Here is a 57,671-nt window from a genome sequence, read left to right as displayed (position 1 = left end):
AAAATGTAGCAGGTGAAGGCTCAAATGGCGCAACATATAAGCCAATTACTGGTGCAACGCAAGCGACATTAAAAGTGCCAGTAGATGCAGCAGGACGCTCTATTTTTGTAGAGGCAACTACGACAGAGGGCATTAAATATAAAAGTGAGTCAGTAGAAATCAAGGCATTGCAATTAGCGATTACAGTGCCGAAGCTAAATGATTTTGCAGTACCAGGAGAGACGGTGAAAGTACAAGGTGCTATTGCTACAGATAATGCGGGTGCCAAACTACAAAATGGGCAGGTTACATATAGCTATCAATGGTTTTATAAAGTAGGGGAATCCTTTACGATTATTGATGGTGCAACAAGCAGCACATATACAATTGCTAAAGACGCATTAGCTAAAGATGTAAAGCAAATTATTGTGAGGGTAACAGCGAAAGCAGGAAAAGCATCGGTAGAATCAGATGTTTCTAATGTGCTGACGATTTCAAATGAAGTAGTTACTTCAATGATTGATGAGATTAAAGAAATTTTCGTGAATGATTATCAATACAAATTTACATCTATTCCATCTTTTAAAGCGCAATTAACAGATTTAGATAGCAAGTATCAAAATTTATCAGCAGCGGCGAAAGAAGGTGTAACAAATTATACGTCGCTAAAGCGTGCATTAGCTGATGTTGAAGCAATTGAAAAGCTACAAGAAAAAGTAAGTAAAGTAGATGAAGTGGCGGAAAAGGATAAGGCGAAATATTTAAAGGAAATTGAGGAAGCGTACAATAAGCTAGACTTATTGCAACGTAGCCTTGACCCACAAGAAGCTTTATACAAAGATATTCGTAATTTACTTGACCCGCATGCAGATGAGGAGTTCAAGGATGTCAGAAAAATTAATGAAGCAATTCAAGCATTATTAGTTTATGAAGCGTCTTTTACAAAATATAATGCAGCAGACGCAGCTAGCTTACAAGCAAAGGTTGAGGAAATCGATAAAAATATCGCTACATTGTCACAGGATGCAAAGGCTGCTATTCAAAATCAATCCGTTTTACAGGATGCCAAGCAGGACATTAAAAAAGTGCAGCAATTCATTAAAGCATTTGATAAATTATCATTGAATGATACGCCAAATAAGCAGGTGACAACAGCAAAATCAATTCGCAATGCTTATGACAAACTGACATATAAACAATCACAATTAGTGACGAGTGAATGGATTACGCTATTACTACAGGCAGAAAGCGCAGAGAAGCAACAAATTGAACGCTTGAACAATGAAATTGCAGGCTATGTTGGCAATCTCGGCACTCATTACCCGATAAATCCTTCTAGCACTTCGTGGAACAGCTATGTTAATGATGTCAATCGCCTTGTAAGTGAATATAAAGGTTTAACAAAAGCATCAGCAACACAAACTGTTGGCTATGATAAGCTTCTTACACTACAGAAGGATTTCAAGACAGCATTAAAAGTAATCCAAAGTATTGATGCGTATCAAAAGCTGTCTACAACGAAGGGTGTAGCAAGCAATAAATTGCAATCAACTTATACAAGTACATTAAAAGCGTATAATAAATTAACGAGCCTTCAGCAATCACTAGTTTATAATGCCGAGACATTTTTGAAAAATGCACCCAAAACATCTGTCGACCCAGGCAAGCAGGAGCCTTCAGATAAAGCGGTGGCAGAAAAGCTAATAACAGATATTGAAAAGTTAGCAAAATTTGAGAATTACACATTTGCCACGTTTGAAAATGCGGTGAATTCGGCAACAACGGTCTATAAAAGCCTATCTTCTGGCGCGCGTAAATATGTAACCAACTATCATGTGTTAACAGCTGCAAGCAAGGATCTTTCGGCAGTCAATTCGTTTCATAAAAAAGTACAGGCTGCACGCGAAGAAACAGATGTAAAAAAGCAAACGAAAAAAATCGAATCAGTTCAAAAAGCATATGACAAGCTGCCTGCAAAGCAACAATATTTAGCCAAGCAGCAATATGAAAACCTACTAGCGAACCGTTTAGTGGACAACAATGCACCGAATTTAACACGCTTAAATAATGAAATTGCAGCGATACAAGTTAACGGCATATATACAGTATCTGTCGAAAAAATTAATGAGCTATCAGCACTATATAATAAACTGAACGCTACAGATAAAAAAGCTGTAACGAATGGCGACATATTAAAGACAGCTGTATCAGATGCAAAAAAAGTATCGACTTTCATGGCACAATACGACAAGTCCTTTACAAAGGATCCGAGCACGGTCATTAAAGCATTTGCTAAGCTGACAACAAAGCAAGCAAGCCTAGTAAGCTCAACAGTTCGCCAAGCAATCAGTAACAAGGAAAAGGAACTTCAATCAGCTAATGGTGTATTAACATTAATTGAATCCATTAATGGGCTCGTTGTGAAAGGTGAATACATCGCCAACTTGGACAACAAAGTGAAGGAGCTTCGAGCTGCTTATGATAGCTTAAGCACAAGTGATAAAAACGCTGTGAGAAACTATAAAAAGCTAACAGAAGCGGAAGCGGATTTGAAGAAAATAGCGGATATACACGCACAATATGTCCCAGCAGATGGTGACGACAAGAAGCGAAAAGCATGGAAATCAGCCTACAGTAAGCTATCGAAAAAACTAGAGGTTCTATACAAACACATGTATCCAAGCGACATATAAAAGCAAAGGCACCCGAAATCAAAATTTTGATTTTAGGTGCCTTTATTGTGTAGTCGAAGTTTAGCCCAATTTCTCCAGAATTTGATAATCTTTTGTCTTTGTATAAGGCACACCATAATCCTTACAAAACATAATCAAATCTTCAAAAACCGTTTCAGGCTTAAACAACGCCACTCGGATTGGCAAGCTCTTCGACGTTTTAATAACAGCTAAGCGCGTTGCCCAATTAAACCGTTTAAACGTCACTCTTACAATATCCGCTGTTTGAACTTCCTTTGTATACACTGTTTGACCGAAAAGTGTCGTTGTGTAAGTGATTGTATTATTTTTGATTGTAAAGGTATATTTCAAAAATATAAACATTAGCAATAAAAGTAATGTTACACTACTTATCAACTGAAGCCAAAACTCTGTCACAAGCAAAGTAGGCACCGTTAAAAGCCCCAGCATAAGAAAAAGCAATCTTGAGGTTTTTGCTTGGTAGGTTATGGGGAGCGCTCCTTTCAACGGAATGATATGTAGCTGACATTCTTATTGTTCTACTAAATAATGATAAATATCGTATTGAACAGGCTGTTCTAGTAAGAAATTCATTGTTACAACCGAGTTGCCATCAGGCATCATTCCATTTTGAGCACTTTCCTCGATAACTTTGAGTTGACCCAAATAATAAAAATCGCTTCCTTCACCATCATCCTTTTTTACAAATAAATAAACTGGTGAATTTGTTTTATTAGATGATAAAATAGTTTGCACTTCACGTGAATTTAAATTTAATCGGCTTCTACTATACCATTTAAAAATCCCAGGCGATAAAAATTCATCACCATATGCCTGGCTAGAGATAATATCATCCTTTTTATGGTAAGTGACGAAAATTGGTGTTGTATTATGCTTTGTACGATAACCATAAATAGTAGATGATGAATCAGTAGTCCAATTTAGAAGGCGGCACACATCACGACGTGAGTATTTAGCATACAGTGTAAACGGTTTATTGTTATTATATTTTTTATTGTTATGCATAGCGCATTTCAAAATATCTTCAATCAATGTTTTGAAGAAATTATTTTGCAGGAAGCCTTTAATATCTTTATTGAAGCTATATGTTTCATTATGAATATTGATTAAAGGTTTAGTACCAAATTTTTTCTTATCATTTTTTGTATGAAACTGTAATGTTAATATATTTTCAACTGATTTTATTGCTTCTTCATCTATATGGGTGTCATATTGTTGTATAGCGCCGATATATTCTAGTTTTGTTACTGTATCCTTTTGCAACAATAGATTTATTAATAGTATTTCATGAATTCTTTTTCCATTAATAAATTCAAAAGAAATCATAGTTAAAACAGATTTAGCGTATTCTTGTAATAGAGGTATGTCCTCTTTTAATTTTAATAAGAAATTATAGTGGTTATTTGCATAGCGAATGATTACTTCGGGATCGAGTGAATTTTGTTCGATAAAATCGTATAGCAAAGGTAATCGATTTAAGCGTCTTTTTAATTCATTATATGCATCACGAAGAGCTTTTAAAGTTGATAAGTTTGTATTATTGATAGCTTCATATATACGCTTTTTAGCAATCTCTTCAAAATTGATTGTAGATACCCCTTGAATATAATTGGTATTAACAGTTTTACGACGGATATTGTCTTTATTCATTGAATTGTCACCAGATAAAGCTATGGGAATTAGATAGTTATTTTTATAATTACCAATAAAATCGATAACAGTTAAGTATTCTTTATCTTTATGTTTTCGTAACCCTCTCCCCAGTTGCTGAATAAAAATAATACTCGATTGTGTTTGTCTTAGCATCACAATTTGATTTATGAAGGGAATATCGATTCCTTCGTTAAAAATGTCAACTGTTAATATATATTCAAGTTTACCTTGTTCTAAAAGCTTAATAGCAGTTTCTCTTTCTGATTGTGAATTATCTCCTGTAAGAGATGCTGTCTTTAAGCCTTGCAAATTTAAAATACTAGAAAGCTCTCTTGCTTCTTCTTTAGAGCTGCAAAAAATAAGACCACGCAATTTTTCTCCAGAGTATCCATAATAATTTATTTTCTCAATAATATGCTGCACTCTTTCCGGGGCGATAAGTCGATTTAATGATGTTGTTTCATTAATAATTTGTCCATTATATTCATAGTCTGTTACCCCAAAATAATGGAAAGGGCAAAGCATGTCTTCTTCGAGCGCGGTTTGGAGTCGGATTTCGTATGCGATATTGTAGTCAAATAAAGAGTAAATATTAAAATTATCCGTTCTCTCAGGAGTAGCTGTCATACCAAGCATAAATTTGGGGTTAAAGTATTCAATTATTTTTTGATATGACTTTGCACCAGCCCTATGTACTTCATCAATTAAAATATAATCAAAATGTTCTGGGGACAATTCGTTTAAATATATTTCTTTAGAGAGTGTAGAAACTGTTGCAAACAAGTATCGGGCATTTATATCTTTTGAGTTTCCAGATAAAATACCATAATCTTCTTCATTGCCTCCAAGAATCTTTTTATAATCTTGAATTGCTTTATTTAAGATCTGTTCACGATGGACAATAAATAAGAATCTATCAGGCGCAAAGTTTCTCACATCAAAGGCTGATAAATATGTTTTTCCTGTTCCAGTAGCAGAAATAATTAGGCCTTTTTGTGCACCAGTTTGTCGTAAAATTTTTAATTGTTCAAGGGCACCAGATTGCATTTCATTAGGTTGAATAGATAAGGCCTGTTGTAATGAATTAGTTAAATAAGTAGACTCCAATTCTACTACATTGGCTAGTTGTATATTTGGGTTTTCAAATTGCTTTTTATAAGTTTTTTCGTATTGAGTAATCCATTCTTTTGATAGGGGAGTAGCAGTTCTCCACATTTCCTCAAATTGATTTTTAAAATGATGAATGACTTCACCGTTTTCAAGAGAAGTTAAAAAAATATTCCATTCTAAGTTTGTTTTTAGAGCGCTATCAGTTAAGTTAGAGCTTCCAACTATTAAGGAATAGTAATCCGTATGCTCAAATATATAACCCTTTGAATGGAATCCTTTAATATCAGATAACCGAACATCAACATTTTCAAGCTTGAGTAGTTCTTTAAACATTTTAGGTTGATTAAAGCTTAAAAAAGTAGACGTTAAAATGCGTCCTTTGATTCCATTCTTTCGAATATCTTGCAATACAGCTTTTAGAGTAGCTAAACCACCTTCTGTAATAAACGCAACTGAGAAAATAAAAGTATTACAAGTTTTTAATTCTTGTGAAATAGTAGAAAGAACGTTTTCATGTCGCTTATTTACTAATAATTTGGGCTTGAATTGATTAGTTACAATAATGCTTTTATCAATAAATCCATGGTACAAAGAGCTTTGCATCATTTTTGTAAGCTGCTCCATCATGATCACTATCCTTTAATAGTTATTTTGGGTAATTAACTTTTCTACTGCTGGAATATCTGCTGGAGCAAATTCTAGTGAATATAAATCTTCTCGTTTAACCCATTTAGCATCAGCATGTTCGGTAACTTGAGGATCACCTTTAACAATTTGTGCCATATATGTTTCCAAGCGAACGATAAATGCACCATAATCATAAGTAGTATCCTCTACTTTCTCTTTTATCATAATTTCACAATTAAATTCTTCTAATATTTCTCTATAGAGCGCTACTTCAGGTGTTTCATTATTTTCTATTTTTCCACCTGGAAACTCCCAAAGGTTAGGAAGAGACATTTGGCTACTACGTAAAGCGCAAAAAATCTCTTTTTGTTCATTTTCAATAATAGCACCTACTACATGAATTGTTTTTTTCATTCTATAACACCTTAACTTTCAATATTATGTATGAATTGACGATAGTTTGTACTAATTTTATCATGATTTAGTAGAAAACGCTCATCTCTATAGGGAGCGAGCTGAATGCTTCAATTGCTTTTCATTTAGATTCCCACTGAGAAAGAAGAATTTAGTCTAAGAACACTATGACTGAATGACCAATATCCTGTTGTCCTAAAGTCTCTGGCGTAATTGATTAAATTTGCCTGCAATAAGCAAACCTCCTGTTAACGTTGTCCCCTTTACCCCCTCTTAACACTTTTTACACAACCTTCTCAAACCATCCACACTTACTTAATGTTTGTTTCGTACTATAAATCTTGTAAGCAAATAAAAATAAAGCAAAACAAACGGAGGGTCCAATTTGATGATGATTCAAAAATGGTGGAAAAAAGGCTTGATTGGGGTAGCGGCAATTTCGATGCTGGCGGCGTGTTCTGATAGTTCGTCTTCTAATGGGAAAGAGATAGATAGCAATGTATCGCTGGAGGAGCTTGTTGCAAAGGCGAAGGAGGAGGGTGTAGTTAATTCTGTTGGGATGCCGGATACTTGGGCGAACTGGGTAGAAACCTGGGAGGAGCTTGGAACAGAGTATAGTCTGAAGCATGCGGATACAGATATGTCGAGTGCTGAGGAGCTGGCAAAGTTTGAGGCAGAGAAAGATGATGCGACAGCAGATATCGGAGATGTAGGGATTGCCTTTGGACCAATCGCAAAAGAGAAGGGTTTAACATTACCGTATAAAACATCTTACTGGGATGACATTCCTGAGTGGGCAAAAGATGATGAAGGGCATTGGATTGTAGGTTATACAGGAACAATTTCATTTATTACAGATACAAACAATGTGAAAAATCCACCAAAATCATGGGAAGATTTAAAAAATGGTGATTATCAGGTGAGTATTGGGGATGCATTAACAGCGAACCAAGCGCAGTTTGCTATTTTAGCGGCAGCGATGGCTTTTGGGGGAGATGAGTCGAATATTCAGCCGGGTATTGATTTCTTTGCAGAGCTAGCGAAGCAAGGGCGCTTGCAAGGTGATCCAAGTGTAGCGAATTTAGAAAAAGGCGAAATTGATGTAGCCATTCTTTGGGATTTCAATTCACTTGGTTATCGTAGCCAAATTGATGAAAGCCGCTTTGATGTAGTGATTCCAGCAGAAGGCTCAGTGACGTCTGGATATGCAACAGTTATTAATAAGTATGCAAAAAATCCGTATGCAGCAATGCTAGCACGTGAATATATTTTATCTGATGCTGGACAAGAAAATTTAGCAAAAGGCTACGCTCGTCCAATTCGTGAAAATGTAGAATTATCAGCAGAGGTGAAGGCATTATTATTACCAAGCGATATGTATACAAATGCACAGCCTGTGAAGGATCAAAAGAAATGGGAAGAAACAACAAAGCAAATACCGCAGCTATATCAAGAGCAGGTGTTAATCCATGCAAAATAAAAAAGTGGTGTTAATTGTTGTTGACGCGCTACGTTTTGATACAGCTTGTACACATATGGGCTTTATGCAGCATTTAGTGGAGCAAAATATGGCAGCACGCTATAAAGTTTGTTCGGAGGTTCCCGCTTTATCAAGACCGCTATATGAAACGATATTAACAGGGACACCGCCACTTGTGCATGGGGTCGTGAGCAATATGCTTGTGCGTTTATCGACGCAGACGAGTCTTTTCCATGTTGCACAGCAAAATGGTTTGTCAACAGCCGCAGCAGCTTACTATTGGGTAAGCGAGCTGTACAATCGCGCGCCGTTCGTGCATATGGAGGACCGAATTCAGCTAGACAAAGAGCTGCCGATTAATAACGGCTTGTTCTATTTTGAAGATCATTATCCAGATAGTCATTTATTTGCAGAGGCAGCATGGCTAATTGATAATAAACAGCCAGATTTTCTTTATGTGCATCCGATGAATGTCGATGACGATGGGCATAAGTTTACAGCTGATTCAGCAGGCTATCGCAATCGCGTTTTGGCAACGGATAATTTATTATCGTTATTTATTCCGAAATGCTTAGCACATGGCTATGAGGTGATTGTGACGGCGGATCATGGGATGACGAGCGATGGCAATCATGGTGGGACGACAGCGGAGGACCGTCACGTACCGATGTTTGTGATTTCCAGTGCAGTGAAGCCAGGGATTCGTGATGGTATCGTATCACAATTACAAGTGGCACCACTTTGCTGTCGCTTGCTCGGTATTGAGCCCGCAGAAAGCATGGTTCCGTTGTTATTGGATGGTGTGAAGGCAAACGTGGAATAAAATTCGAAAAACGTGGAATAAACCCGCAGAAACGTGGAATAAATCTCAAAAAACGTGGAATAAACCTGCACCGAAGCGGAATTTCACAAATTTGCGCCTAGCTGAATAGCGGGCGCACTCTACTTTACATATAAAAAAGAAAGAAGGAATTGCTGTGATTTCCAAACGCCAAGCATTTATATGGTTATCTCCTTTTATAGTGCTCGTGCTGCTATTTTTCCTTGTGCCGCTACTTTATATGCTCATTACGAGCTTTCAAAGTAATGGTGCATTTACGTTGCAGCAGTATCAAACGGTTTTAACGAATAGCTATATTTTACAAGGCTTTAAAAATAGTATTACGCTGTCGGTTGTATCTGCTATCATCGCATTAATCGTGACATTATTTGCTGTGTATGCCATCATGAATTTTTCGGAGCCTATGCGTGAGCGAATTTTGATTTTAACAAACTTAACATCGAATTTTTCTGGTATTCCACTAGCCTTTGCTTTTATTGTTTTACTTGGCAATAGCGGCTTATTTTCATTGCTATTTGATAAATGGGAAATCGGTGTACTGTCATCATTTTCGCTCTATAGCTGGGCAGGATTATTGCTTATTTATGTGTATTTCCAAATGCCGTTAGCGCTAATGCTTTTATATCCGATTTATGATGGGATACAGCAGCAATGGAAGGAGGCATCGGCTCTTTTAGGTGCTTCGACATGGCAGTTTTGGATGAAGATAGGTATTCCAATTATCCTACCAGGTGTTGTTGGAACATTTAGCGTATTGTTTGCTAATGCGATGGGGGCATACGCTTCTGCCTATGCGTTAACGAGTAGTAATTACAATTTAGTAGCGATTCGTATTGGCTCGTTAATTAAAGGCGATATTTTCGCACAGCCTGAGCTGGCAAGTGCAATAGCAGTATTGCTTGCGGTAACAATGGTACTAGCGATGCTGTTAAGTGAGTGGAGTATTGCAAAAACGAGGAGGAAATTATAATGAAAAAACGAAGCTTTACCGATTTATTTTTCCTTCTATTTGTCGTTTATATTGTGCTACCAGTTGCTGCGACGATGCTTTATGCCTTTGCAGATAAATGGAATAAAACAATATTGCCAGAAGGGTTAACTTTGAAATGGGTGATGACCTTATTTCAAGATCCCGCCTTTATTCAAGCATTCGGGCGCTCTGTGTTGTTAGCTGGTGGGGCGGTCATCGTTGCATTACTTGTCATTGTCCCAGCAATTTTTGTTATTGTGTTATATTTTCCGAAGTATGAAAAGTGGATTCAAGCGACTGTTGTGATGGTTTATTCCTTCCCAGGTATTATTTTAGCAGTAGGGCTAATTCGCGTTTATAGCCAATTTGGTATATCAATGATTTTAGTTGTGCTTGGCGCTTATGTTATTGGTATATTACCTTATATTTATCAAGGTACACGCAATAGTTTACGCAATGTCGATGCGCGTCAGCTTTTAGATGCAGCGCAATTGCTTGGTGCTTCTAAAATGCAGGCATTTACGAAGATTTTGCTGCCGACTGTTTATCCTGGGCTATTTGCAGGGGCTTTGCTTTCTTTTTCTGTGCTGTTCGGTGAATTTGTGTTAATCAATCTTGTTGTTGGCTCACGCTTTGAAACAGTGCAAATTTATTTAATGAAAAAGCTAAGCACAAGCGGGCACATTGCGAGTGCAGTTGTCTTTGTATATATTGTGTTAATGGGCATTTTAACATTTATTGCAGCAAAAGTGACGAAAAAGACGAAAGGTGCTACAAACGTATGAGTTATATAACGATTGAAGGACTTCATAAAAAATTTGGAGATACGACGGTACTAACAGAAATTGATATGCAAATTAATAAAGGCGAATTTATTACACTATTAGGCCCAAGTGGCTGTGGAAAAAGTACAATTTTACGCATATTGGCGGGGCTAACAGAATCCTCAGCAGGCGTTATTCAAATTGATGGTAAAAATATGATGGGGGTACAGCCGAAGGAGAGACAGGTAGGCATGGTGTTCCAATCCTATGCGTTATTTCCGAATATGACGGTGTATGAAAATGTAGCATTCGGCTTGCGTATGCAAAAGGTGGCCAAAGCAGAAATTGATAAGCGTGTACAGGAAATACTTACAATTGTTCGCTTGACGGAAAAGGCCCATTTTTATCCTAAAGAATTATCAGGTGGGCAGCAGCAACGTGTTGCTTTAGCACGTGCAATTATTGTTCGACCTAAAGTGCTTCTGCTAGATGAGCCGTTAAGTGCACTAGATGCACAGATTCGCAAAAAGCTACAGGTGGACTTGCGTAATATTCAACAGCAGCTTGAGATGACAATGATTTTAGTGACACATGACCAGGAGGAGGCGATGGCAATTTCAGACCGCATTTTCGTAATGAATAACGGAATGATTGCGCAAAGTGGGACACCAACTGAAATTTATACAAGCCCTAAAAGCGAATTTGTAGCGAATTTTATTGGACATTACAATGTATTTACACGTCAAATGCTAGAAAAAATGGTTGGTGCACCTTTATCTATTAAAGGAGAAAAATTTGCAATCCGCCCAGAGGTCATTCATCTTGACCAGAAACAAGGTGATATTGCTATAGCGGGTATAGCGCAGCATTCTTTAATGAGTGGGAATGTTATTCGTACGACATTTGAAGGTGAAAGTATGTTTGTAATGGAGCAGCTACATCAACGTGAACAAAAGGTGATGCTTGGTCAAAAATATACTTGCTATGTTGCGCAGGAAGATGTGGTCGCATTATTATGACGTACGCAAAAATCGAGCGCTTTGAATACATTGTAAAGCAGCTAGAGCTTGAAGGGAAAATTATCGTTGCTAATATTGCCGAAGCGTTGCAAGTAGCTCCTGAGACAATTCGTCGAGATTTTGATGAATTGGAGCAGCAAAAGCTATTAACAAGGGTCCATGGTGGGGCTGTAAAATACATGAATGTAAGAAATGAGCCAGCCTTTTTACGTAAGCTTCAAATGCAGATGGAGGCAAAGCGTCAAATTGCACGTGCAGCAGCTCACCGTATTCAGAACGGAGATACAATTGCTGTGGATACAGGCACAACGACTGTGCACATTGCAGATTTTCTGCTTGCAGTGGATGATGTAACGGTTGTAACAAATTCAATTGCAGCAGCTGTTCAATTTAATTTAGCAATTGAAGAACGCCGTATGACAGGAAAAGTAATTGTACTTGGGGGTATGACAAACCCAGCACAATCCTCATTGGTAGGCGCCATGACAATTGAAATGCTTAGTAAAATGAATTTTGATAAAGCATTTTTATCATGTGGTGGAATTAGTGAAGGCATCGTTTATGATTATGATTTAGATGAATCTTTAGTTTCAAAAAAAATGCTGGAGCAAAGCAAAAAAAGCTATTTATTAGCTGATGCTACGAAATTAAATAGTAAATCCTTTTATCAAATTTGCCAGTTGGATGCATGTGTAGAAGTATTGTGTGATCAGGCTTGTCCGATAACATGGCAAGCATATGAGGAAATTTGGACGCTATGTCATGGAGGGAAATTTGGATGATTGATTATCATGTACATTTAGAAGAGGGACCATATTCATTTCGTTGGCTAGAGCGTACTGCGCAAGCATTACAAGCTTATGAAGAAGATGCTACAGATAAGGGCTATCGTCAAAATGTAGAGCGACAAGTGCAATTATTATCCGAGCGATTACAAAAAGGCTGCTATAGTGAGGAATGGCTTGATTTATATTTACAGCAAGCAAAACGGTTAGGCTTACGGGAAGTAGGCATTGTCGATCATTTATATCGCTTTAAAGAAACACGCGCATACTTTGAACGTTATATGGAGCTGGACGAGCAGCATGAATATGGCAGTTTACAGCGCTATTGGCTAGAGCGTGTAATGACCGAGAATATAGATGAATTTATAGAAACGATTCAGCAAGCAAAGGAAAAATGGCATGAGCAAGGTGTGACGCTGAAGCTTGGTGTCGAAGCTGATTACTTTATCGGTGGGGAAGAAGAGTTAGCAGCATTGCTAGATGGGCATCCTTGGGATTTCGTAATTGGCTCTGTTCATTTTGTGGATGGCTGGGGCTTCGATAATCCGCAAACAGAGTATATTTTTAAGCGCATGGATGAAGCGGTATTAAAGAAGCATTATCAACGTTTTTTTGAAACAGTTGAAGGCATGATTGCATCTAATTTATTCGATTTTGTAGCGCATTTAGATAATTTTAAAGTGTTTAATTATAAAGTGCAGGATAAAGTTTTTTTGGACACAGCGTATAAGCGTATTGCAAAGGCGTTGATTGCCACAAATACTGCTACAGAAATTAATGCAGGCTTATATTATCGTTATCCAGTTAAGGAAATGTGTCCAAGCCCACGCTTTTTGCAAACATTATTAGCGTATGGCGTCGAGTTTACAGTTTCATCTGATGCACATTTCCCAGATGATTTAGGGAAATTTACATTTGAAAACGCACAGCAGTTAAAAAATGCGGGAGTTTCTTCACTAGTAACATTTAATCAGCGAGAAAAACAATATATAGAGATTGAGTAGAGCTGTTGGAAAAGCAAATGAGTACGTGCTTTTCCAGCAGTTTTTTTATTCATAGTAATATGATACTAACAGTTATAATATTGCACAGAATTTGTTTAGGTCCACATAGTAATATAGTAATTATATATCTTTTTTAGAAACATTACATATTGCAAACTAGGAATAAAGGAAGAGGAGGGAGTGTTATGCAATATAAAAAGAATTATTTAATGCTCAGATTAGCGGCTTTAACGGTTGGGATTAATATAATTGTTTTTGTACTGGAGAAGTATTTTCATTTATTAAGCAAGCATAATTCACATGGGGCAGTTACAGAAGTTTCAACAGGTACTATAGTAGGGAGATATATATTTTTCATTATTCCTTTCTTATTTTTAGCATGGGGAATTGTGCTTTATATTAAAAACTCAGAGCACCATTTACTGCCATGGATTAATACATTAACGCAAACATTCGGTAGTATGGCTATTATTAGTAGTGCTGGTGGAGGAGTGGAGTTTCACTTTTCGATTTTTATGGTGTTAGCGATCATTGCTTATTATGAGCAAGTACGATTAATGATTTTAATGACGGTACTGTTTGCAGTACAGCATGTTGCAGGTTACTTCTTTATTCCACAAATTGTTTTTGGAACAGACCAATATACCTTCCTTATGTTAGTTATCCATGCAATCTTTTTATTATTAACTAGCTATGCAACAATTAAGCAAATTTTGTCGAAAAATGCGATAACGAAGCAACTTGAGGAAGAGAAGCGTAGCAAGGAAGAAAGCTTAATCCATTTAGTACAGCAGGTTGAAAAGCTATCTGAGCGCATCCAATCAGCTTCAATGAACGTTTCGAGTAAATCTGAGGAAAATTTGAAATCGAATGAGGCAATGGGGCATTCATTTGATGAGGTAACGCAAGGACTATCAATGCAAATTGATTCAATTCAATATGTTAATGACAATCTTGGGCGCATTCATCATTCAATTCAAAAAACATTCGATTCCTTTGAGGAAATTCAAGGAGAAGCAACAACAACAGAAAAAGCAGTAACTGAAAGCTATGGCAGACTTGAGATAATACAGGAGCAAAATAAAAATGTATTACACACAACTTCCGTTATCGTTTCATCGATGAAATCGTTACAGCAATCAGCGCTTGCGGCACAAAGTATGACAAGCATGATTCAAGCAATTGCAGATCAAACAAATTTATTAGCATTAAATGCATCAATTGAAGCAGCAAGGGCTGGAGAGCACGGTAAAGGATTTGCGGTCGTAGCAGATGAGATTCGTAAATTATCTGATCAAAGTCGAAGTGCGGCGGAGGAAATACAAGCAATTATTACAACGATTGGTGAGGAAAGTGAAGCGAATGTTGGGCATGTTAATGTCGGTCAACAGGCTATCCAACAATCAACAACAAATGTAGAGTCATTCGCTGCTGATTTTGGAAAAATACATCAAATGATTCAGCAAATGCTGCAATGTATTATTGAAATGAACAATATGATGACAGCGATTCATCGTGATACGACAGATGTAACAGAAAATATGCAGCAAGTTTTAGCTGTTACGGAAAGAGGCTTTGATTCTGTAGAGAGGTTAAGAGCAATCGGCGACCAGCAAATAGAATCAGCGAAGCAAGTAGATGAGGAAATTGAAGAGCTTGGCTCATTAAGCCAGTCGTTGCAGCAGCAATTTTCATAAAAATAAGGCTGTGTGGCAAGAGCGCCGCACAGCCATTGTTTTTATTCTGCTTTTGCCGTAACGATAGCGTAGCGCTCCCATTTTCGGCTTTTCCATCGTAGTAATACAAGAATTGCGCGTAGCCACTCATCTGCTGCAATAGCTAACCATACACCAACCAATCCCATATCAAGGACGAAGACGAATAAATAACCTAGTGGTAAGCTCATACAAATCATTGAAATGAAGCCGATTTTCACGGGGAAGCGTGCGTCACCGGATGCACGCAATGCGTTAATAATCGTAATATTAATTGTCCGTCCTGTTTCAAGTAAAATACTTAATAGCAGGACAGCTGAGGCAATGGCTATAATTTCAGGGTCCTTTGTAAATAGCTGAACGAATTGCTCACGGAAAAGCATGACGACTGCTACCATAACGAGTGTGAAAATTAAAGCAGTTTTCACACTAAACCAGCCGCGTTTATAGGCGATTTCCTGTTCACCTGCTCCAACATGGCGCCCGATTAAAATTGCCGTTCCCATCCCGATTGCCATTGCGAATAAATAAGTAAACATGGAAATATTGACGACATATTGACGTGCTGCAAGAGAGGCTGCGCCTATATACGTAACATAATATAAGAAAACAATTTGTGCAGTTTGATAAAGCACCTGCTCTAAAGCAGAAGGGATTCCGATTTGTAAAATTTTCTTAATATAGTCTTTGGAAAAAGTATAATAGTATTGTAATTTTACACGTACCTCCAGCGCCTGATAGAGCAGCCAGAAAAACACGACAGCAGCGAGCGCACGGCTAATAACAGAAGAAATAGCTGCACCTTCAACACCCATTGCAGGTGCGCCGAATTTTCCGAAAATCAAAATATAATTTAAAATTAAATGGATGACGTTCATGCCAAGTGACACATACATTGTTTGCTTTGTCCAACCGTTTACACGAATAACGGCAGATAATGAATTAATTAATGCTTGCAGGAAAATAAAGCCACCGACAATGCCAAGATAGCTTTGTGCAAATAGCAGGACATTTCCTTGTAAATTCATCATCGTCATAATGTTATTTGAGAATAAGATAAACAGCGCACTCATTATAATACCGACACAAAGGTTGAGCGACACTGACAACGCTGAAATTTTGGAAGCCTCTTTAAAGCGCTTCGAGCCTAAATATTGAGAAACAACGATGGCAGCACCTGAGCCGATAACACCTAATATTAAAATAGCAATTTGGATATATTGATTTGCTGCACCAACTCCAGCTACCGCTTCATCTGAAACGGCACTGAGCATCAGCGTATCTGCTAGCCCCATTAACATAAATAAAAATAATTCTAAAAAGAGTGGCCAAGTCAATTGAAATAGGCCAAGTTCTTTCGTTTTCTTCGCCATAAAAAACCTCTTTTCTATCCGATATCAAATCAAAGCAACAAGTATCGTATCATATTCTTTATCGAAAGTCGCTAACTTTATTTCGGAAGGCGAAAAGAGATGGTCATATGCGGCCTTCCTTGCTTGGTATTTCTTTATAATCTGATTTGAATACTGCTTCATAAATAAAGATAACATTCTACCCTGTACTTAGTATAAAAAAATAAGATGTTGCTGACCAGGTAAGCAACATTTTAGTTATAATCTTTATTTGTGCTTTTTCAGTGTAAGTTATTGTTGACAATATAAAATACACAATGTTATACAGAAGTTATACAAAAAGAATGGAGAGATTTGTGTGATAAGTTGGTGGAGAAGAGAAGTACCAAATGACAGTAAGGGCAAAGTTGCACAATCCTTGAATTTCAAGCCGATTGTAGCGCTTGGAAGTATGCCTGAACTTCAGGAGCAGATGGATCTAATTAATCTTCAGGAGGAAGATTTGTATAGATTGAAATCATATCAAATTTATATATCACAAGGTATACAAGAAGTGACAGATGTGTTTTATAAGAACGTGTTAAAAGTACAGAAATTGCGACATATTATTGAGCAACGTACGCAGGTGGAGCCTTTGAAGAGAAAATTAGGGGCTTATATTATTGCGATGTTTGATGGAGTTATTGACGAGGAATCGCTTGAGCGTAAGAGAAAGTTAGCGCGTATGCATTTTAAAATAGGTTTAGATCCTAAATGGTATATGGGTACTTTTCTACAATTGCAAGAAATGATGATTTCGCTAATTGTGAAGGATGTTGTCAATCCGATAGAGCGTGAAGAAATTATCTTTACTGTTTCAAAACTGATTAATCTTGAAATGCAAATTGTTCTTGAAGAATATGATAATGAAAATATCAATTTAAGAAATCAACAATACAATGTCGTTAAAAATCAATTGAAAAGTAAAATATCGGAAATTAGTAAAAATCTAGCCGATTTGACGGATGAAACGAACACTTCAATTGAAAAAGTGAATTTTTTCACGAACCGCATTAATAATACCGTGAAAGCTAATGTCGATACTGTACAACTAATTAATACAGATGCGGTGAGTGGAATTGAAGAGATGATAAAACTTGACGATGAAATCATGAAGATTGCGTCGAGCGCAAAGCATATGGGGCAAGTGACAGAAGAATTGAAAGTATCCTCAGATCAAATTATTTCGATTGTTACGTTAGTTAAAAATATAGCGGAGCAAACGAATTTACTTGCTTTAAATGCCGCAATTGAAGCGGCGCGGGCTGGAGAGCATGGAAAAGGTTTTGCTGTTGTTGCGCAGGAAGTCCGCAAACTCGCTGAGCAGTCGAAAAATTCAGTAGAAAATATTACGAATCTTATACAAACATCGAGCAATTTAACGGTGAAAGCTGTAGAAATGATTTATGATGTGCAAGCAAGGGTAGAGTCTGGGGGCCGAGTATCTGCGAGCGTGCAAAATAAGTTGCACCAAATTTTACATGAACTTATTGAAAATGAGGAACAAATTAAAAGAGTAGCTGTTGAAGTTGCTAACTTGAAAGAAGTAATTAGTTCCATTGGACAAGAAACAAAAACCGTTGCGAATACAGCGAGCCAATTGTATGCAACTACGATGCACTTATAATAAAGTATTATAATTTTGTAGTTAGAGGTTTTTCCTTGTAGGCGTGTTAAAATAGTATTGTGAAGGATTGTTGGCTTAAACAGACAGTACATGATAGTTTCGGAGTAAAAGTTTTAGATGGTTATCAAATTTTTTAGAGGTTGATTATGAATGAAGTTAAACAATGGAAATTGGTACAACATTACACAAGTATCTGATATTACGGGGTTGTCTAAGCAAGTTATAAGAAAGTGGGAACAGCGCTATCAACTTATTCAACCACGTCGTTTAGAAAATGGGCATCGTGTTTATATGGTAGCAGACATTGATATTTTGAAAAAAGCACAGCGCTTGATTGAAGAAGGCTATTCGATTAAGCAGGCTGCGGCAATTATTGTAGAGCAACAAAGACCAAACAACGACTTTGTGTTTAGCGAAGTGGAGATAGTATTTGAAGCTAACAGTGGCGACCATATTATTGAGATGTTGTTACAAGAAGGTGAAAAATGCAATGAAGTTGAGCTTAGTCGTTTGTTATCGAACGCACATCAAATGCTAGGGCTTCAACAGTTTTTGCAAGAAGTGGTCGTACCACTTTTAATGAAAGTTGGCATGGCGTGGCAAGAAGGACGTTGGAGTGAGTACCAAGAAGCGTTTTGTTCAATGGTTGTGCGGGATTATTTAGTGCAAATTAGACGTAACTATGAAGTATCACAAAAAGCGCCAATACTGCTAGGGGCTTGCTTACCTGGTGAGCAGCATGAAATACAGTTGCATATTTTACTGTTACATGCGGCAATTGCAGGTTGGCGCACAGTTTTGATAGGTAGTTCACCTGCTCTTGGAGCTATAGAATCTTTAATTGTTAAATTGCAACCGCAAGTTGTCTTACTGTCAGCTATGACGACACAACCTTTCGAACTTTACCCTAGGGCAATCAAGGAGTTAGACGATTTTGCTATAAGTCAAAAGGATATTCAGTTTTACATCGGGGGGGCTGGGACATTTCGCTTTTTGAACCAAGCCGATTTACGAGCTATATATATGACGAACGACTTGGGAGAAATATTGAAGAAATCGTAATGTTTGAAAGAAAAGGAGAGGGACATGTGTATGGGGTGTAGAAATTGTATAATGTATGAATTGAATTTTGATATAAAAATAGCTGGACAACAAAATGAGTCGATGGAACAAATACTAGTAAATTATTTCAAGAGACTCGGCATAGCTGCACAAAAAGTGAAAAATTACTATATCGTTAGTGAGAGCGTAGTACGTGAATTGCTTGATTTTGCACAAGATTTTATGGCAATAGACGAGCTATATTTTCGCCACCAACAAGCCGAATGGCGTCCATTAAAAGAAGTAACAACTATACTAGAGGCGCAATGGATTGATGATATCATCCGTCGCAAAGCGGTTGTTTGCTATTCGCAACCGATTATAGATGAACATGAGGAGATTTTCGGCTATGAAGTATTAGCGCGCTTTCCGAATGAAGACGGAACGTTGAAGTTTCCAAATGAAGTATTTGTAGCAGCGAGGCAGAGGGGGCGGCTTTATGCACTCGATCGCCTTTGTCGTATGAAGGCAGTCGAATATTCAACACAATTAAAGAAAAAAACATTTATTAATTTTATTCCGACATCCATTTATTCACCTGAATTTTGTTTGCGTTCCACAATGCAACTAGCTAAAAAGACAGGTGTGGACTTTCAACAGTTTGTTTTTGAAGTAGTAGAGACCGATAAAGTAGAAGATATCAATCATTTGAAGAAGATTTTGCGATACTACAATGAAAAAGGTTTTCAGTATGCTCTCGATGATGTAGGTGAAGGGCATAGTACGCTGGAGGTGCTTGCCGAATTGAAACCGCACTATATGAAATTAGATATGAAGTATAGTCAAGATGTAAGCATCGATGAGATGAAACAAAAAATGGCCCTAAATTTTTTGCGAAAAGCGCAAGAAGTAGGGGCGATTCCTTTAGCAGAAGGTATTGAAAATAGGCGAGATTTCATATGGCTACAACAACAAGGTTATAAACTTTTTCAAGGTTACTTTTTTGGCAAGCCAGCCACAACACCGCAACAATCCATCGTTATATAGAAAAAAGGTTAAAACAATTTTTACTTTGTTTTAACCTTTTTTTAGTGAGATATGAAGAAATTTTTACAAAAACTATTTTTTTGTCCAACACTTAAAAAATGTTGTACAATACAATCATTAAGTTGTATAATTTTTGTACAACTGATGTATAACGTTAAGCAACCTTTTTTAAAAATAAAAATAAGGGAAATGGCTAATGGCGACAGAAGTCTGGAGGGAAATTGAAATGGCAAAAAATATTGCAATTGTTGGAGCAGGACCAGGTGGTTTAGCAGCGGCTATGCTGCTAGCTACAAAAGGGTATCGCGTTAATATTTATGAGAAACAACCTTATGTTGGCGGTAGAACGAGCGAAATAATACTAGGTGATTACCGTTTTGATATGGGACCTACTTTTTTGAATATGCTTTATATTGTAGAGGAAATATTTGAGTTGACAGGAAGAAATATTCACGATTATGTCAATTTAATTGATTTAAACCCAATGTACCAACTGATTTACCACGATCAAAAGATAAATATGACACGAAACCGCGAAGAGATGGTGAGACAAATCGAGGAGTTGTTCCCAGGAGATGGTGAAGGATATAGACGTTATATGGAAGAGACAGAACGGAAATTGGAAAAGCTAGCTCCTGTCTTACAAACATCAATGAATCGTATAATAGACTTAATGCAGCCGAAAGTGTTAAAAGCGCTAGGGGAGCTGGAAATTGGCAAGTCGTTGATGGACAAATTAGGTCGCTATTATATACATGAAGAGCTACAACTTGCCTTTACATTCCAATCGAAATATTTAGGGATGTCACCGTGGGAAAGCCCTGGCGCATTTTCGATTTTGTCTTATATTGAGCATGCGTACGGTGTGTATCATATTCAAGGCGGTATTAATCAATTAACAGTTGCTATGGCACAAGTCGTAAGAGAACTAGGAGGGGAAATTCATACAAACTGTCCTGTTTCGCAATTGTGGCTAGAAGGTCGTAAAGTTAAAGGCTTATTACTAGAAAGTGGTGAACGAATTGCTGCAGATGAAATAGTAATTAATGCAGACTTTGCACATGCGATGACAACCTTAGTAAAACAAGGCACACTGAAAAAGTATTCAGAGAAAAAATTAAACAAGAAAAAATATTCTTGTTCAACATTTATGCTATATTTAGGTGTTAATAAAAAAATTGACTTACCACACCATACGATTTGGTTTGCAAAAGACTATCGCAAAAACGTAGAAGAAATTACAAAAGAGAAAATTTTATCTGAAGACCCATCCATCTATATACAAAATGCAGCTGTTACAGATCCGACAGTTGCACCAGAGGGAAAGTCAACACTTTATGTACTTGCTCCGGTGCCGAATAACTTCAGCAAAATTAATTGGCAAAATTGTGAAAAAGACTACAGGGATATGTTAATTAAAATGTTAGGAGAAAAATTAGGAATAGACAATTTTGAACAATATATTGAAGTAGAAAAAATGATTTCACCAAGAATATGGGAAGAAGAAATAGGCGTTTATAAAGGGGCTACATTTAACTTAGGTCATCAGCTTTCACAGATGTTAACATTCCGCCCGCGCAATAAGTTTGAAGAGCTCGATAATTGTTGGTTAGTTGGAGGTGGTACACATCCAGGAAGCGGTTTGCCGATTATACTGGAATCTGCACGCATTACGTCAAACGGAATTTTAGCGCAAGATAATCAATTACTACACGCTATTAAGCCGTTGCCACAACCTTCAAGCAAACATAGTAAACAAGATCAACAACATTTGAAAGATATCGATATTTTGCAAGTGTAATAACCGTTAGTGTTTGAGTTTCAGAGTTTGTTGAGGGTGTTTTACTACGGTTAGTAATAGTGTTACAGCTCAATACAACTAGCAAAGTAGCTATTTAACACGATAGTTCACAGATTGCAGGGGGGCTTTATTTGTACTGCATAAGAAAAATTTAAATTAGTAGCATTGACAAGATTTTTTGAATGTCTGTATAAATTTTTGGTAAAATTTATTAATCTATTTGCGACGCAGTGTATGAATAGGCAAGGCACAATTGCTCAAATAACAGCGTCCATTACTTTAAGGAGGTAGATGTCCTTCCTCTTGCTGGGAAAGGCAAATATTAGATAAAGTATAAAGAAATTATTTTCAATTTTGAGCATTTATTGGGGGTGGGAAAAATGCGAGAAGCACCTCTTTTCCGCATTATAAGTGCAAGTTTAATAGCAGGTATCGTCCTGACATTATTTTTGAAAGTCGTAGAATGGTTGACAGCAGAAAGTGTCTATACATTGTTGTTAAATGTAGATTATATTCCTGTCTTGAAAAGATATACATTTTCGGAGTGGATTGAAGTAACGTTCCATTTAATCGTTTCTGTTATTGTCGGCTTTTGCTTTTATGTATTTTTTCAGAAGATGCAAATACATGCTGCTAAAAAGCAAATCACCTACACAATTTGTTGCAGTGTGCTTATTGGGTTATGCCTTTTCCCAACGACAGAGTTTTCACTGCGCACGCCGAAAGTGACGAATGTTGATGCACTGCTTTATTGGTTAATAGGACATGCCCTTTTTGGCTATGTATTCGGCTCTTTATTTGTAAATACAAAACCCCGGCACAGTTCTTAAAAACAAAGGGAGACACTGGATTAGGAGTATCATTACTAGTTTATGGTTCATCCTTTAGCGGAGCCTCTAAACAAATGTAAGAAAAATCATTAATTACAAAATAACGATAGATGTACGTGTTGAAAAATATTTTTTAGACACTCAAAAGTGGCGCGAGCCATTGATACATCAACATTTATAGAGGGAGGAATTTTTTACATGTTTTTAGCATGGAATGAAATTAAAAAAAATAAATTGAGGTTTCTTCTAATAACAGGTGTATTAATGCTTGTCGCATACCTAGTATTTTTCTTATCAGGCTTAGCGACAGGTTTGCAAAGCTTAAATAGGGAGGCTGTTGACAAGTGGGGAGGTACAGCCATTTTATTGTCGCAAGATGCCGATAAAAGTCTTTATCAGTCTGCTATTGATCGCACAGAGTTTTCGAATCTCGATATGGAGCGCACCGCATTTTTAAGTCAGTTTAGTACAATTGCCCAAAACGATGAGACGAAGAAAAATGTCTCCATTTTTGGGATAGAAGAAGATAGTTTTCTTATCCCAGAGGTGACAGAAGGTGTTCTATATAAAGGTGAAAATGAAGTGGTCGCAAGTGATGCATTAGAAGAGCTCGGTTTCAAACTTGGCGATGAGCTGTCTATTTCTTCATCAGACGAGAAGTTAACGATTACAGGGTTCACCAAAAATGCGCGCTTTAATGCAGCACCTGTTTTGTATACGACAATCGAGACGTTACAACATGTTAAATACGGTGACAGAGCAGAGGAAAATAAAAATGTACGCAATGCACTTATTACGAAAGATGAAGATGCACTATCATCTGATGCACCAAAAGCATATGAATGGGTAAGAATGGAAATTTTCGTTAAAAACTTACCGGGTTATACAGAGCAAAATATGACACTAACTTTTATGATTTATTTCTTATTCGTCATTTCTTCTGTTATTGTTGCAATCTTCCTATATGTATTAACTGTACAAAAGATTAGTATGTTTGGTGTTATGAAAGCACAAGGCATTTCTAATAGCTATTTAGCTCGCTCTGTGATGGCACAAACAGCTATTTTAGCATTCATAGGTACAGTAGTAGGCTTGCTGCTAACATTGTTAACAGGGGTATTTTTGCCAGCTGTGGTACCTGTCACATTTGACGCTATGCAAATGATTATATATGGTGCTGTCTTAATAGTCGTTGCGATTGCAGGGGCGTTATTCTCTGTATGGACGATTGTCCGCATCGACCCATTGAAAGCGATTGGAGGGTAAGAAAGTGACAGTTTTACAATTGAAAAATATAAAAAAAACGTTCGGCAGTGGTCATAAAAAGGTAGAAGCGCTAAAAGATATTACGTTTGAAGCAAATAGCGATGAGCTCATCGCCATTATCGGCCCATCTGGTTCTGGGAAAAGTACATTTTTAACGATTGTTGGAGGGCTGTTAACACCGACAGAAGGTGATATTATTATTAACGGCCAAAATATTTCTAAATTGAGTGAAAAAGAACGCTCCAAATTGCGCTTAAAGGAAATCGGTTTTATTTTGCAAGCATCGAATTTAGTGCCGTTTTTAACAGTTGATAACCAGATGAAATTACTCGATAAAGTGAAGAAAGAAAATATGTCTATACAGGATGTCGATCGATTATGTAAAGATTTAGGGATTGATGATTTACGCGGAAAATATCCTTCAGACTTATCAGGAGGTGAACGCCAACGTGTCGCTATCGCAAAAGCGCTCTACAGCAAGCCTTCCATTATTTTAGCAGATGAGCCGACAGCATCTCTTGACTCTGATCGTGCATTTGAAGTAATGGAGCTATTAAAAAATGAAACGAAAAATAATAAAACGACGACAATAGTTGTAACACATGATACGCGTCTTATTAGTTATTTCGACAAAGTGTTCCAAATGACAGATGGCGTATTAGAAAACATTACAGAACAAGTATTAAATGGTGAAAATGAATGGAAAAAATAATTGTGTTATTTCAGAAAGATTTGCGCTTACATGATAATTTAGCATTGATTGCTGCGGCAAAAAGAGGGGTTGTTATCCCTCTTTTTATTTTCTCAGAAGACGACAGAATTGTGCGCGGTAGTGCTGCAGCTTGTTATTTGCATGACGCACTGTGTGCTTTAAAGGAGGAACTAAGCACAAAACAGTTGACATTGACCATACGGAGCGGCAACAAAAGTGAAGTGCTTCACCAATTTGTCAAAGAGACAGGCGCACAAGCGATTTATACGAACTACCGCACAGGAAATGAGAAAATCGAGAATCCTTCCATCTATGTTCATTATTTTTCAGATATGTTGCTCCGCTCTAGCGAGGATTTTTACAATGTAACGGGGGATACTTATAAAATATATAGCGCATTTTATAAGCGTTTTTTGCACTATACAGTTGAACAGCCGAAACAAACTCCAACACAAATCGCACACTCAACCGAACTGTATCCATCTTTAACAATCGAACAACTAGCACTACTGCCTACTCTAGCGTGGAGCACTACTGTTCGTGCACATTGGCAAGCAGGTGAGCATAGTGCACTAAAAAAGTGGCGTAATTTTTTACAAAATGAGATTTACGATTACAAAGAAGGGCGAGACATCCCGTCACAACAAGCGACGTCCATGCTGTCTACATATTTAGCATTCGGTGAAATAAGTGTGCGCACAATGTGGTATATGCTAAAAGAGGCGCAACAAATGATATTAAATAATGCACACCTCGAGTCGGTGGTGACTTATGAAAAGCAACTTATATGGCGTGAATTTGCCTATTATAAGCTAACTCATTACCCAACAATGCCCACAATGTCACTGCGGTCACAGTTCCAAGCATTCCCGTGGCAAGAAGATTGTACAGTCGTTGACAATTGGCAAAAAGGACACACAGGTTATCCAATAGTTGATGCAGGTATGCGTCAACTATGGCAAACAGGTTGGATGCATAATAGGGTGCGGATGATTGTTGCATCTTTTTTAGTAAAACATTTGCTTATCCGATGGCAAGTTGGAGAAAGGTGGTTTGCTGACACGCTCGTCGATTTCGACGTAGCAATCAATGCGCTCAGTTGGCAATGGTCAGCGGGATGTGGTATTGATGCAGCCCCATACTTCCGCATTTTTAATCCTATTTTACAAGGGCAAAAATTCGATGCGACTGGCGAATATATTAAAAAATGGGTGCCAGAGCTCGCACATATCCCAGCTGAATATATACATGAGCCGTGGAAAGCACCTGCACCTATTTTGAAAAATGTTCGTGTGAATTTAGGTGAAACATATCCATATCCAATCGTTGATCATGTATTTGCAAGAGAAAGAGCGCTCGCTGCCTATGCGCAAATCAAGAGGAAAGGTTAACGAAACGCAATCCTCTTGAAAATTTCTTCTCCACTAGTGCTATGGTATAGTTAGAGTATGTGAGGCAGAAAGGAAGTCGTCAAAATGGCAAAAAGCGTAGTATTAGCAGAAAAACCTTCAGTAGCACGTGATATTGCGAATGTGCTGAAGTGTCATAAAAAGGGTAACGGGTTTTTAGAAGGTGACAAATACATTGTGACATGGGCTTTAGGGCATTTAGTAACACTTGCTGACCCTGAAAGCTATGATGTCAAATATAAAACATGGAATTTAGAGGATTTACCGATGCTGCCAGAGCGTTTAAAGCTGACAGTGATTAAGCAATCAGGCAAACAATTTAATGCGGTAAAGTCACAGCTAAGCCGTAGTGATGTCAATGAAGTGATTATTGCGACAGATGCAGGACGTGAAGGGGAGCTTGTGGCGCGTTGGATTTTAGCGAAGGCGAAAATTAATAAGCCTGTCAAGCGTCTATGGATTTCTTCTGTTACAGATAAAGCGATTAAAGAAGGCTTTGCTAATTTAAAGCCTGGTAAACAGTATGAAAACCTATACCATGCAGCGATTGCACGCTCTGAGGCAGATTGGTATATCGGCTTAAATGCAACGCGCGCATTAACAGCGAAGCATAATGCACAGTTGAATTGTGGGCGTGTGCAAACACCGACATTGGCCATGATTGCAGCACGCGAAGATGAAATTAAAAACTTTAAGGCACAGACATATTACGGCATTGAAGCCCAAACAGACTCAATTAAACTAACATGGCAAGATGCCAATGGTAATAGCCGTAGCTTTAATAAGGAAAAAATCGACAGCATTATTAAAACGCTAGGTCGCCAAGATGCGAAGGTTATCAATGTGGAACGAAAGCCAAAGAAATCCTTTGCACCAGCGTTATATGATTTAACAGAGCTTCAGCGTGATGCTAACAAGCTGTTCGGTTATTCAGCTAAAGAAACATTAAATATTATGCAAAAGCTTTATGAATCGCATAAAGTGCTGACATATCCACGTACAGATTCACGTTATATTTCATCGGATATTGTGGGTACATTGCCAGAGCGTTTAAAGGCATGCGCAGTAGGCGATTATCGCACAATTGCAAATAAGATAGCGACGAAGCCAATTAAAGCAACGAAAGCATTTGTCGATGATAGCAAGGTCAGCGATCACCATGCCATTATTCCAACAGAGGCATATGTCAATTTATCGGCATTTTCCGATAAGGAACGCAAAATTTATGATTTAGTTGTCAAGCGTTTCCTTGCAGTATTATTACCAGCACATGAGTACGAGCAATTAACAGTGCAGGCTGAAATTGCAGCGGAGAAATTTATTGCGAAAGGTAAAACGGTGCTGAGCGCAGGCTGGAAAGAGGTTTACCAAAATCGCTTTGATGATGAAGAAACAAACGAAGATGTGAAGGAGCAGCTGTTACCTCGACTTAATAAAGGTGATGTGCTGAAAACGCGCTTAATCGCAGGAACATCCGGTCAAACAAAGCCACCAGCGCGCTTCACAGAGGCGACATTATTATCGGCGATGGAAAATCCGACAAAATATTTAGAGACGGATGACAAACGTTTAGCAGACACATTGAAATCAACAGGTGGGCTTGGCACTGTTGCGACACGTGCGGATATTATTGATAAACTGTTCAATTCCTTTATGATTGAAAAGCGTGGCGGTAAAGATATTTTCATTACATCGAAAGGGCGCCAATTGCTTGATTTAGCACCTGAAGAATTGCGCTCGCCAGCGACGACAGCCGAGTGGGAGCAAAAGCTAGAATTGATTGCAAAAGGCAAGCTACAAAAGGACACGTTCATTAATGAAATGAAAGAGCATACGAAAGCAATCGTAACAGATATTAAAAATAACGATAAAAAATACAAGCATGATAATATCTCAACAAAAACTTGCCCAGATTGTGGCAAGCCGATGCTTGAAGTCAATGGTAAAAAGGGCAAAATGCTTGTTTGCCAGGATCGTGAATGTGGTCATCGTAAAAATATTTCACGCACGACGAATGCACGCTGTCCACAATGTAAGAAAAAGCTTGAACTACGTGGCGAAGGTGAAGGGCAAATTTTCGTATGTAAATGTGGTTACCGTGAAAAACTGTCTGCCTTTGAAGCACGTCGTAAGAAAGAAGGCTCAGGTAAGGTCGATAAACGCTCTGTGCAAAAATATATGAAGCAGCAGGATAAGGAAGCAGAGCCAATCAATAATGCATTTGCTGAATTATTAAAGGGTCTTAAATTAGATGAATAGCTTGTAGATATGAAATGCACCCAATTGTTTAGGATTCCTAAACAATTGGGTTATTTATTTTTAATCAATACCAAAATGGATACGGCTTTTTATATTTTATTTCGTGTGACAGAAGGTTTTCTATCCTTGCCCCACAGTGCTCAATATTTTCTTAAGAATAACTTAAGATATTCAGAAGAAATATACGGTACTATTTATCAGAAGGTATAATAATGGACAAGGGGAACGGTGTAGGGAATATAGTAAGGAGAGATGAAGCCTTGAATTTGAATATTTTAGTATTAGATGATGAAAAGGAAATTGCCGATTTAATCGAAGTTTATTTAATAAATGAAAAATACAATGTGTTTAAATATTACGATGCGAAAGAGGCTTTAGCATTTATAGAAAGCACAACGATTGATTTAGCCATTTTAGATGTAATGATGCCCGAAATAGATGGCTTTACGCTGTTAAGAAAAATTAGAGAAGCTCACACTTTTCCTGTTATTATGCTGACTGCAAAAGAAGAGGAGATAGACAAAATAAACGGCTTTTCGCTAGGAGCAGATGATTATATTACGAAGCCTTTTCGCCCGTTGGAGCTCGTCGCTCGTGTCAAGGCTCAAATAAGAAGGTTTACAATGTATAATCAGGACGCTAAGCATAGTGAAGATACGATAGACTTCTCTGGCTTAGTTTTAAATAAAAGTACACGTCAAGTTTTTCTGAACGAAAAGCAATTAGCTCTTACACCAACTGAATTCTCTATTTTATGGTACTTATCTTTAAATAGAGGAAAGGTGATTAGCTCAGAGCAGCTATTTCAGGAGGTTTGGGGAGAAAAGTATTTTAACAGCAATAATACTATTATGGTCCATATTAGAAATTTGCGAGATAAAATGAAGGATTCTGCGGAAAATCCAAAGTTTATTAAAACGGTTTGGGGAGTGGGATATACAATTGAAAAGTGAGTTTGGCCGACTGAAGAGGAAAATGATTGGACAAATTATTTTTATTTTAGTAATAGCCATCATTAGTGGCTATCTCATTAGCTTCGTTTTGCTTGATGGAATATTACAAGCGCCGTTTGCGGATTTATTTATAGCCTTCTGTGAAAATGTGCTGCAATTAGATTGGTATGTAGCAAGAGACGCTTACTCCATATTGTTTCAACAAAATAAATCCTTTTGGTTGGCTATAGGATTTATTATATTATTACTTATTATTTTTTACATTGCGCTATCTCGTTTTACTCGTTATTTTAATCAAATTAGCGATGGTATTATGATGCTTTCAGAGGATTCAGAGAAGGAAATTCACCTTCCTGTTGAGCTAGATTTTTTAGAAAAGCAATTAAACAATGTAAAAGCTAAATTAGAGAAGCGTGCCAAAGATGCGCAAGAAGCTGAACAGAGAAAGAATGATTTAGTTGTTTATTTAGCGCACGATATTAAAACACCGCTAACATCAATTATTGGCTATTTAAGCCTTTTAGATGAGGCGAAGGATATGCCGGTGGAGCAAAGGGAAAAGTATGTCACGATTACATTAGAAAAATCGTATAGATTGGAGCAATTAATTAATGAGTTTTTTGAAATAACGAGATTTAATTTGCAATCTATTATTTTAGAAAAAAATCTAATTCCTTTAAATTATATGCTATTGCAAGTAGCTGATGAATTTTATCCATTGCTAGCACCGAAAGGTCAAAAAGCAGTTGTCCAAATAGATGATGAAATCAATATTTATGCAGATGGCGATAAATTGGCAAGGGTATTTAATAATATTTTAAAAAATGCAGTTGCCTATAGTAATCCAAATAGCACCATTGAAATTAGCGCTAGAAACGAAAATAATCAGACGTTTATTTCATTTACGAATGTAGGGAAAACAATCCCTGCTGAAAAGCTGGAGATGATATTTCAAAAGTTTTATCGTTTAGATAGCGCAAGGTCGACGCAAACAGGTGGTGCGGGGCTTGGTTTAGCAATTTCTAATGAAATTATACAAGCGCATGGTGGGACGATTACAGCCACTTCAAGTGATAATAAAACCGTGTTTACTGTGATGATTCCAACGAATTCTTAAGAAACCTTAAGAATTTGCTAATAGTTAATTAAAAAAACGCTCCTTTTTTTATGTTTGAATAGAAGCATACAGAAAAGGAGTTGTTATTTATGTTCACGAAAAAAGGGATTTTTAGTATCTTGTTGATATTAACGGCGCTATTCCTTTATTTTATGCTAACAAGGGAGCCTTCAATGTCTTTACGTCAGGACATTGCCTCTTCAAAATTATTCGTACCTGTGCAGAGCGAGGGAACGCTTGATATTAGTTTACACAGTTCCAATGCAATTTTAGTGAATTTGGATAAAAATGAAGTGCTATTGGATAAAAATAGTGAGGAAATTATTTACCCAGCATCTTTAACAAAAATGATGACAATTTTAGTTGCGATTGAACATATTGATAATTTGCAAGAACGCATTGTATTACCAAGGGAAATATTTGATGATTTATATCAAGAAAATGCCTCTATGGCAGGTTTTCTTCCAAATGAGGAGCTTACTTTAGAGGATTTGCTGTATGGCTCTATGCTGCCGTCAGGTGCGGAGGCGACAATCGGCTTAACTGAATATATTGCTGGCTCAGAGCAAGCATTTGTAAAGCTTATGAACGATAAGGCTCAGCAGCTAGAAATGGAAAATACGAATTTTACAAATACAACAGGATTACACAATGCTAATCATTATACGACGGTTAAAGATATTTCCTTATTTTTGCAATATGCGTTAATGAATCAGGAGTTTCGAAATGTTTATACAGCACAGCGTTATTCTATACAATCAACAAATCTTCATCCAGAAGGCATCACATTGACAAGTCGAATGTTTCAAAATATGAGCTCCAGCATGCTACCTCAGGGAGAAATAGTAGGTGGCAAAACGGGCTATACAGATGAGGCAGGCTTATGTTTAGCAAGCTTAGCAGTGGTAAATGGACAAGAGTACATCCTTGTAACGGCAGGAGCTGAAGGAGGACCACGAACTGAGCAATTTAATATAGTGGATGCATTTTCAGTATATAGTGCGCTGTGAGCTTTCAAAATAATAAAGGTGAAAGGTTGTTTTTGGTAACCTTTCATTTTTTTATTTGATTGAGAAAGGCTTCGTATAATGAAAATCTAGTTTTTGAAAAGCCAAATAAAAATATGAGCATAAATTTTTATTAAGGCTATATGACTTAAGGTCTATTTAACGTTTTGTGCATGAAAAAATAGGGTATGGTCTGATATAATTGTCTTAATTAAAATGCACAGAAAGAGGTGAAGTTTATGAAAATTGCTAGCTTGATGCAAAGCGGCATGTTGGATTTTGAGGGACGCAAAAAGGTATTACAACGCAAAGAGATGGGTGAGGCATATAAAAGAACGGCACAATTTGCTAAGGCAAGCCAAAACCCAGTTCTTGTGGCGTTAGAAAATTTGCTGTCAGGTAAAACAGAGAAGGATTTACTAGCAGCAGACGCAAAAGCGAATGATACACAGCAAAGGCTAGAGACACCTGAAGCGCAAGCGCAATTACGCCACCTACAAATGACAGAGAGCGAAGTAAAGGCGCATGAGCAGGCGCATAAAGCGGCGGGAGCAAGCGTCACAGGGCCAATTTCATACACATATACGCAAGGTCCAGATGATCAGCTTTATGTAAGTGGTGGAGAAGTGTCTATTCAAACACCTACGACAAGCTCTGACGAGGAAACAATAAAAATATTAGAGCAGGTACGTCAAGCGGCATTGGCACCTGCACAGCCATCTCCACAGGATTTGCGAGTAGCTGCGAGCGCAGCAGCACAGATTCAACAAGTGCAGACAGGGCTTGTTGCAGAGCTGGAGCCACATGAAGAGCCCCCATTTGTAAACGAAGACTTAACTTTCGATGTGCCTGAGCAATTTACAAATGATGTAGAGCGTAATGCGACAGCACCAACGATTTTCGGTAAGGAATTAGAAAATATTATTACACAAAGAACGTTTAATAAAGCAAAGATGCAGTACCAAAGCCATATTGAGATGGTGAAAAACGGCTATCTTGCGATTGAAGAGCCAACATTTTCAAAAATTGCGTAAACATAAAAGTTGTTCTAGTATGTATGCTAGAACAGCTTTTTTTATCATAATTTAAATACCCATTGAATCATGATAAAGCCTCAGAGTAATTGATATATGCTAAAAGGGAGGGTGTAAAATGGCAAAGAAAACAGCTAAGACGAATGCCGTTCGCATCATTGAACAACAAAAGATTCCGTATGAGGTGTTGGAATATACGGTGGAGGAAGGCGGTGCAATCGATGGTGTGACAGTTGCGCAAAAAACAAATCAACGAGTAGAAACGGTGTTTAAGACGCTTATTGCCACAAATGGCAAAGGGCAATTTTATGTTTTTGTCATTCCTGTAGCAAAGGAATTAAACTTAAAGGCAGCAGCAAAAATAGCAGGTGAGAAAAAAGTCGAGCTCATTGCAGTAAAGGAGTTACTAGGCTTAACAGGCTATATTCGTGGAGGCTGTTCACCAGTTGGCATGAAAAAGCTTTTCCCAACATTTATTGATGCATCAGCACAGCAGCTACAATTTATGATTGTCAGTGCAGGGAAAATTGGTATGCAGATGAAGCTACTACCACAGCATTTATTGGAAGTTGTCAAAGCACAATACGGTGAATTGACGATGTAAAGTATAAGAAAGAAGGCAAATGATATGCGGAAAAAATTTGCATGGCAGTGGACATTCTTTTTTGTCGGTTTAACTGTCATGTCATTAGGGATTTCTTTAACGATTAAAGGGAAAGCGTTAGGAACAAGCCCGTGGGATGTATTACATATTGGTTTATTTAAGCAATTTGGCTTAACGATTGGTACATGGTCTATTTTGACAGGGCTTATCATCGTTGTAAGCACCTCATTATTTTTAAGAAGATGGCCGAAAATAGCAACATGGTTAAATATGCTATTAATTGGTTCTTTTATTGATTTATTTAACTGGCTGCTACCATCAACATCTATTTTTATGTGGGAGCTGTGCTATTTTATCGCAGGATTTTTTGTCATGAGCATTGGCTGTGCCTTATATATTTCGGCGAATGTCGGAGCAGGTCCACGCGACACGATTATGATGATTATTGTTGAACAGTTTGGCGGTTCTGTGCGTTTAGCAAGGACGATTATGGAAGTATTTGCAGCGGCTGTTGGTTGGCTGCTCGGTGGTCCAGTTGGTGTAGGGACAGTTATACTTGCACTAGGCTCTGGACAAATTATTCAATGGGCATTGCCTTTCTTTAGAAAACAACTAGCGCAATTGATTGGCGAGCCAAATATGTTAAAATAGATTTACATTACACGAAGGGATGAAGTGCTTTGTCAAAAATATTAGATACATTTTTACAAGAAAATTTACAAGCGTTGCATGAGCAAGGATTATATAACGAAATCGACCCTGTAGAAGGCGCAAATGGTCCGATTATTAAAGTGCGTGGCAAAAATTTAGTTAACTTATCATCAAATAACTATTTAGGTTTAGCAACAAATGATGAATTAAAGAAAGTTGCAAAGGAAACAATTGATGTATATGGCGTAGGTGCAGGTGCTGTACGTACGATTAATGGTACGCTTGATTTGCACGTGAAGTTAGAGGAAAAGCTAGCAGAGTTCAAAGGAACAGAGGCAGCAATTTCTTATCAATCAGGCTTTAACTGTAATATGGCAGCAATTTCAGCTGTGATGGATAAAAATGATGCGATTTTATCAGATCAATTAAACCATGCTTCTATTATTGATGGCTGCCGTTTATCAAAGGCAAAAATTATCGCATACAACCATTCAGATATGGATGACTTACGTGCAAAGGCGAAGGCAGCGAAAGAGTCAGGTCTTTACAATAAAATTATGGTTATTACAGACGGTGTCTTTTCAATGGATGGCGATATCGCTAAGCTACCAGAAATCGTTGAAATTGCAAAAGAGTTTGATTTGATTACTTATGTGGATGATGCGCATGGCTCTGGTGTAACAGGTAAAGGAAAAGGCACAGTGAAGCATTTCGGCTTGGAAAATGAAATCGACTTCCAAATCGGTACATTATCAAAGGCAATCGGTGTTGTTGGTGGCTATGTAGCTGGGAAGAAGCAATTAATCGACTGGTTAAAAGTGCGTTCTCGTCCATTTTTATTCTCAACAGCATTGCCACCAGCGGATGTTGCAGCAATTACAAGTGCAGTACAAATGATTATCGATTCAACAGAGCTACATGATAAGCTGTGGGACAATGGTGATTACTTGAAAAAAGGTTTATCGGAGTTAGGCTTTAATATCGGTGCATCCGAAACACCGATTACACCATGTATTATCGGTGATGAAAAATTAACACAAGAATTTTCAAAGCGCCTATTTGAAGAAGGCGTTTACGCAAAATCAATTGTTTTCCCAACAGTACCAAAAGGAACTGGTCGTGTGCGTAACATGCCAACAGCAGCACATACAAAGGAAATGCTAGATGAGGCATTAGCGATTTATGCGAAAGTAGGTCGCGAATTAGGTGTAATTCAATAAGCGCAACAAAAGGCTGCCGGAAAAATAGGTAATAAACTACCTACTTTTTTGGTAGCCTTTTGTATATAGCTTAAAGCATATTTATGTGTAAGGAGGTGCGGCTAAATGAAGCGGATAATGAAAGGGTTTTTGATTTTTTCAATTTTAGTATTGATTGGCTGTGAACAGGAGAAAATAGTTGAACAGATGCCTCCACTATCACCTACAGAACAGTTTGTGCTGGAGCAATTGATTAATAAAAATGGGCTATTGCAAACAGATATGCAACAGCAAAAGAAGGTGTTTTTATCTGAATCCGTCGGACTGTGGCTAACCTATTTGCTAGAAAATGAATGGAGTTATACGAAAGAGCATCATCCTTTCGTATAACTCCATTTTTATTTCAATAGTAAATATTACTTTTGAATAATATTATAGTGGTTGGGTATTATGGATTACATGTGTTTTATCCTATTTCATAATGATTGAAACTATAGGATTATTTTAGGGGATTTTTGAGAAAAATTGTGATTTTTTAACCTAATTTTAACCTTTGCAAGCTATGCTAAGTTTCAATTCGGTAACAGTGCATCTTTTTATATTGGAATTTACAGGTAAATCATACTTTGAAATATAATTGCATATATCAATTAAGTCTTCATTATATATTTATAAAAGGAAAAATATTACTTATTTTGATTTCAATAATAAAGAGAGATGTTTAGTTGAAAAGAGATGAAGGGAGATTTTTATGAATAATAAAATGGGCAGTAAATACTCTATATTTGCTGACAAAATACAATCGAAGCAGGCGGTAGTTGGTGTGATTGGTCTCGGTTATGTCGGATTACCTTTAGCAATTGAAGCTGTCAACAATGGGTTTTTTACCATTGGTTTTGATAATAACATCGATAAAATTAATAGTTTGAATCAAAGAAAAAGCTATATTTCAGATATGCTCTCTAACGATATAGCAACAGCATTAGAGAGTGAGCGATTTATAGCAACAAATCAATTTGAGCGATTACAGCAAGCTGATATTATTGTTATTTGTGTACCAACGCCTTTAAATGTCGACGGAAGTCCGAATATTTCGTATATAGAAGACGCTGTTATCCAAATACAACGCTATATGACGAAAGATACATTACTTATTTTAGAGAGCACAACATATCCAGGAACGACAAGGGAAGTTATTTACCCAATGATTGAGCAACATAGTTATACAGTGGGGGAAGATTGCTTTATCGCTTATTCTCCTGAGCGTATTGATCCGGGGAATCAACATTTTAATGTAAAAAATACACCAAAAGTCGTTGGAGGATTAACTACAAGCTGTACATGGCTAGCAAGGCTATTTTATGAAAATGCATTGCAAACGCAAGTACACTGCGTTTCGACACCGGAAGTAGCCGAAATGGAGAAGCTACTTGAAAACACATTCCGCCAAGTGAATATTGCTTTGATTAATGAGCTAAGCAAAGTATGTCATGCGATGAATATTGATATATGGGAAGTTGTGGATGCGGCTGCTACAAAGCCCTATGGTTTTATGCGTTTCACTCCAGGACCAGGGGTTGGCGGGCATTGCATACCAATCGATCCTAAATACTTACTATGGATAGGGAAACAATATGGTGTGCACACATCACTAATTGATACCGCTGATAAAGTGAATGCATCAATGCCACAATTTATCGTATATCGATTAGCAAACTATTTGAATATGCTACACAAGCAGTTAGCAGGTGCAACGCTAGTCGTTATTGGTGTGGCATATAAGCCGAATGTTGATGATGTACGCGAATCACCTGCACTTGCTATTATTCAATTGCTTAAAAATATGAATTGCAACATTCAAATCGTTGATCCATTTATGACAGATATACCTACCGTTTTATTAACACCTGAGCTTGTTCAGCAGGCAGATGGAGTTTTGATTTTAACAAACCATTCCAATATTGATTATGAAATGATCGATATTCATGCGAATTTTATTTTCGATACTCGTCAAACAAACTACTTATTCCAAAATGGAAATTACTATAAATTGTAAGGGGTGTTATTTATGAAGAAATGGCTACTTTATAGTATAGTGCCTATTTTATTTTTAATAGGTTGTCAGTCAAAAAATGGAGAGGGAGCTGTTCAGGCAGTAGAACCTTCAATTGAAGTGGAGGCATCTGATGGAACACTAAGCGATGTAATTCGAGTATCTAACACCCTAGAACCAAAAATAGGACTTACATTTAACGGCTTAGCAGACGAAGACACAATGATGAAAATATTAGATGAACTAGACAAACATAAAATAAAAGCAACTTTCTTTTTAGAGGGAATGCGTGTGGCAGAAGAGCCGGAGCTTGCACAGGAAATTATAGCAAGAGGGCATGAAGTGCAAAATGGTACCTTAACATTTCAGGATATGTCAACGCTAGATTATGAGCAAACATATAAAGAAATCTTTTTAGCGAATGAAATTTTTGATAAGCATTTACACTATACACCACAATATGTGCGCAGCCGCTCAGGCGATGCAACAGAAAACATGCGTTTAGCAGCCGCTACACTAGGGTTAAAGGCGGTTATAGAATACTCGATTAATCCACAGGATAGAAAAATGCAAAGCGCAGAGGACCTTGTAGCATATATTGAGCGTTTTTGGAGTAGTGGTGCTGTCATTCATTTGAACACATATATTAACCCAGCTGTGATTGAGGCGATTCCGTTATTAGCAGAGAAAGCGAATGAAAGAGGCTATACGCTCACGACATTATCAGAAGTGTTAAAGGATCAGTATACATTGCATGAATTAGAGGAAATCGAAGGCTATGATGCCATTCAAATGAACGCGAATTATGAAGATGTAGAGCCATATATTTATTATCGAAAAAATACAACAAAAAAGGAAGTTGCTTTAACCTTTGATGATTGGGCAAGCGAGGAAAGAACAAAGGAAATTCTAGACATATTACGCAAATACGACATTAAAAGTACATTCTTTTTAATCGGAAGTGGTGTGGAAAAGGATCCGCATTTAGCAAAGCTTATTTTAGATGAGGGGCATGAGGTTGCAAGCCACTCCTACTATCATCGAAATATTACTGAAATGACGCCTGAGGAGCTTCAAGAGGATATTGTAAAAACACATCGTGCACTAACATATGCCTTGCAGCAATCGCCATTATTATATTTTAGGCCAGCGCAAGGCGTGATTGATGAAAAATCCGCAAAGGTAGTCACAGCAACAGGAATGAAGGCTATTGCTTTATATGATATTGCGTCATTTGACTGGAAAACAGACTACACTGTACAAGATATTTATAACCGAATTATGGAGCGAGTAGCACCGGGGAAAATTATTGTGATGCATGTGTTGGATGGTACGGAAACAGTGAATGCATTGCCGTTAGTTATTGAGCAATTACAGCAGCAAGGCTACACATTTGAAAAGCTCTCGACATGGATAGAACAATATGCAGAAGAAGGTGTGGATTGATGACAATAGAAAAGGAAGTGTTAATGACTAAACGACCGGATCGGCGTATTTTATCAAATATTCCCGACCCGGAAAATATGCGTAGCTTGATAGACCGAAGAGGGGCTAGTTATCAGCAAGCTGAGGTAGATGTTGCGGATGTTAATGAATTGTTTCGCTTACAGTCATTAAGCTTACGCTATATTACAAGATTCCCTGTAAAGGTTTCAAAATTAAAATCGGCTATAAAATTTTATTCTGAGGACATTTCTGTTACGGGGATTTTAATTTATTCAGATACAGCAAATGTTTTTGAATGTGATGAAATTTTAACATTAGCATTTAAAATTCCTGGCGGTGCAATGCCTGAGGGCTATGAGGCAAACGTTAAGCTAAAGGGTAAGATTATTCGTACATTTACAAAGGAAGTAGATGGAGAAACACGCTATTATTATGCCTGTGAATTTTTACAGTCGCTGAATCAATATATGCAAAAAAAGCGCTGGGGTCTATCCATTTTTGTTGCAAGCCTCGTATTATTGCTTGCAACATTAACAGTAATGCTGATGCGTGCAGAAAGTGTTATTTATTTCAAATTTAATAAATCTTTATATTTATATAGTTTAATTGCGGCCGCATTTTTAATTAGTCGCTATGTATTTGGCATGTTTTATCGAAATGTTCGCATTAACCCACAGTATGAGCCTGCTGTATCCATTATTATTCCTGTATTTAATGAAGAGAAGTGGATTCAGCGAACAATTTTAAGCTGTATGAATCAATATTATCCAGTTGATAAATTGGAGGTCATTGTTGTTGACGATTGTTCGACAGATGATACGAAGCGAAAGGCGGATGAAATAGCAGAGCTCATTCATCAAGAGGGGGAGCGCTTTAAAACGAAGGAGCGTTTAATCGTGCATCAATTGCCTCAAAATGGTGGCAAGCGTGAGGCATTAATAGCAGGTGTGCATATGGCAAAGCACGATTTAGTCGTGTTCGTTGATTCTGATAGTTTTTTAGAGCCAAACGCGATTCGCAACTTAGTGCAGCCTTTTCAAGATGAAAAAATGGGTGGCGTAGCAGGGCGCACTGAGGTAGAAAACAAATTTACAAATGCCTTAACGAAGCTCCAAACGGTTCGATATTATATTGCATTTCGCATTATGAAGGCAGCAGAGTCATGGTTTGATGCAGTGACATGCTTATCTGGTCCGCTTTCTTGCTATCGCAAAGACCTTGTTTTACAAAATGAAGAAGCATGGCTCAATCAAAAATTTCTCGGTCAGCCAGCAACATTTGGTGATGATCGTAGCATGACGAACTATATTTTAAAAACGCATCGTACGACATATCAGGATAATGCTGTATGCTCAACGATTGTACCATCTGATACGAAGTCGTTTTTATCGCAGCAGATGCGCTGGAAACGTTCATGGCTAAGAGAATCATTGCGTGCTTTTACATTTATGTGGAAAAAGGAGCCGTTTATGTTCCTCTTCTTCATTATTGGCTTAATCGTGCCAATTGCTGCACCTATTGTCGTTGTATATAACTTAATATGGGTGCCGATTACGCAAAGTATTTTTCCTCGAACATTTTTGTTAGGGCTATTGTTAATGGCAATGCTAATGAGCTTAGCACATCTTTATTTTAGAAGAAGTAAGCTATGGTCATTTGGCTTTATTTTTGTGCTATTTTATGAGTTTGTTTTACTATGGCAAATGCCTGTTGCTTGGGTCACATTTTGGAAATCAACATGGGGCACGAGAGAAACACCACAGGATGTATTAGAGCGAGAAAAGAAATTGGAAAGAAAAGCTCGTCGCAAGAAAAAATGGGCTTTTAGAAATGCAGGTGAGAAAAATGAGTAAAAAGGGTGTTGCATTAAATCAAAAATCGAAAGAGCGCAAAAAGGTTATTCGAACGATTATTCAAGCGGTAATTGTTGTTTTTCTAGCTTTTATTTTAATACGTGCTGTCTTTTTACTTAACAAATATGAAGATACAGCTTTTGCTACATCAAATGGAGATGGCTTTATCGCTCTGTCTTATTTCGGTGTGAGCCGAGGAGAGTCACCGAAATATGTAGCAAAGGCTGAATTGGAAAAGCAATTAACATTGTTGGCGAAGCAGGGCTATACAACGATTTCTCAGCAGGATATCATTGATTTTTATGAGCAAGGCAAGCCCTTACCTGAAAAGGCCTTGTATTTATCGTTTGAGGATGGGCGTACAGATTCAAGTATTTTTGCACAAAAAATATTGGAAAAGCTCAACTATCGCGCAACGATGTACACATATGCAAATAAAATGGATACGAAAGATACAAAATTTTTAAAGCCTAATCATTTGAAGCTCATGCAAAACAGCGGCTATTGGGAGCTCGGCTCAAACGGCTATCGCCTAACATACATTAATGTTTTTAATGATGAAGGGAAGTCATTAGGCATGATAGATGAAAACGATGTGCCAGACAAAATGACAATCGAGTACTATAACCATTATTTAATGGATTTTATTCGTGATGAGTATATGATTCCGACAGAAACACGAGCGGAGCTAGAACAGCGTATTGCAGGGGACTATGGGCTAATGCGTGATATTTATACAGAGACGCTTGGAGAAGTACCACAAGCATATGCGATTATGCATGCAAATGCGCTGTATAATAATATGGATCGACTCGTTGAAAAGGCGAATGATCAACATATTAAAGAGCTATACAAAATGCATTTTAATTTAGAGCTAGATGCTTATAACGAGGCGGATGCTGATATTTATAATTTGAGTCGCTTGCAAGTTTCCCCCTATTGGCCAACCAACCATTTAATGATGAAAATTCAACAATCGAGCAAGCAAAATGTGGATTTTGCTATCGGTAACGAGAAGCATGCAAAGCAGTGGACCTTAGCAAATGGCGCAGCAGAATTTTTGGATAATCAGCTTATTTTAACGTCAGAGCCCTCTGCACAAGCGACATTATTTTTAAAGCAAGAGCTACCTACTACTTATCAATTAGAATTCGATTTTTATGGCAATGTTGTTGGTGAGCAATCGCTTTATGTGAAGGCGGACGATGGGAGCTATATGCGCATTATGCTGAAGGACAACGAGATGGTTGTATTAGAAAAGCAGCCGAATCAAACAGAGGCTGAGGTGCAACGCTATCCGCTGAAGGAAATAGAGTGGAGCGGTGAGGATTATGCCTTTAATAAGGCGACTGTCTATTCTTATTATGATACACAACAAGGCTCTCGTATTGATGAGGAGGAATATCCTCGCAATTTAAAAAACCGCCGCCATTTTGAGCTACAGGTAGGGCAAGGGGAGCTGCAATTAATAGTCGATAATGAGCCTATAGCAACAATTGCAATGAATGAGGCGATTCAAAGTACACAAATCGGTTTCGGTGCAGCTTATTCTAAAAAGGATACATCGCATGAGCAATATACAGATGATATATACGATACAGTGGTGGAGGACATTGAAATAACAGATAAAGCAGGAAAAGTTCTTTTCTCAAATCAATATACTAAAATGGCAAAGGCTGAGCATAATGTTTCCACATGGTTTAATGGTGTCGTAGATTTCTTCATTGAAACGTTTTAATAGTGTTTAGCTATGTGCATCGTTCATTTTGAATGGAGTAACTAATAATTTTCAGATGATGCGCAAATAAATGGGGGAAAACGCAAATAAATCAGAGAAGCCGCAAATAAATCGGGGAAAGCGCAAATAAATCGAGAAACTCGCCAATAAATTAGGGAAGTCGCAAATAAATTGAGAAACTCGCCAATAAACCGGGGAAGTCGCAAATAAATCGAGAAAGTCGCCAATAAATCGGGGAAAGCGCAAATAAATCGAGAAACTCGCCAATAAATTAGGGAAGTCGCAAATAAATTGAGAAACTCGCCAATAAACCGGGGAAGTCGCAAATAAATCGAGAAAGTCGCCAATAAACCGGGGAAGTCGCAAATAAAACGAGAAAGTCGCCAATAAACTGGGGAAGTCGCAAATAAAACGAGAAAGTCGCCAATAAATCGGGGAAAGCGCAAATAAATCGAGAAACTCGCCAATAAATTAGGGAAGTCGCAAATAAAACGAGAAACCCGCAAATACATCAAAACCTCCACAGCACAAATTTTTAAACCTCTCTAGGACGCATTTATTGTTGCTATGACATAAATAATAGTTCTTGTAGATGAAGACTGTTTGAAAAGATATTCCTTTCAAACAGTCTTTAATTTTAAAAAATATGAAGTGCGGCAATGCGTTGCATCGCTTCACGTAAGCGCTCCTCCTCAACTAAAAGCCCAACACGCACATAGCCTTCCCCGAATTCCCCAAAGCCTCGCCCATTGGCAACAGCAACATCCGCCTCATTTAATAGCAAATCGGTAAATTGCTCACTTGTATAGCCTTCAGGCACAGGAAGCCATGCAAAAAATGAGCCTGCGGGAGCCTTCACTCGCCAGCCAATTTTTGCTGCCTCCTCAACTAATACATTGCGCCTGTTTTCATAAGTTGCACGCAACTCTTCAACAACGGTTTGCTCCATATTGAGCGCATGTGCCGCAGCATGCTGAACTGCTGGGAAGAGGCTACAAAATAAATGATCCTGTAGCAATTCAATCGCCTCAATTATTTTGGCATTACCTACTGCAAAGCCAATACGCCAGCCAGCCATATTAAATGTTTTTGATAATGTATAAAATTCAATACCAACCTCTTTAGCTCCCTCTATCTGTAAAAAGCTAATTGGCTTTTTGCCATCAAAGCCAATAGCACCATAGGCGAAGTCATGTGCAACAGCAATTTGATGCTTTTTAGCAAAGGCAACCGTTTCCTGAAAGAAGTCATAAGTTGCCATCGCCCCTGTTGGATTGTTAGGATAGTTAAGGTAGAGAAGCTTTGCTCGTGCTTTAATGTCATCGCTTAATAAATCATAATTAGGCAAAAAATGATTCTCTGCTTGTAGCGGCATTGTGGCAAATTGCACATCAGCAAGCGCTACACCTGATAAGTAATCTGGATAGCCTGGATCAGGTAGCAGCATTAAATCACCAGGATTCATGATGGCAAGTGGTAGTTCAACAAGCCCGATTTTTGTACCACCAACGATTGCGACCTCTGTTTGTGGGTCGATAGATACACCATATTCACGCATGTAAAACGCTGCTGCTGCCTCGCGTAGCTCCGCAATGCCACGAAAAGGTGGATATTTATGCGTCACTGGGTTTTCAGCAGCTTGCTGCAATGCCTCAATAGTATGTATAGGTGTTGGCTGATCAGGATTACCTTGTCCTAAATTAATGATATCGCGCCCTTCAGCGATAGCCGCGTTAACCTTTTGCACAAGCGAAGCAAAAAATTGAGGCGGTAACTGCTGTAGTTTTTTTGAAAATTCCATGCAATCCCCTCGTTTTCTGAATATAATAAAAATATGGTAAAGCTTTTTTGAAAAAATGTCTATATAGGAAGTGAAGCTATGAAAATCGGATGTATTCAATTAAATGTCGGCTTTGGCAAAGTAGATGAAAACTTTGAACGAGCGGAACAATTTATTCGTCAGGCTGCACAAGGTGGCGCTGAAATTATCGTCTTACCTGAAATGTGGAATACGGGCTATGCACTTGAAAAGTTGCCAGAGCTAGCAGATGAAAACGGCGAGCGTACGCAAGCGTTTTTAAGTAAATTAGCGAAGGAGCTAGCTGTCCATATTGTTGGAGGTTCAGTCGCTATCCGTGTTGGCGAAAAATTTTTTAATACGATGTATACATTTAATAAGGAGGGCGAGCTTGTTGGCGAATATAGTAAAGCGCATTTATTCCGTCTAATGGACGAGCATTTATATTTGCAGGCAGGGGATAAAATGAACCGCTTTGCTTTAGGAGATGTTGAGGCAGGGGGTGTCATTTGCTACGATATTCGTTTCCCAGAATGGTTACGCTCCCATGCGTTGCAAGGCGCAAAAGTGCTATTTGTGCCAGCGCAGTGGCCTACGCCGCGTATTGACCATTGGAAAACGTTGCTGCAAGCACGAGCAATTGAAAACCAATGCTTTGTTATTGCGGTCAACCGAATTTCGCGTAAAGTAGAAAACTTCAATGGACAATCAATGATTATCCAGCCTTGGGGCGAGGTGCTGTGGACAGGTGCAGCTGATGAGGAGCTTGCCATTATCGATGTTGATTTTGCCATTGTAGATGAAGTACGCACACGTATACCAGTTTACGATGACCGCCGACCAAATTTATATGAAGAAGTAGTGAAAAACTAGCCAGAAGTCAATTTCTGGCTAGTTTTTTGTTTTTGTGTGTAGAAAGTACTCATAACTTTTAAGTTATCTATTTAATAGTATTTTCAACGATAAATAAAATTAATGATTGTGTTTTTGAAAAGAACATTTTATAATTAATTTCAGCAAAAGGACAAAATAAACGCTGTATATCAGTGTTTTATTGTATTTTCACAGTGTACAAATGTATAACGCCACAGGAGGGTACGGGAATGAAAAAAATTATTGTCACAGGTGCACTTGGTCAAATTGGTTCAGAGTTAGTGGGGAAATTACGTACAATTTATGGAACAGATGCTGTTTTAGCGACGGATATTCGCGTAGCGCAGCAGGATGGTCCATTTGAAATATTAGATGTAACAGATGGTAAGCGCATGCATGAGCTTGCCAAGGAGTTTGGCGCGGACACAATGATTCATATGGCAGCATTGTTATCAGCAACAGCAGAGAAGAACCCTCTGTTTGCTTGGAACTTAAACATGGGTGGCTTAATGAATGCATTGGAAGTATCACGTGAGCTGAATTTGCAATTTTTCACGCCAAGCTCGATCGGTGCGTTTGGTCCATCGACACCAAAAGATAATACGCCGCAGGATACATTACAGCGCCCAACAACGATGTATGGTGTCAACAAAGTAGCGGGTGAATTGCTATGTGATTACTATTTCACAAGATTCGGCTTAGATACGCGCGGTGTTCGTTTCCCAGGCTTAATTTCTTATGCGACACCACCAGGTGGGGGCACAACAGATTATGCGGTTGATATTTACTATAAGGCGATTGAAGAAGGGAAATATACATCTTATATTGCAGAAGGCACGTACATGGATATGATGTATATGCCAGATGCATTGCAAGCAATTGTTGATTTAATGGAGGCAGACGGTTCTAAATTAGTGCACCGTAATGCATTCAATATTTCAGCAATGAGCTTTGAACCTTCACAAATTGCTGCAGAAATCAAGAAGCATATTCCAAGCTTTGCGATGGAGTATGATGTAGACCCTGTACGTCAATCGATTGCAGACAGCTGGCCAAATGCGATTGATTCCTCTGCGGCAAAGGCGGAATGGGGCTTCAATGCAAAGTATGATCTTGCATCAATGACGGTGGATATGTTAGATAAATTGAAAAAATAAATGAGAAAAAGCTCTGAAGTTGATTTCGGAGCTTTTTCTGTCTGTTAGTTAGTTTTTTGAAGCCTCAACTAAAGCCTCAATTGTTACCCAATCATTATTTGTAAGAGCATCAACAATCTTACTGCCAACAATGACGCCATCGCTAAAGCTGGCGAATTTTTTGACGTGCTCAGGTGTAGAAATGCCGAAGCCGGCTAATACAGGGATAGTGCTTGCCGCTTTCAATTTAGCAAAATGGGCTTCTAGCTCATTTGCAAAATTGCTGCGTGCGCCTGTAATGCCGTTAACTGTGACCGCATAAATAAAGCCTTCACTCGCCGCAGCTAATTTTTCAATACGTTCCGCAGGGCTTGTTAAAGAAATGAGCTGAATTAACGCAATTTCCTCTTGCTGTAGTGCACTATAAATAATGTCACGCTCCTCCAACGGCATATCCGGGATAATGACACCGTGGATGCCCGCACGCTTAGCATCACGAGCGAATGTTGCTGCCCCGTACGCTAAAATAGGATTTAAATAGGTCATCGCAACAAGTGGCACAGTAATTTCCTCAGCAAAGCTTGTTAGTGTAGCTAAGACTGATTTTAATGTAGTGCCATTTTGCAATGCGCGCTGTCCTGCAAGCTCAATCGTCGGTCCATCCGCTACAGGGTCTGTAAAAGGGATGCCGACTTCAATGGCTGTTACACCAATTGCCTGCAAGCGTAAAATGGTTGTTTTTAAAGTTTCTAAGCCGCCATCTCCAGCCATAATATATGGAACGAACGCACGGTCACCACGTGCTAAAACTTGCTCAATCGTTTTTTGAATCATGCGTCTGTTCCTCCAATCGTATCAATTAATGTATGCACATCTTTATCGCCACGACCTGATAAACAAACGACCATGATTTCATCGGCTGCCTTCGATTTCGCAAGCTGTGCAGCATAGTAAATAGCATGGGCGCTTTCTAAAGCGGGTAAAATGCCCTCTGTTTCAGCAAGCAATTTAACGCCTTCTAAAGCCTCAGCATCTGTTACACTTTCATAAAGTGCGCGGCCAATATCGCTTAAATAACAATGCTCAGGTCCTACTCCTGGATAATCTAGCCCAGCTGAAATGGAGTGTGCCTCCTGTACAAAGCCATTTTCATCCTGCAATAAGTACATATATGCGCCATGTAACACGCCTTTTTGTGCGCCGTAAATTGCTGCCGCATGCTTGCCTGTTGCAAGACCTGCACCAGCAGCCTCAACCCCAATTAATTGCACATTTTCATCCTCGACAAATGGATAAAACATGCCAATTGCATTACTGCCTCCACCAATACAAGCGATAACGCTATCTGGTAAGCGACCTTCCTGTGCCACGATTTGTGCACGTGTTTCATCACCAATGACACGCTGGAAATCACGGACAATTGTAGGGAAGGGATGTGGTCCAAGCGCTGAGCCTAAAATATAATGCGTATCCGCCACATGTGTTACCCAATGACGTAAAGCTTCATTTACCGCATCCTTTAATGTAGCAGAGCCTTTTTCAACTGCCACAACTTTTGCGCCAAGTAACTCCATACGGAAGACGTTCAATGCTTGACGCTTCACATCCTCTGCCCCCATATAAACAATGCATTCTAAATCGAGCAATGCGCAGGCTGTCGCTGTTGCGACACCGTGCTGCCCTGCACCAGTTTCAGCTACGATTTTCTTTTTACCCATACGCTTTGCTAGCAATGCTTGCCCAATTGCGTTATTAATTTTATGTGCCCCTGTATGATTTAAATCTTCACGCTTTAAATAAATTTTCGCACCACCACATTTAGCTGTTAGGCGCTCTGCGAAATAAAGAGGTGTTTCACGCCCTACATATTGCTGCAAATAATATTGAAATTGCGCTGAAAATTCAGGGTCATGTTTTGCTTCCTCATAAGCTTGCTCCAGCTCCAAAAGTGGAGTCATCAATGTTTCAGGCACAAATTGTCCACCGTATTCACCGAAACGTCCTTTTACAGTTGTCATTATTTAGCTCCTTTCGCATTACGAATAAATGCTTGAATTAATGTGGAATCTTTTATACCATCTCGTTCTACACCGCTTGATACATCGACTGCTGCGGGATGAACAAATTGAACGGCCTCTGCAACATTAGCTACCGTTAAACCACCTGCAACAATTACCTTTGAGTTTGGAATATTTGCTTCCTCTACCAAAGACCAATCGAATGTATGCCCGCTACCACCACGGAAATCTGTGCCTGGTGCATCGAATAAGTAATAATCTACATTAAAAGCTGCTGCCTTTTTTACATCCTCTGCATCACGTACCGAAAATGCCTTTAATGCAGGTAAGCCAACTTGCTGAATAAAGTCATTCGTTTCATCGCCATGATATTGAATGTAATCAAGTGGAACTGTCTTAGCAATAGCACGAATTGTTTCTACATCTGCATTAACGAATACACCAACCTTTTTCACGTTAGCAGGGATCAATTTAGCAAGTTCAATTGCCTCCTCCACTGAAATGCGGCGTTTGCTTGGTGCGAAAACAAAGCCGATGAAATCTGCGCCTGCTTGCACTGCTGCTTCAACATGCTCAGATGTTTTTAAGCCACAAATTTTGACCTTTGTTAATGGAATTTGCAATGCTTGTAAATCTGCTACTACATCGTTGCTACGCATAAGGGACTCGCCAACGAGCACAGCACGTGCACCAGCCTTTGCTACTACCTCTACATCCTCAGGTACCCAAATACCACTTTCACTAATAAAGACGATGTCGTTATTTGTTAAATGCTGCGCTACCTCTGCTGTTTGCGCTAAGTCTACCTCAAATGTTTTTAAATTGCGGTTATTAACACCGACAATTTTCGGGTTGATTTTTAATGCGCGTGCTAGTTCTTCAACATCATGTACCTCTACTAAAACATCAAGCCCTAAAGACGTTGCATAAGCATATAACGAAGCAAGCTCCTCATCCGTTAAAGCTGCCACAATAAGTAAAATAACCGATGCCCCAGCAGCCTTTGCATAATCGATTTGCACTGGATCAATGATAAAATCCTTACACAATAAAGGAATATCAACAGCTCGTGCCACAGCATTTAAATCAGCGAAAGAGCCTTTGAAAAATTTACTTTCTGTCAAAACAGAAATACAAGCAGCACCTGCAGCTGCATAAGTCTTTGCTTGCTCAACGGGCTCAACATGTGTCGCAATATCGCCCTTTGAGGGGGAGGCACGTTTCATTTCAGCAATAACCTGTACAGTCGTTGTTTGACGCAGATGTTCATAAAGAGAAGGGCGCTTTGCCGTTGCGATAAAATTAGGCTCTGTTGCACGTAAGCTATCTAATTCTGTTTTTTTATGGTCAATAATTTTCGTTAAAATGGTCATTGGACACCCTCCTTGTGCTGTGAATAGGCAACGACAGCCTGTAGCTTTTCTAAAGCACGACCTGAAAAAATGCTATCCCTAGCCATTTCAATACCTTCTTTAATTGATAGTGCGGAGCCATATGCAAAGAAGCCGATGCCGGCATTAAGTAATACAGTATCTAAGTAAGCACTTTGCTGACCATTTAATAAATCGAGCAAAATTTTTGCATTTTCCCGTGCATCTCCACCGCGAATTGTTGATAAGGGCATGGTACGTAAACCAACGTCTTCAGCGCGTAATTTAAATGGGATAATATCACCTCGGTCAAGCAATGCAAGCGTGTTTTCTCCCTCTAGTGAAGCTTCGTCCATTCCTTGTGTGCCCGAAACAACAATTGCTCGCTCTCGACCTAGCATATGCAAAACCTGTGCATAATCTGTCGTAAAATGCGGACGATTGATGCCGACAAATTGCGTCTTTAGAGGGACAGGATTCGTCAAAGGCCCAACTAAATTAAAAATTGTTGGTTTGCCAATAGAACGACGGATTTCACCGATACGCTTTAATTTCGGATGCATATTAGGTGCATGTAAAAAAGCGATGCCATGCTGCTCAAGTAATTCGGAAGTTTCCTCAACAGAAGGGAGCAGGCGAATTTGCAATGCCTCTAAAACGTCAGAACTGCCAGCAGCGCTCGATATTTTGCGATTGCCATGCTTGGCAACAAGCAAGCCCCCACCAGCGAGGACAAAAGCGGTCGTTGTGCTAATATTAAAGCTTTGTAGACCATCACCGCCTGTGCCACAGTTATCCATATAAATTCCTTCTGGTACATCAATTTTCAGTGCATTATCACGCATAATGATTGCAAGACCTGCTACCTCTTCCGCCGTTTCCCCTTTCTTGCTTAAGCCAATTAAAAAGTCAGCGATATCTTGAGCAGGAGTTGTCTCATTGAAAACAAGCGCTGCTGCCGCCTTCATTTCTTTAAGTGGTAAGCTTTCATGATGATTAATTTGCGCCGTGTATTGTTGTAATGACATATGACTTATCCCTCCACCGTAAAATCAATTTGTCCATTAAAACCGATATAGCCTAACATTGCTGGCACGCTTTTTACCGCTTCTGCTAATGCGTCGATTGAATGGGCAGAAGGGGGGAGCTGCCCATTCTGTGCCCATTCGTTTACCGTTGGAATTGCTGTTGTAATCACTCCATCTTTTACCTTAATTGTGCTACTTGCTGAAGAGCCAATAAGCGTGCTATTCGCAAATTCTACATAATATAAATAGGCAGCTCTTTGCTCTAATCGGAATTTGCGGTAATCCGCAAAAGCCTTGTTCTGAGCGTCTGCTGTAGTTCCATTCATCAATTGCTCAATTAGTGCATCTAAATTAGGTGTTTGCTGCTCGATTTCAATATTTGTATGCACGATAGCAAGCTCGTCAGTTATATGATCAAAAATAATGACCGTATCATATACTTGAAACAGTATCTCATCTTCATGGATATAGCCGATTGCCCCACCCATAAAAGGGTATTCTGTATGCTGTGAAATACGTGGCATCATTTGCTTGAGCGATTGAATTAAGTCGCCATGATGGCTATATGTGACATGGCTAATTTCCTGTAGCGTATCTCCTTTGCCTTTATATGTCTTGCGTGGGTTTGCTCCAATAAAGGAGTAGCGCCCAGTTGTTTCATGCTTTGTGGCGCTTTCCAATAAAAACTTTTGCGTTCCTTGCAGTCTATTAAAAAGTACAATTGGCGTTAAACAATCTCCATTTACTTTGCGAATCGTCGTACGTGAAGTTTTTTGCATTTCATTTTCCTCCTTTTAAAATAAAAAAAGTCCTCTACAAAAGGAATTGTTCCTTTTGTAGAGGACGATAAATACCGCGTTGCCACCTCAGCTTGAAGCCTATTTGCTTCCACTCATGCCCTTATAACGTAGGGAATCCGTCCATCGACAAAAAAGCCGACAGCTCTCCTAAGGCCCATTCACTACTGTTTATGGTGCATTTCCACCCAACATGCACTCTCTCTCACATAAAACAATAGCTACTATTCTTAGTCATCAATTTTTCTCAGCTCAAACTCTACTCATCTCGTCTCTTGGTGGTCGCGCTCCCGCAACCTGCTACCATACCCGAACAAAGATGTAGTGTCATTGTAAAAGGTATGTACAGAAAAGTCAATTAATTCTGATTAAAAAAACTGAATGCTTTAAGCATTCAGTTGAAAAATTCTATATTAAATTTTTAAAGTCAAGTCGTTTGTTCAATGCATACATAATTGGTGCGCTCACTGCTAATACAGTAAATTCGCCTGCCGCCACGAAGAGCCATGTTTCCCAAAATGGTAGCTCTAACACTAAATTTAATTGGTACGCAATAATAAACATTGTAAATGTAAATAAAAATGTATTGATAATCAAACGTGCCCAAATATTTTTGACAAATTTACAAATAAAAATAAAAATGCCTAATGTGATAATTGTATGACCTACACCGAAAATTAAATCGAGCGGTCCAACAGATGATAATAAAAAATTGGAAATAAGTACACCAAGCGTCACACCTACGATATAACGTGGATTAAATGCAACTAAATGGTTAAACATCTCCGCAATGCGAAACTGTACTTGTCCAAAGCTAATTGGTGCAACAAGCATTGTCACTGCGATATACAGTGCCGCAATAATAGCGCTCGTAGCTAAAAATTTGACCTTCATATTCAATTCCTCCTAGTTTTGTTCACGTGGGATGGTTACGAACCACGGTGCATAAGCACAAATAAATATTATAGGTAAATTTTTATAAGATAGCAATAAAAATTTTTTGATCAGCTATTTGTCGAAAAAAATTCATAATTCTAAAAAAACTTTAGTTTAGCGGTTTAAAGCGAAAAATTGTAAGAATATTTGTGTAAATCGTATTGACTATATAGAATACCCCATGTAATATTACGATAATTATCACTTTATTCAAATGAAGCAGGGGGATTTATTGAAAATGAAAAACAAATTAGCATTTTTACTAGTAGCCGTCGTTTTGTTACTAGCGGCATGTGGGACTGGCTCAAACAATGGGTCATCTACAGGTACAGAGGACAAAGAAACATCACAAGATACAAAAAAATATAAAATTGGGGTCACACAAATCGTTGAGCATCCATCGCTTGATGCAGCATATAAAGGGTTTCAGGCTGCATTTGCCGATGCAGGTATTGAGGCAGAATTTATTTATCAGACAGCAAACGGTGACAATAATGCCAATATGTCAATCGCTCAAAAGCTAGTAGGGGATCAAGTTGATTTAATTTTTGCAAACTCCACACCGTCTGCACAAGCAGCAAAAAGTGCAACATCCGATATTCCAATCGTCTTTACCTCTGTAACAGACGCGATTGATGCACAGTTAATCCATTCCATGGAGGAGCCTGGTGGCAATGTTACAGGTACGATTGATTTACATCCAGATACAATTGCTAACACAGTAGCATTTATGAAAAATGAACTAGGTGCGAAAAAAGTTGGGACAGTATATAACTCTGGTGAGCAAAACTCTGTTGCACAAATTGCACAGGTGAAGCAAGCATTAGCCAATGAAGGTTTAGAATTAGTAGAGGCATCAGTAGCGACATCTGCTGAGGTGAAGCAAGCGACAGAATCATTAGTAGGTAAAGTAGATGCGCTTTATATTGTTACAGATAATACAGTTGTTTCAGCTTTAGAATCTGTTATCGATGTAGCGAAAGTGAACAGCCTACCAACAATGGTAGGAGAACTTGATTCAGTAGCACGTGGTGGTTTAGGTGCATATGGCTTTGAATATTATGATATCGGCTATGAAGCAGGGCAAATGGCGATTCAAATTTTACAAGATGGCAAATCACCAAGTGAAGTACCAGCAGCATACCCTGCAAATTTAAAATTAGCAATCAATAAAAGTGTAGCAGATGCATTAGGTCTTGAAATTAAAGATACTTGGAATGCGGAAGTGAAATAATTTTTCTAGGAGATGATTCAGCATGTTTACAGCATTATTTGGCTCGGTGGAGCAAGGAATCATCTATGCAATTATGGCACTCGGGGTGTATTTAACATTCCGAGTGTTAGACTTTCCAGATTTAACGGTTGATGGAAGCTTTGTAACAGGTGCGGCGACAGCAGCGATGATGATTGTGCTCGGCTATCATCCAATACTCGCGACGTTAGTGGCAATTGTTGCAGGATTTATTGCAGGATGCATGACAGGCTTATTACACACCAAGGGAAAAATAAATCCATTGCTTTCAGGGATTTTAATGATGATTGCCTTATGGTCAATCAATTTGCGCATTATGGGATTAACAGCTGACAATACAATTGGTCGCTCCAACATCCCATTATTGAACGAAGAAACGATTTTTACGAAGTTTTATGCATTTTGGAGTAATTTGGGAATCGATGATGCATTAAATAACATGCTAGCAAGCATAGGCATCGCACCACTACCAGCAACATGGGGCATTTTATTAGTTGTCATTATTATTACGATTATTATTAAACTGATTGTCGATTGGTTCTTAAAAACAGAGGTAGGGCTTGCGATTCGTGCAACAGGTGATAATAAGCGCATGATTCGTAGCTTCTCTGCCAATACAGACCGCCTCATTATTTTAGGGCTTGGTATTTCTAATGCACTTGTTGCATTTTCAGGTGCTTTAATCGCCCAATATGCAAAATATGCAGATATCGGGCTAGGTATCGGAATGATTGTCATTGGCTTAGCTTCCGTTATTATTGGGGAAGCCATTTTTGGTACGAAAACGATTTTCCGTACAACATTAGCTGTTGTTGTAGGGGCAATTATTTATCGTATTATTTACGCGATTGCACTACGCATCGATTGGTTAGACACAGGAGATATGAAATTAATTACAGCGGTCATTGTCATTTTAGCTCTAGTTATTCCACAAATAGTAAATAAACGCAAGCAGCAAAAAAGCAAGGCAAAACGCTTAGCAGAGCGGGGAGGTCAGCCACTTGCTTAAATTACAACAAATTAATAAGATTTTTAATGAAGGGACACCTGATGAAAAGGTTGCCTTAAATGATATCAATTTGCACTTAGCGTCAGGTGATTTCGTGACAATTATCGGGAGTAATGGCGCAGGTAAATCAACAATGATGAACATGATTTCAGGCGCATTAACACCAGATTATGGTGTTGTCGCAATTGATGGTACTGATGTTACACGTTTGCCTGAATATAAGCGCTCACAATATTTGGGCCGCGTATTCCAAGACCCAATGGCAGGTACAGCACCATCAATGACAATTGAAGAAAACTTAGCGATTGCTTATTCACGTAATGCAAAGCGTTCTTTGCGCCGTGGTGTAGACCGTGAGCGCCGTGATTTCTTCCGTACATCGCTTGAACGACTACATTTAAATTTAGAAAACCGCCTGAATGCGAAAGTAGGATTATTATCAGGTGGCGAACGTCAGGCATTATCGCTATTAATGGCGACATTTACTAAGCCGGCGATTCTTTTGCTAGATGAGCATACAGCAGCACTTGACCCATCGCGTGCAGAGCTGATTACACGCCTAACTAAAGAATTGGTTGAAGCGGATAATTTAACAACATTAATGGTGACACACAATATGCAGCAAGCTTTAGATTTAGGTAATCGCCTTATTATGATGGACAAAGGCCAAATCATTTTACAAATCGATGAAGAAACAAAACCAGGTTTGACCATTCCTGATTTGATGGCAGAATTTGAGCGCATTCGTGGCGAAAAAATGAACTCTGACCGCGCGTTGTTAGGGTGATATAGATTGCGCAATTTCTATAATTTGTTCAATGACTAAATCGTTTTCCGCATTATCTTTAATAACAAATAAATAATCTGCCTCATTAGATGAGATATTTTCTGATGGGGCTTTTTGCTGTTGATTCAGTACTTGCTGAAAGCTTGAATAACTTTCCCTGAATATATTGGTGCTTCGGTTGCTTGTCTTTACTCTTTGTAAAAGTACTTCCTCTGACAAATCAAAATGTACTAAAATGCGAATGAACTTTTCTTCTGTGAAGAATTCGTTAAATAGCTGCATGCGGCTATTTTTATCACGATTTGCATTGCACACAATAATATGTAGGCTCGTTTGTTCAATGGCATACTCCAGAATGTATTTAGAAAGACCATTTTTTAATGTATTTGTACTTGTTTTAGGAAGCAATTTTTCGTAATACGTATTTAAAAATTCAGCATGGTTATCTTGATCCATAACAAAAGAATTCATTAATTTGTTTTCCAATGCTTTAGCAAACGAGCTTTTTCCACTATGTGTTTTACCAACCGTCATAATAAGTAGACGCTTCATTTTTTCATCTCCAATAAAGAAATTTCCTGGGGAATATTATATAATATTGTCTAAAAAAGGGGAAATGCTAATGATTGTTATGTGTAGAAAAATGCCAGAACAATTGCTATTTTTAGAGACATTGCTGCAAAGAAATGCAGACTTTTATGAGCAATATCAGAGCGTGAATGCGGGATACATAGGAGAGCTTCGAGTAGACCGTGAATGGGCTGATATATTTTTAAAGCAGGAGCATTATCTTTTTCATGATTATCAACTAACAAACAAAGCGAATTTTACGCATCAAATTGACACTTTGTTTATTTGTCGCTCCTTTATTTTATTAATTGAAGTAAAGCATATTGTTGGGCGGCTCGATTTTGAAGAACAGACACATCAATTTATCCGCACTAAAAATGATGGTACGCAAAATGTTTACCGAAATCCAATCGATCAGGTTGAACGCCATCGCCTACTGATGGAAACACTCCTATTACAATGGGGAGTTGAGCTCCCTGTAATTCCAGCTATCGTTGTGACGACTCCCTCATCACACATTGCTACAACGCCACCTCAATATTTGATTTTCCACGTGACTGGCTTACGTACAAAGCTACAACAGCTTTTTGAAAAATATCCTCCTATAATTACAAGCAATCAATTAAGTTACTTAAAGGAACAACTGCTAGCAAGCTATGAAAGAAAGCTGTTTATCAGATCAATTATTCCACCAAACACAATAATGGGTGCATTATGTCCAAATTGTCAGCCTGCTGTCCGTATGCAACATTGGCGTGGCAAAACCTTTCAATGTCCATGCTGTGAAATGCGTGTAAATGATGCAATTTTAAAAGGTTTACGTGATTATAAAATATTAGTGAGTGACAAGATTACAAATAGTGAATTTCGGCAGTTTTTTGGTATACGGGATGTGAAAGTGGCAGGGAATTTATTAGCTCAGCTTAATTTAGAGAGGATTGGAGAACGCAAAAAAAGAGAGTATATGATTCCTAATAAAATAACGTGGAATAAACTCTGAAAAACATGGAATAAATCTCAAAAAACGTGGAATAAACTTCTGAAAATATGGAATAAAACCAAAAAAACATGGAATAAAGCAAAAAACCCCCGTACCAGCGGGGAGGGCACTGAAAAAGTCCAATATTTAAATTAGGCAGTTGAAAGTTCGATTTAATCGAACTTTCAACTGCCCTTTTACTTTATAATAAACATATTAACTTAACTGTATGTAGGTGGTATTTAAATGATTTCAAACCAACAATCGCTCAACCTTAGCCCGTTCATGGCCATATACAATCTTGTTGTGCCAAAAGATAATATGCTTCGCCAAATTAATGACCTTGTAGACTTTACGTTTATTTTGGAAGAATTGAAAACGAAATATTGCCTTGATAACGGTCGCAATGCAGTGCCGCCCATTCGCATGTTCAAATATCTATTACTTAAATCTATCTTTGATTTATCAGATGTAGATGTTGTAGAACGTTCGAAATATGACATGTCGTTTAAATATTTCCTTGATATGGCACCAGAAGAGACTGTGATTGATCCAAGCTCTCTAACAAAATTCCGTAAGCTCCGTCTTCCAGATGAGGGTTTATTAGATATGCTCATTGGGAAAACAGTTGAGATTGCACTCGAAAAAGAAATCATTAAAAGTAAATCCGTTATCGTGGATGCCACACATACTAAAGCCCGTTATAATCAAAAATCACCGAAAGAATTTTTACAAGAGAAAGCGAAAAATGTTCGAAAAGCTGTCTACCAAATAGATGAATCCATGAAAGAAAAGTTTCCACCGAAAATGACTTCTAACGAAATCGAAAAAGAATTGGATTATTGCCGTCAAGTGATTACTGTAATTGAAGCGGAACCACAAATTGCCGAGATTCCTGCCGTGAAAGAAAAGTTAAATGTGTTAAAGGAAGTAGTAGAAGATTATACAGAACAGCTTAGCTATTCAAATGATCCAGATGCGCGCGTTGGACATAAAACAGCTGAT

49 protein-coding genes and 1 other annotated feature (1 of these 50 running past the window's edge) are annotated in these 57,671 nt (G+C 38.2%); of the genes, 37 read left to right on the top strand and 12 right to left on the bottom strand.

The window, feature by feature from the left end; genetic code table 11:
- Positions 1 to 2,672, top strand: partial view of a hypothetical protein gene (locus M3Z76_RS11165; RefSeq protein ID WP_293926648.1) — the 3' portion only. It extends 190 nt beyond the left edge of the window; only the last 2,672 of its 2,862 coding nucleotides appear in the window; the start codon falls outside the window, past its left edge; the stop codon is at positions 2,670 to 2,672.
- A 60-nt stretch (positions 2,673 to 2,732) separates the two neighbouring features.
- Here the strand turns inward: M3Z76_RS11165 and M3Z76_RS11160 are convergent, their stop codons facing one another.
- The 3 genes from M3Z76_RS11160 to M3Z76_RS11150 form a co-directional block, all read right to left on the bottom strand.
- Positions 2,733 to 3,104, bottom strand: a complete 372-nt coding sequence (locus tag M3Z76_RS11160) for a diguanylate cyclase (RefSeq protein ID WP_293926651.1) — start codon at positions 3,102 to 3,104, stop codon at positions 2,733 to 2,735.
- Between the two features lie 99 nt (positions 3,105 to 3,203).
- On the bottom strand, positions 3,204 to 6,080 hold the full coding sequence (locus M3Z76_RS11155) for a DEAD/DEAH box helicase (RefSeq protein ID WP_293926757.1): 2,877 nt from the start codon (positions 6,078 to 6,080) through the stop codon (positions 3,204 to 3,206).
- A gap of 15 nt (positions 6,081 to 6,095) precedes the next feature.
- The gene (locus M3Z76_RS11150; protein ID WP_293926654.1) at positions 6,096 to 6,497 is read right to left on the bottom strand and encodes a (deoxy)nucleoside triphosphate pyrophosphohydrolase; all 402 of its coding nucleotides are present in this window, start codon (positions 6,495 to 6,497) and stop codon (positions 6,096 to 6,098) included.
- Between the two features lie 388 nt (positions 6,498 to 6,885).
- On the opposite strand from M3Z76_RS11150, the gene M3Z76_RS11145 reads away from it, so the two are divergent.
- The 8 genes from M3Z76_RS11145 to M3Z76_RS11110 all read left to right on the top strand — a co-directional run bounded on the left by M3Z76_RS11145 (position 6,886) and on the right by M3Z76_RS11110 (position 15,057).
- Positions 6,886 to 7,977 carry an ABC transporter substrate-binding protein gene (locus M3Z76_RS11145; RefSeq protein ID WP_293926657.1) on the top strand — a complete coding sequence of 364 codons (1,092 nt, stop codon included), beginning with the start codon at positions 6,886 to 6,888 and terminating at the stop codon, positions 7,975 to 7,977.
- Entirely contained in the window at positions 7,967 to 8,800 is an 834-nt protein-coding gene (locus M3Z76_RS11140; protein WP_293926660.1) for an alkaline phosphatase family protein, read from the top strand. Before M3Z76_RS11145 ends, M3Z76_RS11140 begins: the two co-directional genes overlap by 11 nt.
- A 154-nt stretch (positions 8,801 to 8,954) precedes the next feature.
- The gene (locus M3Z76_RS11135; RefSeq protein WP_293926663.1) at positions 8,955 to 9,788 is read left to right on the top strand and encodes an ABC transporter permease; all 834 of its coding nucleotides are present in this window, start codon (positions 8,955 to 8,957) and stop codon (positions 9,786 to 9,788) included.
- Entirely contained in the window at positions 9,788 to 10,573 is a 786-nt protein-coding gene (locus M3Z76_RS11130; protein ID WP_293926666.1) for an ABC transporter permease, read from the top strand. The genes M3Z76_RS11135 and M3Z76_RS11130 overlap by 1 nt, the downstream gene beginning before the upstream one ends.
- Positions 10,570 to 11,571 (top strand): ABC transporter ATP-binding protein, encoded by a 1,002-nt coding sequence (locus M3Z76_RS11125; protein ID WP_293926668.1) that lies wholly within the window; start codon positions 10,570 to 10,572, stop codon positions 11,569 to 11,571. The genes M3Z76_RS11130 and M3Z76_RS11125 overlap by 4 nt, the downstream gene beginning before the upstream one ends.
- Positions 11,568 to 12,353 (top strand): DeoR/GlpR family DNA-binding transcription regulator, encoded by a 786-nt coding sequence (locus M3Z76_RS11120; RefSeq protein WP_293926669.1) that lies wholly within the window; start codon positions 11,568 to 11,570, stop codon positions 12,351 to 12,353. The genes M3Z76_RS11125 and M3Z76_RS11120 overlap by 4 nt, the downstream gene beginning before the upstream one ends.
- Positions 12,350 to 13,360 (top strand): histidinol phosphate phosphatase domain-containing protein, encoded by a 1,011-nt coding sequence (locus M3Z76_RS11115; protein WP_293926671.1) that lies wholly within the window; start codon positions 12,350 to 12,352, stop codon positions 13,358 to 13,360. Before M3Z76_RS11120 ends, M3Z76_RS11115 begins: the two co-directional genes overlap by 4 nt.
- A gap of 185 nt (positions 13,361 to 13,545) precedes the next feature.
- A complete protein-coding gene (locus tag M3Z76_RS11110; RefSeq protein ID WP_293926673.1) occupies positions 13,546 to 15,057 on the top strand; it encodes a methyl-accepting chemotaxis protein in 1,512 nt (503 codons plus the stop codon).
- A 41-nt stretch (positions 15,058 to 15,098) separates the two neighbouring features.
- On the opposite strand, the gene M3Z76_RS11105 is transcribed toward M3Z76_RS11110, so the two are convergent.
- Positions 15,099 to 16,448 (bottom strand): MATE family efflux transporter, encoded by a 1,350-nt coding sequence (locus M3Z76_RS11105; RefSeq protein ID WP_293926674.1) that lies wholly within the window; start codon positions 16,446 to 16,448, stop codon positions 15,099 to 15,101.
- A gap of 337 nt (positions 16,449 to 16,785) precedes the next feature.
- On the opposite strand from M3Z76_RS11105, the gene M3Z76_RS11100 reads away from it, so the two are divergent.
- From M3Z76_RS11100 to M3Z76_RS11000, 21 genes are all read left to right on the top strand, one after another.
- Complete coding sequence (locus M3Z76_RS11100) at positions 16,786 to 18,093, top strand: globin-coupled sensor protein (protein WP_293926677.1); 1,308 nt, start codon at positions 16,786 to 16,788, stop codon at positions 18,091 to 18,093.
- A 150-nt stretch (positions 18,094 to 18,243) separates the two neighbouring features.
- Positions 18,244 to 19,155 (top strand): MerR family transcriptional regulator, encoded by a 912-nt coding sequence (locus M3Z76_RS11095; protein ID WP_293926679.1) that lies wholly within the window; start codon positions 18,244 to 18,246, stop codon positions 19,153 to 19,155.
- A gap of 51 nt (positions 19,156 to 19,206) precedes the next feature.
- A complete protein-coding gene (locus M3Z76_RS11090) occupies positions 19,207 to 20,181 on the top strand; it encodes an EAL domain-containing protein (RefSeq protein ID WP_293926682.1) in 975 nt (324 codons plus the stop codon).
- A gap of 226 nt (positions 20,182 to 20,407) precedes the next feature.
- Complete coding sequence (locus M3Z76_RS11085; protein WP_293926685.1) at positions 20,408 to 21,982, top strand: phytoene desaturase family protein; 1,575 nt, start codon at positions 20,408 to 20,410, stop codon at positions 21,980 to 21,982.
- A 380-nt stretch (positions 21,983 to 22,362) separates the two neighbouring features.
- Entirely contained in the window at positions 22,363 to 22,812 is a 450-nt protein-coding gene (locus M3Z76_RS11080) for a hypothetical protein (RefSeq protein ID WP_293926687.1), read from the top strand.
- Positions 22,813 to 23,010: 198 nt separating this feature from the next.
- Complete coding sequence (locus tag M3Z76_RS11075) at positions 23,011 to 24,078, top strand: ABC transporter permease (RefSeq protein ID WP_293926690.1); 1,068 nt, start codon at positions 23,011 to 23,013, stop codon at positions 24,076 to 24,078.
- Between the two features lie 4 nt (positions 24,079 to 24,082).
- Positions 24,083 to 24,790: an ABC transporter ATP-binding protein gene (locus M3Z76_RS11070; RefSeq protein WP_293926692.1), complete on the top strand. Its 708-nt coding sequence runs from the start codon at positions 24,083 to 24,085 to the stop codon at positions 24,788 to 24,790.
- On the top strand, positions 24,778 to 26,181 hold the full coding sequence (locus M3Z76_RS11065) for a cryptochrome/photolyase family protein (protein ID WP_293926694.1): 1,404 nt from the start codon (positions 24,778 to 24,780) through the stop codon (positions 26,179 to 26,181). The genes M3Z76_RS11070 and M3Z76_RS11065 overlap by 13 nt, the downstream gene beginning before the upstream one ends.
- Before the next feature lie 84 nt (positions 26,182 to 26,265).
- Complete coding sequence (locus tag M3Z76_RS11060) at positions 26,266 to 28,458, top strand: DNA topoisomerase III (RefSeq protein ID WP_293926697.1); 2,193 nt, start codon at positions 26,266 to 26,268, stop codon at positions 28,456 to 28,458.
- Between the two features lie 260 nt (positions 28,459 to 28,718).
- Positions 28,719 to 29,411: a VanR-ABDEGLN family response regulator transcription factor gene (vanR, locus tag M3Z76_RS11055; protein WP_293926759.1), complete on the top strand. Its 693-nt coding sequence runs from the start codon at positions 28,719 to 28,721 to the stop codon at positions 29,409 to 29,411.
- A gap of 22 nt (positions 29,412 to 29,433) precedes the next feature.
- Positions 29,434 to 30,528, top strand: coding sequence for a sensor histidine kinase (locus tag M3Z76_RS11050; RefSeq protein ID WP_293926700.1), 1,095 nt, complete (start codon positions 29,434 to 29,436; stop codon positions 30,526 to 30,528).
- Between the two features lie 173 nt (positions 30,529 to 30,701).
- A complete protein-coding gene (locus M3Z76_RS11045; RefSeq protein ID WP_293926703.1) occupies positions 30,702 to 31,538 on the top strand; it encodes a D-alanyl-D-alanine carboxypeptidase family protein in 837 nt (278 codons plus the stop codon).
- Between the two features lie 236 nt (positions 31,539 to 31,774).
- Complete coding sequence (locus M3Z76_RS11040; protein ID WP_293926705.1) at positions 31,775 to 32,569, top strand: putative metalloprotease CJM1_0395 family protein; 795 nt, start codon at positions 31,775 to 31,777, stop codon at positions 32,567 to 32,569.
- Between the two features lie 118 nt (positions 32,570 to 32,687).
- A complete protein-coding gene (gene ybaK / locus M3Z76_RS11035; protein WP_293926707.1) occupies positions 32,688 to 33,173 on the top strand; it encodes a Cys-tRNA(Pro) deacylase in 486 nt (161 codons plus the stop codon).
- A gap of 24 nt (positions 33,174 to 33,197) precedes the next feature.
- Positions 33,198 to 33,824, top strand: coding sequence for a YczE/YyaS/YitT family protein (locus M3Z76_RS11030; protein WP_293926709.1), 627 nt, complete (start codon positions 33,198 to 33,200; stop codon positions 33,822 to 33,824).
- A gap of 29 nt (positions 33,825 to 33,853) precedes the next feature.
- Positions 33,854 to 35,044 carry a glycine C-acetyltransferase gene (locus M3Z76_RS11025; RefSeq protein ID WP_293926712.1) on the top strand — a complete coding sequence of 397 codons (1,191 nt, stop codon included), beginning with the start codon at positions 33,854 to 33,856 and terminating at the stop codon, positions 35,042 to 35,044.
- A gap of 105 nt (positions 35,045 to 35,149) precedes the next feature.
- The gene (locus M3Z76_RS11020) at positions 35,150 to 35,413 is read left to right on the top strand and encodes a hypothetical protein (protein ID WP_293926715.1); all 264 of its coding nucleotides are present in this window, start codon (positions 35,150 to 35,152) and stop codon (positions 35,411 to 35,413) included.
- A gap of 361 nt (positions 35,414 to 35,774) precedes the next feature.
- Complete coding sequence (locus tag M3Z76_RS11015) at positions 35,775 to 37,079, top strand: nucleotide sugar dehydrogenase (protein WP_293926718.1); 1,305 nt, start codon at positions 35,775 to 35,777, stop codon at positions 37,077 to 37,079.
- Between the two features lie 12 nt (positions 37,080 to 37,091).
- Positions 37,092 to 38,522, top strand: a complete 1,431-nt coding sequence (locus M3Z76_RS11010) for a polysaccharide deacetylase family protein (RefSeq protein ID WP_293926720.1) — start codon at positions 37,092 to 37,094, stop codon at positions 38,520 to 38,522.
- A complete protein-coding gene (locus tag M3Z76_RS11005; RefSeq protein ID WP_293926722.1) occupies positions 38,522 to 40,375 on the top strand; it encodes a glycosyltransferase in 1,854 nt (617 codons plus the stop codon). The genes M3Z76_RS11010 and M3Z76_RS11005 overlap by 1 nt, the downstream gene beginning before the upstream one ends.
- On the top strand, positions 40,368 to 42,113 hold the full coding sequence (locus tag M3Z76_RS11000) for a polysaccharide deacetylase family protein (RefSeq protein WP_293926724.1): 1,746 nt from the start codon (positions 40,368 to 40,370) through the stop codon (positions 42,111 to 42,113). The genes M3Z76_RS11005 and M3Z76_RS11000 overlap by 8 nt, the downstream gene beginning before the upstream one ends.
- 637 nt (positions 42,114 to 42,750) lie before the next feature.
- Here the strand turns inward: M3Z76_RS11000 and M3Z76_RS10995 are convergent.
- Positions 42,751 to 43,914: a pyridoxal phosphate-dependent aminotransferase gene (locus tag M3Z76_RS10995; RefSeq protein ID WP_293926726.1), complete on the bottom strand. Its 1,164-nt coding sequence runs from the start codon at positions 43,912 to 43,914 to the stop codon at positions 42,751 to 42,753.
- A 78-nt stretch (positions 43,915 to 43,992) separates the two neighbouring features.
- Between M3Z76_RS10995 and M3Z76_RS10990 the strand changes: the two genes are divergently transcribed.
- Together M3Z76_RS10990 and M3Z76_RS10985 are read left to right on the top strand one after the other, a co-directional pair.
- A complete protein-coding gene (locus tag M3Z76_RS10990; RefSeq protein WP_293926728.1) occupies positions 43,993 to 44,784 on the top strand; it encodes a carbon-nitrogen family hydrolase in 792 nt (263 codons plus the stop codon).
- A 230-nt stretch (positions 44,785 to 45,014) separates the two neighbouring features.
- Positions 45,015 to 45,941, top strand: coding sequence for an L-threonine 3-dehydrogenase (locus M3Z76_RS10985; RefSeq protein ID WP_293926729.1), 927 nt, complete (start codon positions 45,015 to 45,017; stop codon positions 45,939 to 45,941).
- A gap of 48 nt (positions 45,942 to 45,989) precedes the next feature.
- Here M3Z76_RS10985 and trpA read toward each other — a convergent pair whose 3' ends face one another.
- The 6 genes from trpA to M3Z76_RS10955 form a co-directional block, all read right to left on the bottom strand.
- Positions 45,990 to 46,754 (bottom strand): tryptophan synthase subunit alpha, encoded by a 765-nt coding sequence (gene trpA, locus M3Z76_RS10980; RefSeq protein WP_293926731.1) that lies wholly within the window; start codon positions 46,752 to 46,754, stop codon positions 45,990 to 45,992.
- Positions 46,751 to 47,938 (bottom strand): tryptophan synthase subunit beta, encoded by a 1,188-nt coding sequence (gene trpB / locus M3Z76_RS10975; RefSeq protein WP_293926733.1) that lies wholly within the window; start codon positions 47,936 to 47,938, stop codon positions 46,751 to 46,753. Before trpB ends, trpA begins: the two co-directional genes overlap by 4 nt.
- Positions 47,938 to 49,311, bottom strand: coding sequence for a bifunctional indole-3-glycerol-phosphate synthase TrpC/phosphoribosylanthranilate isomerase TrpF (trpCF, locus tag M3Z76_RS10970; protein ID WP_293926735.1), 1,374 nt, complete (start codon positions 49,309 to 49,311; stop codon positions 47,938 to 47,940). Before trpCF ends, trpB begins: the two co-directional genes overlap by 1 nt.
- Positions 49,308 to 50,336 carry an anthranilate phosphoribosyltransferase gene (gene trpD, locus M3Z76_RS10965; RefSeq protein ID WP_293926737.1) on the bottom strand — a complete coding sequence of 343 codons (1,029 nt, stop codon included), beginning with the start codon at positions 50,334 to 50,336 and terminating at the stop codon, positions 49,308 to 49,310. Before trpD ends, trpCF begins: the two co-directional genes overlap by 4 nt.
- A 5-nt stretch (positions 50,337 to 50,341) precedes the next feature.
- Positions 50,342 to 51,115: a metal ABC transporter ATP-binding protein gene (locus tag M3Z76_RS10960; RefSeq protein ID WP_293926739.1), complete on the bottom strand. Its 774-nt coding sequence runs from the start codon at positions 51,113 to 51,115 to the stop codon at positions 50,342 to 50,344.
- 57 nt (positions 51,116 to 51,172) lie between these two features.
- Positions 51,173 to 51,380, bottom strand: a binding site (T-box leader).
- A gap of 161 nt (positions 51,381 to 51,541) precedes the next feature.
- Positions 51,542 to 52,027 (bottom strand): QueT transporter family protein, encoded by a 486-nt coding sequence (locus M3Z76_RS10955; protein WP_293926740.1) that lies wholly within the window; start codon positions 52,025 to 52,027, stop codon positions 51,542 to 51,544.
- 280 nt (positions 52,028 to 52,307) lie between these two features.
- Between M3Z76_RS10955 and M3Z76_RS10950 the strand changes: the two genes are divergently transcribed.
- The 3 genes from M3Z76_RS10950 to M3Z76_RS10940 are packed head-to-tail and all read left to right on the top strand — an operon-like array spanning position 52,308 to position 55,117.
- Positions 52,308 to 53,303, top strand: coding sequence for an ABC transporter substrate-binding protein (locus M3Z76_RS10950; RefSeq protein ID WP_293926743.1), 996 nt, complete (start codon positions 52,308 to 52,310; stop codon positions 53,301 to 53,303).
- Between the two features lie 22 nt (positions 53,304 to 53,325).
- On the top strand, positions 53,326 to 54,330 hold the full coding sequence (locus M3Z76_RS10945; RefSeq protein WP_293926746.1) for an ABC transporter permease: 1,005 nt from the start codon (positions 53,326 to 53,328) through the stop codon (positions 54,328 to 54,330).
- On the top strand, positions 54,323 to 55,117 hold the full coding sequence (locus M3Z76_RS10940) for an ABC transporter ATP-binding protein (RefSeq protein WP_293926749.1): 795 nt from the start codon (positions 54,323 to 54,325) through the stop codon (positions 55,115 to 55,117). Before M3Z76_RS10945 ends, M3Z76_RS10940 begins: the two co-directional genes overlap by 8 nt.
- On the opposite strand, the gene M3Z76_RS10935 is transcribed toward M3Z76_RS10940, so the two are convergent.
- Positions 55,109 to 55,669: an AAA family ATPase gene (locus tag M3Z76_RS10935; protein WP_293926751.1), complete on the bottom strand. Its 561-nt coding sequence runs from the start codon at positions 55,667 to 55,669 to the stop codon at positions 55,109 to 55,111. The two genes, M3Z76_RS10940 and M3Z76_RS10935, sit on opposite strands and share 9 nt — an antisense overlap.
- Before the next feature lie 70 nt (positions 55,670 to 55,739).
- Between M3Z76_RS10935 and M3Z76_RS10930 the strand changes: the two genes are divergently transcribed.
- The gene (locus M3Z76_RS10930) at positions 55,740 to 56,687 is read left to right on the top strand and encodes a nuclease-related domain-containing protein (protein WP_293926753.1); all 948 of its coding nucleotides are present in this window, start codon (positions 55,740 to 55,742) and stop codon (positions 56,685 to 56,687) included.
- Positions 56,688 to 56,912: 225 nt separating this feature from the next.
- Positions 56,913 to 57,671 (top strand): transposase (locus M3Z76_RS10925; RefSeq protein WP_295656338.1); only part of this gene is annotated, 759 nt, incomplete at its 3' end.

Origin of the sequence: Metasolibacillus sp., assembly GCF_025291715.1 — a bacterium.
GTDB classification, from domain to species: Bacteria; Bacillota; Bacilli; order Bacillales_A; family Planococcaceae; genus Metasolibacillus; species Metasolibacillus louembei.
The sequence above is the reverse complement of the archived record's forward strand: the minus strand, read 5'-3'. Positions and strand labels throughout refer to the sequence as shown.

Coding starts and splice junctions, on each gene's coding strand:
- M3Z76_RS11010 (WP_293926720.1), top strand. CDS start 37,092: ATGAAGAAATGGCTACTTTATAGTATAGTGCCTATTTTATTTTTAATA.
- M3Z76_RS11015 (WP_293926718.1), top strand. CDS start 35,775: ATGAATAATAAAATGGGCAGTAAATACTCTATATTTGCTGACAAAATA.
- M3Z76_RS10945 (WP_293926746.1), top strand. CDS start 53,326: ATGTTTACAGCATTATTTGGCTCGGTGGAGCAAGGAATCATCTATGCA.
- M3Z76_RS11065 (WP_293926694.1), top strand. CDS start 24,778: ATGGAAAAAATAATTGTGTTATTTCAGAAAGATTTGCGCTTACATGAT.
- M3Z76_RS11045 (WP_293926703.1), top strand. CDS start 30,702: ATGTCTTTACGTCAGGACATTGCCTCTTCAAAATTATTCGTACCTGTG.
- M3Z76_RS11140 (WP_293926660.1), top strand. CDS start 7,967: ATGCAAAATAAAAAAGTGGTGTTAATTGTTGTTGACGCGCTACGTTTT.
- ybaK (WP_293926707.1), top strand. CDS start 32,688: ATGGCAAAGAAAACAGCTAAGACGAATGCCGTTCGCATCATTGAACAA.
- M3Z76_RS11150 (WP_293926654.1), bottom strand. CDS start 6,497: ATGAAAAAAACAATTCATGTAGTAGGTGCTATTATTGAAAATGAACAA.
- M3Z76_RS11130 (WP_293926666.1), top strand. CDS start 9,788: ATGAAAAAACGAAGCTTTACCGATTTATTTTTCCTTCTATTTGTCGTT.
- M3Z76_RS11080 (WP_293926687.1), top strand. CDS start 22,363: ATGCGAGAAGCACCTCTTTTCCGCATTATAAGTGCAAGTTTAATAGCA.
- M3Z76_RS11105 (WP_293926674.1), bottom strand. CDS start 16,448: ATGGCGAAGAAAACGAAAGAACTTGGCCTATTTCAATTGACTTGGCCA.
- M3Z76_RS11120 (WP_293926669.1), top strand. CDS start 11,568: ATGACGTACGCAAAAATCGAGCGCTTTGAATACATTGTAAAGCAGCTA.
- M3Z76_RS11000 (WP_293926724.1), top strand. CDS start 40,368: ATGAGTAAAAAGGGTGTTGCATTAAATCAAAAATCGAAAGAGCGCAAA.
- M3Z76_RS11030 (WP_293926709.1), top strand. CDS start 33,198: ATGCGGAAAAAATTTGCATGGCAGTGGACATTCTTTTTTGTCGGTTTA.
- M3Z76_RS11075 (WP_293926690.1), top strand. CDS start 23,011: ATGTTTTTAGCATGGAATGAAATTAAAAAAAATAAATTGAGGTTTCTT.
- M3Z76_RS11020 (WP_293926715.1), top strand. CDS start 35,150: ATGAAGCGGATAATGAAAGGGTTTTTGATTTTTTCAATTTTAGTATTG.
- trpB (WP_293926733.1), bottom strand. CDS start 47,938: ATGACAACTGTAAAAGGACGTTTCGGTGAATACGGTGGACAATTTGTG.
- M3Z76_RS11155 (WP_293926757.1), bottom strand. CDS start 6,080: ATGGAGCAGCTTACAAAAATGATGCAAAGCTCTTTGTACCATGGATTT.
- M3Z76_RS11060 (WP_293926697.1), top strand. CDS start 26,266: ATGGCAAAAAGCGTAGTATTAGCAGAAAAACCTTCAGTAGCACGTGAT.
- M3Z76_RS10955 (WP_293926740.1), bottom strand. CDS start 52,027: ATGAAGGTCAAATTTTTAGCTACGAGCGCTATTATTGCGGCACTGTAT.
- M3Z76_RS11005 (WP_293926722.1), top strand. CDS start 38,522: ATGACAATAGAAAAGGAAGTGTTAATGACTAAACGACCGGATCGGCGT.
- trpA (WP_293926731.1), bottom strand. CDS start 46,754: ATGATTCAAAAAACGATTGAGCAAGTTTTAGCACGTGGTGACCGTGCG.
- M3Z76_RS11085 (WP_293926685.1), top strand. CDS start 20,408: ATGGCAAAAAATATTGCAATTGTTGGAGCAGGACCAGGTGGTTTAGCA.
- M3Z76_RS11090 (WP_293926682.1), top strand. CDS start 19,207: ATGTATGAATTGAATTTTGATATAAAAATAGCTGGACAACAAAATGAG.
- M3Z76_RS11145 (WP_293926657.1), top strand. CDS start 6,886: ATGATGATTCAAAAATGGTGGAAAAAAGGCTTGATTGGGGTAGCGGCA.
- M3Z76_RS10995 (WP_293926726.1), bottom strand. CDS start 43,914: ATGGAATTTTCAAAAAAACTACAGCAGTTACCGCCTCAATTTTTTGCT.
- M3Z76_RS10960 (WP_293926739.1), bottom strand. CDS start 51,115: ATGCAAAAAACTTCACGTACGACGATTCGCAAAGTAAATGGAGATTGT.
- M3Z76_RS10985 (WP_293926729.1), top strand. CDS start 45,015: ATGAAAAAAATTATTGTCACAGGTGCACTTGGTCAAATTGGTTCAGAG.
- M3Z76_RS10990 (WP_293926728.1), top strand. CDS start 43,993: ATGAAAATCGGATGTATTCAATTAAATGTCGGCTTTGGCAAAGTAGAT.
- M3Z76_RS10935 (WP_293926751.1), bottom strand. CDS start 55,669: ATGAAGCGTCTACTTATTATGACGGTTGGTAAAACACATAGTGGAAAA.
- M3Z76_RS11095 (WP_293926679.1), top strand. CDS start 18,244: ATGAAGTTAAACAATGGAAATTGGTACAACATTACACAAGTATCTGAT.
- M3Z76_RS11050 (WP_293926700.1), top strand. CDS start 29,434: ATGATTGGACAAATTATTTTTATTTTAGTAATAGCCATCATTAGTGGC.
- M3Z76_RS10930 (WP_293926753.1), top strand. CDS start 55,740: ATGATTGTTATGTGTAGAAAAATGCCAGAACAATTGCTATTTTTAGAG.
- trpD (WP_293926737.1), bottom strand. CDS start 50,336: ATGTCATTACAACAATACACGGCGCAAATTAATCATCATGAAAGCTTA.
- M3Z76_RS11125 (WP_293926668.1), top strand. CDS start 10,570: ATGAGTTATATAACGATTGAAGGACTTCATAAAAAATTTGGAGATACG.
- M3Z76_RS10950 (WP_293926743.1), top strand. CDS start 52,308: ATGAAAAACAAATTAGCATTTTTACTAGTAGCCGTCGTTTTGTTACTA.
- trpCF (WP_293926735.1), bottom strand. CDS start 49,311: ATGACCATTTTAACGAAAATTATTGACCATAAAAAAACAGAATTAGAT.
- M3Z76_RS11040 (WP_293926705.1), top strand. CDS start 31,775: ATGAAAATTGCTAGCTTGATGCAAAGCGGCATGTTGGATTTTGAGGGA.
- M3Z76_RS11115 (WP_293926671.1), top strand. CDS start 12,350: ATGATTGATTATCATGTACATTTAGAAGAGGGACCATATTCATTTCGT.
- M3Z76_RS11110 (WP_293926673.1), top strand. CDS start 13,546: ATGCAATATAAAAAGAATTATTTAATGCTCAGATTAGCGGCTTTAACG.